The 56,731-nt window shown below is 42.1% G+C and carries 60 protein-coding genes and 5 pseudogenes (2 of these 65 only partly in view); 47 read left to right on the top strand and 18 right to left on the bottom strand.

What is annotated here, in order from left to right:
- Both ACZ9AO_RS20900 and ACZ9AO_RS20905 read right to left on the bottom strand, forming a co-directional pair.
- Positions 1-378, bottom strand: partial view of a FusB/FusC family EF-G-binding protein gene (locus tag ACZ9AO_RS20900; RefSeq protein ID WP_476110180.1) — the 5' portion only. The gene continues 258 nt to the left of window position 1, outside the view; only the first 378 of its 636 coding nucleotides appear in the window; its start codon is at positions 376-378; its stop codon lies beyond the left edge, outside the window.
- Between the two features lie 144 nt (positions 379-522).
- Positions 523-786, bottom strand: coding sequence for a CD3324 family protein (locus tag ACZ9AO_RS20905; protein WP_034310602.1), 264 nt, complete (start codon positions 784-786; stop codon positions 523-525).
- Positions 787-1,144: 358 nt separating this feature from the next.
- On the opposite strand from ACZ9AO_RS20905, the gene ACZ9AO_RS20910 reads away from it, so the two are divergent.
- Positions 1,145-1,789, top strand: coding sequence for an SDR family oxidoreductase (locus tag ACZ9AO_RS20910; protein ID WP_476110183.1), 645 nt, complete (start codon positions 1,145-1,147; stop codon positions 1,787-1,789).
- Positions 1,790-1,825: 36 nt separating this feature from the next.
- On the opposite strand, the gene ACZ9AO_RS20915 is transcribed toward ACZ9AO_RS20910, so the two are convergent.
- Entirely contained in the window at positions 1,826-2,392 is a 567-nt protein-coding gene (locus ACZ9AO_RS20915; protein WP_034310605.1) for a sugar O-acetyltransferase, read from the bottom strand.
- Between the two features lie 360 nt (positions 2,393-2,752).
- Between ACZ9AO_RS20915 and brnQ the strand changes: the two genes are divergently transcribed.
- From brnQ to ACZ9AO_RS20935, 4 genes are all read left to right on the top strand, one after another.
- Positions 2,753-4,084, top strand: coding sequence for a branched-chain amino acid transport system II carrier protein (gene brnQ / locus ACZ9AO_RS20920; RefSeq protein WP_476110185.1), 1,332 nt, complete (start codon positions 2,753-2,755; stop codon positions 4,082-4,084).
- A gap of 286 nt (positions 4,085-4,370) precedes the next feature.
- A complete protein-coding gene (locus ACZ9AO_RS20925; protein WP_476110187.1) occupies positions 4,371-5,237 on the top strand; it encodes an ATP-binding protein in 867 nt (288 codons plus the stop codon).
- Positions 5,238-5,252: 15 nt separating this feature from the next.
- Positions 5,253-7,169: a vWA domain-containing protein gene (locus tag ACZ9AO_RS20930; RefSeq protein ID WP_476110189.1), complete on the top strand. Its 1,917-nt coding sequence runs from the start codon at positions 5,253-5,255 to the stop codon at positions 7,167-7,169.
- A 156-nt stretch (positions 7,170-7,325) separates the two neighbouring features.
- Positions 7,326-8,018: a hypothetical protein gene (locus ACZ9AO_RS20935; RefSeq protein ID WP_251543016.1), complete on the top strand. Its 693-nt coding sequence runs from the start codon at positions 7,326-7,328 to the stop codon at positions 8,016-8,018.
- Between the two features lie 49 nt (positions 8,019-8,067).
- Here the strand turns inward: ACZ9AO_RS20935 and ACZ9AO_RS20940 are convergent, their stop codons facing one another.
- Positions 8,068-8,187 (bottom strand): DUF4023 family protein, encoded by a 120-nt coding sequence (locus tag ACZ9AO_RS20940; RefSeq protein WP_048686276.1) that lies wholly within the window; start codon positions 8,185-8,187, stop codon positions 8,068-8,070.
- Positions 8,188-8,461: 274 nt separating this feature from the next.
- On the opposite strand from ACZ9AO_RS20940, the gene ACZ9AO_RS20945 reads away from it, so the two are divergent.
- The 6 genes and pseudogenes from ACZ9AO_RS20945 to eutC form a co-directional block, all read left to right on the top strand.
- Entirely contained in the window at positions 8,462-9,835 is a 1,374-nt protein-coding gene (locus ACZ9AO_RS20945) for a sensor histidine kinase (RefSeq protein ID WP_476110191.1), read from the top strand.
- Positions 9,836-9,844: 9 nt separating this feature from the next.
- Entirely contained in the window at positions 9,845-10,429 is a 585-nt protein-coding gene (locus ACZ9AO_RS20950; RefSeq protein ID WP_251542985.1) for an ANTAR domain-containing response regulator, read from the top strand.
- A 145-nt stretch (positions 10,430-10,574) separates the two neighbouring features.
- A complete protein-coding gene (gene eutH / locus ACZ9AO_RS20955) occupies positions 10,575-11,846 on the top strand; it encodes an ethanolamine utilization protein EutH (RefSeq protein ID WP_476110194.1) in 1,272 nt (423 codons plus the stop codon).
- Between the two features lie 18 nt (positions 11,847-11,864).
- Positions 11,865-13,271 (top strand): ethanolamine ammonia-lyase reactivating factor EutA, encoded by a 1,407-nt coding sequence (locus tag ACZ9AO_RS20960; RefSeq protein WP_251542987.1) that lies wholly within the window; start codon positions 11,865-11,867, stop codon positions 13,269-13,271.
- Between the two features lie 18 nt (positions 13,272-13,289).
- On the top strand, positions 13,290-14,654 hold the full coding sequence (locus tag ACZ9AO_RS20965; RefSeq protein WP_476110196.1) for an ethanolamine ammonia-lyase subunit EutB: 1,365 nt from the start codon (positions 13,290-13,292) through the stop codon (positions 14,652-14,654).
- 23 nt (positions 14,655-14,677) lie between these two features.
- Positions 14,678-15,412 (top strand): annotated as a pseudogene (gene eutC / locus ACZ9AO_RS20970) (ethanolamine ammonia-lyase subunit EutC); the annotation flags it as partial.
- Between the two features lie 160 nt (positions 15,413-15,572).
- On the opposite strand, the gene ACZ9AO_RS20975 reads toward eutC, so the two are convergent.
- Positions 15,573-16,298, bottom strand: a complete 726-nt coding sequence (locus ACZ9AO_RS20975) for a DUF4261 domain-containing protein (RefSeq protein ID WP_476110198.1) — start codon at positions 16,296-16,298, stop codon at positions 15,573-15,575.
- 260 nt (positions 16,299-16,558) lie between these two features.
- Here ACZ9AO_RS20975 and ACZ9AO_RS20980 point away from each other — a divergent pair, with 260 nt between their 5' ends.
- Positions 16,559-17,278, top strand: coding sequence for a YebC/PmpR family DNA-binding transcriptional regulator (locus ACZ9AO_RS20980; RefSeq protein WP_053536610.1), 720 nt, complete (start codon positions 16,559-16,561; stop codon positions 17,276-17,278).
- A 99-nt stretch (positions 17,279-17,377) separates the two neighbouring features.
- Here ACZ9AO_RS20980 and ACZ9AO_RS20985 read toward each other — a convergent pair whose 3' ends face one another.
- The gene (locus ACZ9AO_RS20985; RefSeq protein ID WP_476110200.1) at positions 17,378-18,784 is read right to left on the bottom strand and encodes a polysaccharide deacetylase family protein; all 1,407 of its coding nucleotides are present in this window, start codon (positions 18,782-18,784) and stop codon (positions 17,378-17,380) included.
- A gap of 185 nt (positions 18,785-18,969) precedes the next feature.
- Here ACZ9AO_RS20985 and ACZ9AO_RS20990 point away from each other — a divergent pair, with 185 nt between their 5' ends.
- Together ACZ9AO_RS20990 and rsiV are read left to right on the top strand one after the other, a co-directional pair.
- Positions 18,970-19,485: a sigma-70 family RNA polymerase sigma factor gene (locus ACZ9AO_RS20990; RefSeq protein ID WP_476110202.1), complete on the top strand. Its 516-nt coding sequence runs from the start codon at positions 18,970-18,972 to the stop codon at positions 19,483-19,485.
- Positions 19,470-20,339 carry an anti-sigma-V factor RsiV gene (gene rsiV, locus ACZ9AO_RS20995; protein WP_476110204.1) on the top strand — a complete coding sequence of 290 codons (870 nt, stop codon included), beginning with the start codon at positions 19,470-19,472 and terminating at the stop codon, positions 20,337-20,339. Before ACZ9AO_RS20990 ends, rsiV begins: the two co-directional genes overlap by 16 nt.
- An 86-nt stretch (positions 20,340-20,425) precedes the next feature.
- Here the strand turns inward: rsiV and ACZ9AO_RS21000 are convergent, their stop codons facing one another.
- A complete protein-coding gene (locus ACZ9AO_RS21000) occupies positions 20,426-20,650 on the bottom strand; it encodes a hypothetical protein (RefSeq protein WP_057279147.1) in 225 nt (74 codons plus the stop codon).
- A gap of 338 nt (positions 20,651-20,988) precedes the next feature.
- Here ACZ9AO_RS21000 and ACZ9AO_RS21005 point away from each other — a divergent pair, with 338 nt between their 5' ends.
- Entirely contained in the window at positions 20,989-22,482 is a 1,494-nt protein-coding gene (locus tag ACZ9AO_RS21005) for a peptide MFS transporter (protein WP_476110206.1), read from the top strand.
- A gap of 130 nt (positions 22,483-22,612) precedes the next feature.
- Here ACZ9AO_RS21005 and arfA read toward each other — a convergent pair whose 3' ends face one another.
- Both arfA and ACZ9AO_RS21015 read right to left on the bottom strand, forming a co-directional pair.
- The gene (gene arfA, locus ACZ9AO_RS21010; RefSeq protein WP_476110208.1) at positions 22,613-22,777 is read right to left on the bottom strand and encodes an alternative ribosome rescue factor ArfA; all 165 of its coding nucleotides are present in this window, start codon (positions 22,775-22,777) and stop codon (positions 22,613-22,615) included.
- Positions 22,778-22,872: 95 nt separating this feature from the next.
- The gene (locus ACZ9AO_RS21015) at positions 22,873-23,145 is read right to left on the bottom strand and encodes a YesK family protein (RefSeq protein ID WP_251542998.1); all 273 of its coding nucleotides are present in this window, start codon (positions 23,143-23,145) and stop codon (positions 22,873-22,875) included.
- Positions 23,146-23,648: 503 nt separating this feature from the next.
- Between ACZ9AO_RS21015 and ACZ9AO_RS21020 the strand changes: the two genes are divergently transcribed.
- Positions 23,649-23,804, top strand: coding sequence for a hypothetical protein (locus ACZ9AO_RS21020; RefSeq protein WP_476110210.1), 156 nt, complete (start codon positions 23,649-23,651; stop codon positions 23,802-23,804).
- A gap of 134 nt (positions 23,805-23,938) precedes the next feature.
- Here ACZ9AO_RS21020 and bioA read toward each other — a convergent pair whose 3' ends face one another.
- From bioA to ACZ9AO_RS21035, 3 genes are read right to left on the bottom strand one after another with little or no spacing between them, the layout of a single operon-like run.
- Positions 23,939-25,321, bottom strand: coding sequence for an adenosylmethionine--8-amino-7-oxononanoate transaminase (bioA, locus tag ACZ9AO_RS21025; RefSeq protein ID WP_476110212.1), 1,383 nt, complete (start codon positions 25,319-25,321; stop codon positions 23,939-23,941).
- Positions 25,318-26,025 (bottom strand): dethiobiotin synthase, encoded by a 708-nt coding sequence (gene bioD / locus ACZ9AO_RS21030; RefSeq protein ID WP_476110214.1) that lies wholly within the window; start codon positions 26,023-26,025, stop codon positions 25,318-25,320. The genes bioA and bioD overlap by 4 nt, the downstream gene beginning before the upstream one ends.
- Entirely contained in the window at positions 26,004-26,588 is a 585-nt protein-coding gene (locus ACZ9AO_RS21035; protein ID WP_063595970.1) for a biotin transporter BioY, read from the bottom strand. The genes bioD and ACZ9AO_RS21035 overlap by 22 nt, the downstream gene beginning before the upstream one ends.
- Before the next feature lie 287 nt (positions 26,589-26,875).
- Between ACZ9AO_RS21035 and ACZ9AO_RS21040 the strand changes: the two genes are divergently transcribed.
- From ACZ9AO_RS21040 to modA, 6 genes are all read left to right on the top strand, one after another.
- Complete coding sequence (locus ACZ9AO_RS21040; protein WP_251543008.1) at positions 26,876-27,037, top strand: hypothetical protein; 162 nt, start codon at positions 26,876-26,878, stop codon at positions 27,035-27,037.
- Between the two features lie 45 nt (positions 27,038-27,082).
- Complete coding sequence (gene bioB / locus ACZ9AO_RS21045; protein WP_048686316.1) at positions 27,083-28,048, top strand: biotin synthase BioB; 966 nt, start codon at positions 27,083-27,085, stop codon at positions 28,046-28,048.
- Between the two features lie 1,163 nt (positions 28,049-29,211).
- On the top strand, positions 29,212-29,910 hold the full coding sequence (locus ACZ9AO_RS21050) for a polysaccharide deacetylase family protein (RefSeq protein ID WP_251543472.1): 699 nt from the start codon (positions 29,212-29,214) through the stop codon (positions 29,908-29,910).
- Between the two features lie 17 nt (positions 29,911-29,927).
- Positions 29,928-30,527 (top strand): DedA family protein, encoded by a 600-nt coding sequence (locus ACZ9AO_RS21055; RefSeq protein WP_476110216.1) that lies wholly within the window; start codon positions 29,928-29,930, stop codon positions 30,525-30,527.
- A 132-nt stretch (positions 30,528-30,659) separates the two neighbouring features.
- Positions 30,660-31,826 (top strand): MGDG synthase family glycosyltransferase, encoded by a 1,167-nt coding sequence (locus tag ACZ9AO_RS21060; RefSeq protein WP_476110218.1) that lies wholly within the window; start codon positions 30,660-30,662, stop codon positions 31,824-31,826.
- A gap of 102 nt (positions 31,827-31,928) precedes the next feature.
- Positions 31,929-32,720, top strand: coding sequence for a molybdate ABC transporter substrate-binding protein (gene modA / locus ACZ9AO_RS21065; protein WP_375541215.1), 792 nt, complete (start codon positions 31,929-31,931; stop codon positions 32,718-32,720).
- A 483-nt stretch (positions 32,721-33,203) separates the two neighbouring features.
- Here the strand turns inward: modA and ACZ9AO_RS21070 are convergent, their stop codons facing one another.
- A complete protein-coding gene (locus ACZ9AO_RS21070; RefSeq protein WP_476110220.1) occupies positions 33,204-33,698 on the bottom strand; it encodes a VanZ family protein in 495 nt (164 codons plus the stop codon).
- A gap of 117 nt (positions 33,699-33,815) precedes the next feature.
- Between ACZ9AO_RS21070 and ACZ9AO_RS21075 the strand changes: the two genes are divergently transcribed.
- The 3 genes and pseudogenes from ACZ9AO_RS21075 (at position 33,816) to ACZ9AO_RS21085 (ending at position 35,233) form a co-directional block, all read left to right on the top strand.
- Complete coding sequence (locus ACZ9AO_RS21075; RefSeq protein WP_318292531.1) at positions 33,816-34,187, top strand: hypothetical protein; 372 nt, start codon at positions 33,816-33,818, stop codon at positions 34,185-34,187.
- On the top strand, positions 34,184-34,684 hold the full coding sequence (locus ACZ9AO_RS21080; protein ID WP_476110222.1) for a hypothetical protein: 501 nt from the start codon (positions 34,184-34,186) through the stop codon (positions 34,682-34,684). Before ACZ9AO_RS21075 ends, ACZ9AO_RS21080 begins: the two co-directional genes overlap by 4 nt.
- Before the next feature lie 39 nt (positions 34,685-34,723).
- Positions 34,724-35,233: pseudogene (locus tag ACZ9AO_RS21085) on the top strand (GrpB family protein).
- A gap of 74 nt (positions 35,234-35,307) precedes the next feature.
- Here the strand turns inward: ACZ9AO_RS21085 and ACZ9AO_RS21090 are convergent.
- On the bottom strand, positions 35,308-36,315 hold the full coding sequence (locus ACZ9AO_RS21090) for a LacI family DNA-binding transcriptional regulator (protein ID WP_476110224.1): 1,008 nt from the start codon (positions 36,313-36,315) through the stop codon (positions 35,308-35,310).
- Positions 36,316-36,499: 184 nt separating this feature from the next.
- A pseudogene (locus ACZ9AO_RS21095) lies at positions 36,500-36,940 on the bottom strand (SDR family oxidoreductase); the annotation flags it as partial.
- 79 nt (positions 36,941-37,019) lie between these two features.
- Between ACZ9AO_RS21095 and ACZ9AO_RS21100 the strand changes: the two are divergent.
- The 8 genes and pseudogenes from ACZ9AO_RS21100 (at position 37,020) to ACZ9AO_RS21135 (ending at position 42,334) form a co-directional block, all read left to right on the top strand.
- A complete protein-coding gene (locus ACZ9AO_RS21100; RefSeq protein WP_476110226.1) occupies positions 37,020-37,559 on the top strand; it encodes a GrpB family protein in 540 nt (179 codons plus the stop codon).
- Positions 37,546-37,826: pseudogene (locus ACZ9AO_RS21105) on the top strand (DUF4937 domain-containing protein). The gene ACZ9AO_RS21100 and the pseudogene ACZ9AO_RS21105 overlap by 14 nt, the downstream one beginning before the upstream one ends.
- 47 nt (positions 37,827-37,873) lie before the next feature.
- On the top strand, positions 37,874-38,155 hold the full coding sequence (locus tag ACZ9AO_RS21110; protein WP_476110228.1) for a hypothetical protein: 282 nt from the start codon (positions 37,874-37,876) through the stop codon (positions 38,153-38,155).
- A 107-nt stretch (positions 38,156-38,262) separates the two neighbouring features.
- A complete protein-coding gene (locus ACZ9AO_RS21115; RefSeq protein ID WP_476110230.1) occupies positions 38,263-39,018 on the top strand; it encodes an AAA family ATPase in 756 nt (251 codons plus the stop codon).
- 192 nt (positions 39,019-39,210) lie between these two features.
- Complete coding sequence (locus tag ACZ9AO_RS21120) at positions 39,211-39,591, top strand: GntR family transcriptional regulator (RefSeq protein WP_476110232.1); 381 nt, start codon at positions 39,211-39,213, stop codon at positions 39,589-39,591.
- Complete coding sequence (locus tag ACZ9AO_RS21125; RefSeq protein WP_251543405.1) at positions 39,588-40,274, top strand: ABC transporter ATP-binding protein; 687 nt, start codon at positions 39,588-39,590, stop codon at positions 40,272-40,274. Before ACZ9AO_RS21120 ends, ACZ9AO_RS21125 begins: the two co-directional genes overlap by 4 nt.
- A complete protein-coding gene (locus ACZ9AO_RS21130; protein WP_251543407.1) occupies positions 40,271-41,098 on the top strand; it encodes a hypothetical protein in 828 nt (275 codons plus the stop codon). The genes ACZ9AO_RS21125 and ACZ9AO_RS21130 overlap by 4 nt, the downstream gene beginning before the upstream one ends.
- A 24-nt stretch (positions 41,099-41,122) precedes the next feature.
- Positions 41,123-42,334 (top strand): hypothetical protein, encoded by a 1,212-nt coding sequence (locus ACZ9AO_RS21135; RefSeq protein WP_476110235.1) that lies wholly within the window; start codon positions 41,123-41,125, stop codon positions 42,332-42,334.
- A gap of 67 nt (positions 42,335-42,401) precedes the next feature.
- Here the strand turns inward: ACZ9AO_RS21135 and ACZ9AO_RS21140 are convergent, their stop codons facing one another.
- Both ACZ9AO_RS21140 and ACZ9AO_RS21145 read right to left on the bottom strand, forming a co-directional pair.
- The gene (locus ACZ9AO_RS21140; protein ID WP_253512716.1) at positions 42,402-43,601 is read right to left on the bottom strand and encodes an MFS transporter; all 1,200 of its coding nucleotides are present in this window, start codon (positions 43,599-43,601) and stop codon (positions 42,402-42,404) included.
- A gap of 12 nt (positions 43,602-43,613) precedes the next feature.
- Entirely contained in the window at positions 43,614-44,033 is a 420-nt protein-coding gene (locus ACZ9AO_RS21145; RefSeq protein ID WP_476110314.1) for a MarR family winged helix-turn-helix transcriptional regulator, read from the bottom strand.
- Between the two features lie 165 nt (positions 44,034-44,198).
- Here ACZ9AO_RS21145 and ACZ9AO_RS21150 point away from each other — a divergent pair, with 165 nt between their 5' ends.
- Both ACZ9AO_RS21150 and ACZ9AO_RS21155 read left to right on the top strand, forming a co-directional pair.
- Positions 44,199-44,375 (top strand): hypothetical protein, encoded by a 177-nt coding sequence (locus ACZ9AO_RS21150; RefSeq protein ID WP_476110237.1) that lies wholly within the window; start codon positions 44,199-44,201, stop codon positions 44,373-44,375.
- Positions 44,376-44,725: 350 nt separating this feature from the next.
- Positions 44,726-44,827 (top strand): annotated as a pseudogene (locus tag ACZ9AO_RS21155) (VOC family protein); the annotation flags it as partial.
- Here the strand turns inward: ACZ9AO_RS21155 and ACZ9AO_RS21160 are convergent.
- Positions 44,824-45,468 carry a DUF6944 family repetitive protein gene (locus tag ACZ9AO_RS21160; protein WP_048686654.1) on the bottom strand — a complete coding sequence of 215 codons (645 nt, stop codon included), beginning with the start codon at positions 45,466-45,468 and terminating at the stop codon, positions 44,824-44,826. The pseudogene ACZ9AO_RS21155 and the gene ACZ9AO_RS21160 overlap by 4 nt on opposite strands.
- Positions 45,469-45,603: 135 nt before the next feature.
- Between ACZ9AO_RS21160 and ACZ9AO_RS21165 the strand changes: the two genes are divergently transcribed.
- From ACZ9AO_RS21165 to ACZ9AO_RS21220, 12 genes are all read left to right on the top strand, one after another.
- Positions 45,604-46,086: a DUF4306 domain-containing protein gene (locus ACZ9AO_RS21165; protein WP_476110239.1), complete on the top strand. Its 483-nt coding sequence runs from the start codon at positions 45,604-45,606 to the stop codon at positions 46,084-46,086.
- Between the two features lie 215 nt (positions 46,087-46,301).
- Positions 46,302-46,949, top strand: coding sequence for a pentapeptide repeat-containing protein (locus ACZ9AO_RS21170; RefSeq protein ID WP_053536578.1), 648 nt, complete (start codon positions 46,302-46,304; stop codon positions 46,947-46,949).
- A gap of 173 nt (positions 46,950-47,122) precedes the next feature.
- Positions 47,123-47,809 carry a VOC family protein gene (locus ACZ9AO_RS21175; protein ID WP_476110242.1) on the top strand — a complete coding sequence of 229 codons (687 nt, stop codon included), beginning with the start codon at positions 47,123-47,125 and terminating at the stop codon, positions 47,807-47,809.
- Positions 47,810-47,946: 137 nt separating this feature from the next.
- Positions 47,947-48,531, top strand: coding sequence for a glycerol-3-phosphate 1-O-acyltransferase PlsY (gene plsY / locus ACZ9AO_RS21180; RefSeq protein ID WP_476110244.1), 585 nt, complete (start codon positions 47,947-47,949; stop codon positions 48,529-48,531).
- 84 nt (positions 48,532-48,615) lie between these two features.
- A complete protein-coding gene (locus ACZ9AO_RS21185; protein WP_476110246.1) occupies positions 48,616-49,896 on the top strand; it encodes a family 8 glycosyl hydrolase in 1,281 nt (426 codons plus the stop codon).
- Positions 49,897-49,941: 45 nt separating this feature from the next.
- Positions 49,942-50,337, top strand: coding sequence for a VOC family protein (locus ACZ9AO_RS21190; RefSeq protein WP_476110248.1), 396 nt, complete (start codon positions 49,942-49,944; stop codon positions 50,335-50,337).
- A gap of 873 nt (positions 50,338-51,210) precedes the next feature.
- Complete coding sequence (locus ACZ9AO_RS21195; protein WP_063595989.1) at positions 51,211-51,411, top strand: DUF3311 domain-containing protein; 201 nt, start codon at positions 51,211-51,213, stop codon at positions 51,409-51,411.
- Positions 51,408-52,883, top strand: a complete 1,476-nt coding sequence (locus ACZ9AO_RS21200) for a sodium:solute symporter family protein (RefSeq protein WP_476110250.1) — start codon at positions 51,408-51,410, stop codon at positions 52,881-52,883. The genes ACZ9AO_RS21195 and ACZ9AO_RS21200 overlap by 4 nt, the downstream gene beginning before the upstream one ends.
- Positions 52,884-52,917: 34 nt before the next feature.
- On the top strand, positions 52,918-53,166 hold the full coding sequence (locus tag ACZ9AO_RS21205; RefSeq protein WP_476110252.1) for a hypothetical protein: 249 nt from the start codon (positions 52,918-52,920) through the stop codon (positions 53,164-53,166).
- Between the two features lie 205 nt (positions 53,167-53,371).
- Entirely contained in the window at positions 53,372-53,734 is a 363-nt protein-coding gene (locus ACZ9AO_RS21210; protein ID WP_373689809.1) for a thioredoxin family protein, read from the top strand.
- Positions 53,735-53,901: 167 nt separating this feature from the next.
- Positions 53,902-54,408, top strand: coding sequence for an RrF2 family transcriptional regulator (locus ACZ9AO_RS21215; RefSeq protein ID WP_034310735.1), 507 nt, complete (start codon positions 53,902-53,904; stop codon positions 54,406-54,408).
- A gap of 2 nt (positions 54,409-54,410) precedes the next feature.
- Positions 54,411-56,731: the 5' portion of a YhgE/Pip family protein gene (locus ACZ9AO_RS21220; RefSeq protein WP_476110316.1), read on the top strand. Its footprint extends 529 nt past the window's final position; 2,321 of the gene's 2,850 nt are visible here — the first part of the coding sequence; the start codon lies at positions 54,411-54,413; its stop codon lies off the right edge, out of view.

The following is a 56,731-nucleotide window of genomic DNA, read 5'->3' on the forward strand; positions in this document are numbered from 1 at the left end:
GGATCCGACATCATCCCATCCCAGGTATGAAATCTCTCTCAAATCGATGTTTTCCAACAAAGGGGTTTTTAATTTCTTTGCTTTAGGAAATAGTTTTTTTATCGTTTTTTCGGTTATTTCTTTAAATGGGATCACAAAGGGCTTCACCTGTAAGAGAAAGGCTTCGGCTTGTGCGGGATCTTTGATGGTATCCACTGGGTCCAGCAGTTGTTTTTGCTCTTCGTTCAAGTCACTGAATAAGCTTAGTACCCTTTCTTTGGCGACTGTTTTCAGGGTGTTGATCACATCCTTATCGTTGGCAGTCGCGTGTCCATTTATGAGAATTTGTGTTTGGGATTTTATGAAGTTATACTGCTCGCTCCTGATAAAAGGTTCCATTTTCTTCACTCCTGTTTCTGCAAGTGTTACCGTTTCTCTTTACTTTACATAAATTGCATTTGCTTTAAAAGGGGGAAAACGATTAAGAAACATACTCGGCATACAAATAGCACTGATATCATTATCAGTGCTACCCGTGTAATCCTATTTAGAATAAACGATTTTCTTGATGGTTTCCGCGGAGAGGAAATGTTCCTCGGCTAATTGATGGATGGAATGCCCGTCTTTGAATGCGTATTTTATAGAGGCATTTCGGTCATCGATCAATTCCCGTGATCCCGAACGGGTTCCCCATTTGTGATGGGCTTTTTCGGGTTTAGGGATATATATGGTTTCACCTTGCACATACTTTTGAATTTCAACGATCAGCTTTTCAGGTAAAACGGCCGTCGCTTTTACATACTTCATTTCTGCCAGCCCCTTATTCTTTATTAAGAATGAAATAAGGTGCAAAGCCGAATATTAGAAATGATAAGGCGGGCGATTAAATTTAGCTTAATTCAACCCCATGCAAAGTATCGCCTCCAATACTAGGCTTTGCATGAGACGCTGCAGAAGGTGGCATTAACATTCGTATTGCCATCTTTACACCTCCCCTTTGTGTTTCTGAAGAACACGTGTTGTTCTTATTATAAAATAGATTAGGGTGGTTGCCAAACTTTTTCCAATGTTAAAGCTGAATCGGCGGGCTGATTGTTTGATAATGTTCTGAGTCCATGAAATAATTTGGAGGGAAACCAAACTAACCATTATGGGAGCTGACTTTATGAAAGTATTCGTAGTTGGGGCAAATGGGCAGATCGGTAAACATCTTGTGTCTTTATTAAAAGACAGCCCGGATCATAGTGTACGGGCGATGGTTCGCAAAGAAGAACAAAGTGAGCGTTTAAAGAAAAATGGAATTGAATCCGCAGTCGTCAGTTTAACTGGATCAGTGGATGAGATTGCGAATGCGGCAAAAGGCTGCGATGCCATCGTGTTCACAGCAGGGTCCGGAGGTAGCACCGGTGCTGATCAAACGCTGTTGATTGATCTGGATGGTGCAGTCAAAACGATTGAAGCGGCAGAAAACCTGGGAATCGACCGATTCATCATGGTGAGTGCTTTTCAGGCCAATAATCGTGAAAACTGGAATGAAGCCATCAAACCGTATTATGTGGCCAAGCACTATGCGGATAGGGCATTGTTACAAAGCGATTTAAATTATACGATCATTCGGCCCGGCGGTCTGGTTAATGAACCGGGAACGGGCAAAGTGACCGCCGCCGAGGAATTGGAAAGAGGCTCGATTGCCCGTGAAGATGTGGCTCGAACGATTCTTGCTTCATTGACCGATGAAAATACCTATAAGCGTTCATTTGATTTAATATCTGGCGATGCTGCAATCGCGGAAGCCTTGAGGAAAATTTAACGTAAAACAGGGGCAGAGCCACTCAGTGGACTCTGCTTATTTAATTCCTTCGATATGCTTGATGACCTTCGCTGGGTTTCCACCGACAACAACGCCTTCAGGAACATCCTTTGTTACGACGGCCCCTGAGGCGACGACGGAATGACTCCCTATTGTAACGCCAGGATTGATGATGGCCCTTCCGCCAATCCATACATGATCACCTATCGTAACCGGTTTTCCGTATTCCACTCCAGAACTGCGTTCAAAGGGATCCAGCGGATGTGTAGCTGTATAGATATGCACTCCGGGAGCCAACATGCAGTCCCTGCCAATTTTCACTTCACAAACATCCAAAATGACACAATCAAAATTAGCATAAAAGTTTTCCCCGACAGAAATATTGTATCCATAGTCACAACGGAAAGTAGGTTCAATATATACATTTAGCCCCGTGGAACCTAAAAGCCGTTTCAGCAGTGCAGTCCGTTCATCTCCTTCGCTTTCCGTTGTCTGATTGTATAACCGGGTCAACCTTCTGGCATTTTCCCTATCTCTGATTAATTCCGGATCAGCGGCGATGTAAGGTTTCCCGCTCACCATCTTTTCTTTTTCAGTATTCATGTGTGCGCCTCCTTTTTCTTTTTTTATATAGTTTGGAAAAAAATCTGAATATTAAAACATTTTTCCTGCAAAATAAATTGCAGTACTTTTTACTCAACTTTTCTGTTGAATCTAAATGCCTCTTTAGTTTTCTTAAAAAGAAGTAAGAAAAGAAAGATTTTTCCGAATAATGAATGAAATAGCTTTGACAAACGTTCCGCCGGATTTTATAGTAAGAAGAGTTATGGATGATTCATAGTTTCATGAAGGTCCATTTTAACAGATAAGTAGAATGGTTCGAAGTTATGTCATTTTATTTTAGGAAATTGTGGACAACTCTTTTCTTCGTTAAGATAATCAAAAAACAATGGAGGGCTCTATATGTCACAGAAAGCACCGCTGTCTTTTGTCATTGTAACAGGATTAATGCTTTTTGCTTTATTTTTTGGTGCAGGAAACTTAATTTTCCCTGCCATGCTCGGTCAATCCGCGGGGACCAATTTATGGTCGGCCAGTTTAGGGTTCATCATTACAGGTGTTGGACTGCCATTCATTACAATATTGGCCTTTGGTTTTTCAGGCAAAAATGATGTTCAATCGCTTGCAAGCAGGGCACACCCGTTATTCGGCATCATTTTCACAGTTGTTCTTTATTTATCTTTGGGACCGCTGTTCGCGCTTCCCAGAACGGGGAGTGTATCCTACGAAATAGGGATTAAACCTTTCCTATCTAATGATGTCGGTTTTTTACCATTGCTGATATTCACGATCATATACTTTGGGATTGCCTGTTTATTATCCATCAATCCATCAAAAATGCTCGATATCGTCGGAAAAATATTAACACCTTTATTATTGATTTTCATCGGGATCCTCATTGTGGTCGCAATTATTAACCCAATGGGTGAAATCCAACCACCAGCGGCAGATTATTCAGATAATTCTTTCTTCAAGGGATTTAAAGAAGGATATTTGACCATGGATACGCTGGCCGGATTTGCATTCGGGATCATCGTCATCAATGCGATCAAAGATAGAGGGATAACATCAAGAAAAGAAGTGTTGGGCTTCTGTCTGAAAGCCGGCTTAATAGCTGCCACCTTGTTGGTGATCGTTTATGCGTCTATAACTTATGTAGGTGCAACAAGTGTGGGAAAACTCGGTCAACTGGGTAATGGCGGGGACGTTTTGGCTCAAGCTTCGAACCACTTTTTCGGACCGGCTGGTGCCGTGTTGTTAGGGTTGATTGTGATCGCTGCTTGCCTGACGACAAGCATCGGTTTGATAACGGCTTGTGCTACGTATTTCAATAAAATACTGCCTGCCGTATCGTATAAATCATTTGTCGTCATCTTCTCCGTTTTCAGTGCGGCTGTTGCCAATGTAGGTTTGACCAAGCTGATTTCCATTACAGTGCCTGTGTTAACGGCGCTTTATCCCGTGGCGATCGTTTTGATTGTTCTTACTTTCTTCCATTCCTTATTCAAAGGGAAATCGGAGGTATATTTAGGAAGCTTATTGTTAACGGCCATCATCAGCATAATGGATGGAATAGTGGCATCAGGTATTAAACTGGATGCCGTTTCGGACCTTTTCACTCAATACCTTCCACTATATAGTGTAGGGGTGGGCTGGGTGATTCCTGCCATCATCGGCGGTGTATTGGGCTATATGGTATACCTATTGAAAGGTGATCCCAAGGAAGCCTATTAAGGGATATCATTCTCTAACATCGAATCTTGAAAGGAGCTGTCTTGATGACAGCTCCTTAGTTTGTCTACAAAAGTGAGTTCGGAATGCTATCACCCGCCCCCTGTTTTGATGAGTCTTGGCATCGGAGTAAGGGAGCGGATTTCAGAATGAAAAAATGCAGGGGAAACTCGCTTTATTCCGAGTTTGTCTACAATCGGGGAGTTGTCTTGATGACAGCTCCTTTTCTTAGTGTTTGTTTTTAATGGGAAAGAGCCTTAAAATGTTCAGAAAGGGGTGTAGGAACATAATGATCAATCGATTACCAACAGAAATAGCAAATATATTACAAACAAGCAAAAAGAAACCTGCTCAATTTGAGGAATTGATCAGGAGCGGCGGATATCTGCCTCCCGAGATGGAGTTGATGGTGGATGCCATCACGGCCTTGAGCATGGGGAAGAATATCCTTTTGAAGGGTCCGACAGGGGCAGGAAAGACAAAGTTTGCCGAGACTTTATCGAACTTATTCAACCAGCCGATGTTCAGCGTCAACTGCTCAGTCGACTTGGATGCCGAAAGCTTATTGGGCTTCAAGACGCTGGCTTACAAAGAGGAAAAACAAGTGATAGAATTCGTACCTGGACCAGTGACCAATTCGATGAATCACGGTCACTTCTTATATATAGATGAAATCAACATGGCAAAACCGGAAACTCTGCCGCTTATCAATGGTGTGCTTGATTACAGAAGGACGATAACGAATCCGTTCACGAATGAAGTGATAACGGCAAAAGAAGGCTTTAATGTGATTGCTGCAATCAACGAAGGGTATGTTGGGACAGTGCCGCTGAATGAAGCGCTAAAAAATAGGTTTGTCGTCATTGAAGTTCCTTATATCGAAGGGGAGCAGTTAAAGCAATTGATAGAAACCAATACAAAGCTGAAGGATCCAAGAAGTATTGATTTGTTCGTTAAACTTTCGAGTGATTTGATAAATGCCGTGAATCAAGGGAAGGTGGCTGAAGATGCGGCGTCGATCAGGGCTTTGCTTGATGCTTGCGATCTGAGTGTGTTGATCCCGCCGAAACGGGCGATTCTTCGTTCCATTGTGGATAAGTTGGACGAGGAACGGGAGCGTGAGTTCGTGAAGAACTTGGCTGACACATTATTCTAACTAGGAGAATGCCTCATGAAGTATATCCGGTTCAATGATTCAATAATAGATACGGCACTTTTTTTACAGCTTCAGGATCTCTCGACTGTTTTATCCGGCATTCCTGAGCTGGAATTCGAATACAATTATGGCTCCTTCATTGATCTGATCGAGAATAAGGTCACTGCCAGCCACTTTTGGGAAAATGGCAATAAGGAAGTGAAGGAAGCAGGGCTGAAAACGGACGTGCTTCTTAGAACGATAGGCACGCTGCATCACACAACAATCCAGAGCATGAAGGAGTACCAGGACAGCATCGGGGAAAGTTCGCTTCCGAAGTTTGCAGCCCAATTATTCGCCTTGCTGGAAGATTTGCGATTGGAAGAATTGGTGAAGAGAGAAAGACCAGGCACGAAGAAATGGTTTTCGGTAAGGGGGGCTTACCTTAAACAATATTTCGAAAGCCAATTGGCGACGAATGTCACCAGAAGTTTTGCACTGGATGAATTATATTGCCTCATATATTTACTGCTTCAATCTGACAGGCCGGATCCGATTTTTCCGAGAGCCAATGAAAAGCAACTGGAAGAACTGGAGAAACTCAAACCGTTCATCCATGCGGTCTTTGATGCCACTAAAACCAGTGATATCACGAGAATTTGCGAGCAAATCGTTTTCCGTGTGAACGATGGCTACGAAGATACGATGAATGAATATTTCATTTTCCCCATTGCAAGTGTGGAAAAGTATGAAGCAAATACCTTATTTGATGAACTGACTAGAAATGATGAACTGTTGAACGATGATACAGATGATGCAGACGAAGAGAAAAGTGAGTTCATTGATGAAAAATTCTCGACTTGGCATCGGGAGAACAAGAACAGCGAAAGTAATTCGACGTTTCTCCAATTTGAGTTGGAGCAGGGAACGAAAACAAGCCTGATGGGCGGAGGTGCCCGGGAAGCGGAAGATGCCGACCAAGCACTGGCTTCGATCCAGGGTTCATCAGGGGAAAGTCAACAAAAGGAATACAATCAGCAAGAAACGCTGGAGAAGAAACAAACCAATATGGGCAAAAGCGGTGAACATCCATTTGGTGAAGAAAATAAAGACGTCGTTCAGGTAATCAAAGAAGCCAAAGTACCAACACTTACGGAAGAGAAACGCTACCGAGAGTTTGTTGCGGATATCGAACCGTTCAAGAGGAAACTCTCCAGTACCATTGAAAAGACGCTGGAAAATAAAAAGAACGCACCAAGAAAAGATTTGGTTTTTGGCCGTTTATCAAAGAAATTACTCCCGCTTGTATTTGAAGAAAATCCAAGGGTATTTTATAAAAAGAACCAGGATTCTAATGAAATGGATGCCGTATTCACATTGCTTATCGATTGCTCGGCTTCCATGCATAACAAAATGGATGAAACGAAACGAGGGGTCGTCCTGTTTCATGAAGTGCTGAAGAAATTAAGGATCCCCCACTCGATCGTGGGTTTCTGGGAAGATGCCAATGAAGTGAGGGAAGGATATCAGCCGAACTACTTCCATGTGATCCAGTCCCATTCCGATTCTCTTTATCTAAACTCAGGAGCTAAAATCATGCAGCTTGAGCCGGAGGAAGACAACCGCGACGGATACAGTATCAGGGTTGCCACAATGGAATTGGAAAAAAGGCGCGAAAAAAACCGTTTCTTGCTCGTATTTTCCGATGGTGAGCCGGCGGCAAGCGATTATGATCAAAATGGAATTGTCGATACACACCTTGCTGTTTCGGAAGCCAGGAAGAAAGGTATCGAAGTCATCGGCCTGTTTTTAGCGGATGGAGGCATCGATGAGAGTGAAGAGGTGACGATGAAAAACATCTATGGCAAAGAACGCCTGATGATTCCGAGTGTAGCTGAATTGCCAGAGCAATTTACACCGCTGTTAAAAAAATTGCTGCTGAAGACCATTTAAGAAACATATAGATAAAAACGCAGTAGGATTCAAGTTTTGGATCTTACTGTTTTTTTTTTTGCTTTGTCAACTATTGGTGGAAACTTAAAATGAACGTCGAATGAGATTTCTTTTGTCGTGATTGGGGTAAACCATAGATGAGGAGTGATCATTTTGATGAATGTACTTTTTATGCTGCTTTATTTTATAATCATTGTTCTTGTAATTGAAATATCGGTCACCTTGATGAAATTGACTGGATTAAAAAGCACAGTGGCAAGATTTCAGGTTATTTCCATGCTGACGGGCACTGGTTTTACAACTGACGAGTCAAAATCCATTATCGATCACCCCATTCGACGGAAAATAAGCATGTTCTTAATTTTATTTGGTGCATTCTCGCTTGCTGTCATCATTTCATCGATCAGTACATTGCTTACAGATGATCTGCGTTTGATGGAGTTAAGCATCATTATTGGAATCCTGCTGGTTTTAACCGTTTTGGTGAAGGTTCCATTCCTGAATAATAGATTATCGAATAAGATGAAAAGTGAAATGTACAATCATTATGAATTATGGGAACACCCGATAGAAGAGGTCTTATTTTTAGAAGATGAAGACGTGGTCATGGAAATCGATATTTATGAGGACTCGGAGTTCATCGATGTCAAAGCCTTTGATGTCATTTCACATGGAGCCGACATCAATATTTTATTTATTAAAAGCGGAGAGGTGAAAATCAGAAAAGAGCTATACGAGTATAAAATCAAATTAGGGGATAATCTCTTTTTATATGGAAATAAAAAAGAGATAGAAGAAACATTCTCAAAAGAAATCGAAGAGATGAAGAAGAAAAGTGCATCAGACTGAAAAGATCCCAGCCTATATTATGGCTGGGATCTTTTGAAGATTGTCTTCATTAGTGTTTTTTATTCGGTAATTTCTGAGCGGGATTCCCATTACCTTGACGGCGCATATTGCCTTCTTCCTTTTTTTGCTGCTCTTGAATGCTTTCAACAAACTCCTTTGAACTTTTCATGGAATGTACCTCCTCCGTTATTTTCTTTTTTACTATAACCAGAAGAGGTGGAATTCATGAGTAAGCAAAAAGGAACGGTGGTCATACATGGACTTAAGTGGTAACTTTGTTCCACAAGTGAGTTGAAAAGAATAAGGGTCAATCGTTTTAAATAACGCTATCTAATGTTAGAATACATTACATTAGAATATTTTGAATATTGACAAAAATAGGGTCGGTATCTATAATAAGCAATAATAATATCCATGAATAAACGTTTATTGGGGTTTTGCCTATGGAACGGACAATGACCGTCCGGGATTTATGTGCGTTGCATACTCAGTTATTGGACAGTGATATTCAAATTCTTGAAAACCTATCAACGAATTTACCGTTGATAGCCGATTTGAATAAAGCGAATGTGTTTATTGATTGTCCGGTGCGTGAAGGGAAGCATGTCATTGTCGTTGCAGAGGCATGCGGACATTCCGTGAAATCGGTTTACGATCATCCGGTTGTCGGGAAATTTGCTTATGAGGCATTCGAACCGGCCGTATTTTATGTATTGCGCACCGGAAAGGACATGTTCGTGAATCGGGCATTGACTCAAGAGGGAGCGATGGTCCAGCAAAGTGTCGTTCCAATCAAGGGGGAATGCAATCGGGTCATCGCCGTTTTGATCATGGAAAAGGTGATTCATGAAGAACCTGTATCTTTCAATCAGTTTGATAGGCAAGATCAACAAAATTCCTTAGTTCCTGAATTTATCGAAGAGTCCATTTTCCTGATTAATAACCAAAACCGACTTGTTTATACGAATCCTGCTGCCATTAATTTAGTATCGGAAATATGTTTGACGGAATGTGTTTTAGGTGAAACGATTTTCGATTACTTTCCTGGCTTTGCGGATGTTCTTGCTTCAAAAGAGGACATTTTGATGAAGGAAATGAACATTGGTAAAAAGATTATCCAACTAAAGAAGTTCCATTTGGGCAACAAGAATTCCAATGAAACATTCATCATCATCCGGGACCTGACTGAACTGCGGGATAAAGAGAGGGAGCTGATCAGCAAGTCAGTAGCCATTCGTGAAATTCATCATAGGGTGAAGAATAATTTGCAGACAGTGGCCAGTTTGCTTCGGCTGCAAATGAGGTTAGGAGCCCCTGAAGAAAGCAAGCCCCATTTATTGGTCAGTTTGAACCGGGTTTTAAGCATATCGTCGGTTTATGAAATCATTTTGGCAAGCAGTCAGGTCGATCATGTGGATCTGCTGGAGCTTATTAGAAAAATAGGCGATATGATCGTTCATACGGAGGGTCAGGCCCGCCAATGCCTAAGCATTGAATATAGTGGTGAGCTTCATTCGATTGATTCCGACATTGGCATTTCGGTCGCGCTGGTGGTGAATGAGCTCATTCATAATTGTGTGAAACATGCTTTCAAGGAAGGGACGGAAGGGAACATAACCGTATGCTTGCAAAAGGATGGTCCTGAATTGGAACTTCAAGTAAGAGATGATGGCATCGGATATTCACCTGCAGTGAAACCTTCTTTGGGGCTGGATATCATCCGCATGACGGTGGAAAATGATTTGGATGGGGAGTTTTCGATTCAGCGGATTAAAGAAGGTACCCTGGCTTCTGTAAGATTTCCATACAAGAGGTAGGTGGGAGAAGTGGTCAAGAGGATTTTGGTCGTGGAGGATGAATCGATTGTTCTGCTTGATATAACGATCATGCTCAAGGATGCAGGATTCGATGTGGTTGGACATGCCCGTAATGGGGAGAAGGCGATTGAATTGGCACATGCACTGCAGCCGGATCTCGTTTTGATGGATATCAAAATGCCGAAAATGAATGGGCTTAAGGCTAGCGATGTGATATCCAATACCTTTCAGATTCCTGTCCTGCTTTTAACTGCATTCAGCCAGCGTAAATATATCGACGAGGCGAAACGGGCGAACATCGTCGGATATCTTGTAAAGCCAATTACGGAGGCGAATCTGATCCCGGCAGTGGAGATAGCTTTGCTGCAAGCAGCCAATACAAAGAAGTATCAGGAACGAAATGCTCAATTGGATGAAACGCTCACAAATCGCAAAGTCATTGAAAAGGCAAAAGGAATCATCATGAAAAGGAAGAATGTTACCGAAGAAATCGCTTACAATAAGCTGAGAAGGCTTAGTATGGATAAGCAGCTTTCCATGGAGACGGTGGCACGTCGAATCATTGCAAATGATCAAAAACAAGTAAATAGATGAAGCAATGGCGCTTTGATGGACCAAATTGGTTATAGGCAGGCATTTCTGCCGAAAAACCTAAGTTTGGGCTATAAGAGGCGTCTTTTTTTTATACCCTTTTTTAAGTCGATAGGCCAAATCAAATTGGAATTCAGGGGGAATATGTATGGAGATGGTAGGTAAATTCGTTATTTATATCATTATGGTGTGTGCCGTTGTCGGTGCTATTACATCGATTAAAGACAGTGAGCAGGGCTTGGGGAAACAGTTCATGGAAGGTTTGCATACCGTTGGCCATATATTTATCCCGGCAGCTGGAATCATGGCCTCGATCCCTTATTTATCTTGGTTCATCAATACAGTATGCGGCCCGGTTTTCGCTGCGATTGGTGCAGATCCAGCCCTCGCCGCAACAACGATTTTGGCGACGGATATGGGGGGGTATCAATTAGCGGCCGAGCTGAAGGAATCCTATGAAGGCTGGATCATGGCGATGATTGTCGGCTTTATGTCCGGGGCAACGATTGTATTCTCGATTCCAATGGGACTTGCGATGCTGGAGAAGCGTGATCATAAATACATGGCACTTGGTGTCATGTCAGGAATCCTGACGATTCCGATTGGCGCTTTTATCTCAAGCGTGCTGGTGGTGGCGACGAATTCGAAAATCCGCGAAGTGATTTCCACGAATGCGGATTCTACATACGAATTCGCGTTGAGCTATTTGAAAATTGCCCTGAACCTTTCCCCGCTTCTTATTTTTGTGGTCTTGCTCGCGTTAGGTCTTTATTTCCTGCCGGATTTGATGATCAAAGGTTTCATGTGGTTTGGAAAAATATTGGATGCTGCGATTAAACTTGTACTCGTGTTTTCGATCGTGGAAATTTTCACAGGATTGTTTTCCAAAGTATTTGGAGCTTGGGGTTTCCATCCGATCATGGCCGATAAGGCAGACCAATTCCGTGCCCTGGAAACGGCGGGGTATATCGGGATAATGCTGGCAGGTGCATTTCCAATGATTTACCTGATTCAAAAATATGCAGGCAAGCCATTGGAAGCGATGGGCGGGAAAATCGGGTTGAGCAAAGCCGGGAGTGCAGGAATATTAGCCACGGTAGCCAATATATTAGCAATGTTCAAGCTTGTTAAAGAAATGCCGCCGAAGGATAAGGTCATAAACATTTCCTTCGCTGTGTGTGCAGCCTTCCTATTGGGTGATCATTTATCATTCACAGCCAACTTTCAGCCTTCCTTAATATTACCGATCATTGTCGGTAAGCTATCTGCCGGAGCGATTGGAATCGGTCTTGCTTACTGGCTGTCCGTTCCGAAAGCTTTGGAATTAGAAGAAAAGGATCGTGCAGCAGGAGTTATCGGCATAAATGAATATAAAACGAAAAACGAGGAAGAAAACAGCAATGAAATCCAAGTGGTGTAAAACTGGGGTGTGATTTTAATGAATGAACAGGTGGAACGAATCATCAGTGCAGGAATTGATATTGGCACCAGTACGACGAAGCTTGTTATAAGCGAGCTTTCGCTTAGGAATGTGGCGGGTGGCGGACAGGTGCCAAAAATCGAAATTACCGATAAGGAAATTCTGTATCGAAGTCCCATTTTCAGGACCCCGCTTGTATCCGAGACGGTAATTGATATACCTGCTGTTCAAAGAATGGTGGAAAGTGAATACCAAAAAGCAGGAATCACGATCGAAAGCATACAAACAGGGGCTGTCATCATCACTGGGGAAACGGCAACCAAACAAAATGCAGAAGAAATGGTGTACCGGTTATCTAAAGCGGCGGGGGAATTCCTTGTAGCGGCAGCCGGTCCGGATTTGGAGGGGATCATTGCCGCCAAGGGGTCCGGCGCCTATCAACATTCCATCAAGACAAGAAAGACTGTAGCGAACATAGACATTGGCGGGGGGACAGCGAATATTGCCGTATACCGTTCAGGCATGCTTTGCGGAACCTGCACACTGCATATAGGAGGCCGTTTGGTGGAGTGGGAAGGAGCGAAGGTGAGGGTTGCTCCTTCAATAGGAAAATGGCTGAAATCAAAAGGGCACTCTCCTTTGAATGGTGAAGGGGCAATCATCGCAAATGAAATGGCGAAGGTGCTTTCGAGGTTTTTGGCTGGCTCCTTCACAAAAGAAGATGAACTCCTATTAGTTGGGAAGGAGCCATCTTGGACAGAACGAATAGACGTGTTGATGTTCTCGGGCGGTGTCAGTGATTGCATCTATCATGAAGAACGGGAGGACGAAAGCTTCCGGGATATCGGCATGATGCTTGCCGCCTCTATCAAGGAAAGTGAAGAATTGGCCGCATGGGAGTGGGAACATCCCGTTGAAACGGTTCGGGCGACTGTACTTGGAGCAGGCGCACATACAACTGAAATCAGCGGAGCAACCATCGAAGTGAATGATTCTCATCTGCCAGTCCGTAATATTCCAGTCTATCGGGTCGATTTTCATGGCGTGCTTGATGATGTAACCGCGAAAATGGCACAAGCTGTTCAGGATGCGATCACAATATACGACGCTTTGCAGGAGGGGCTGAATTTTGCCTTTTATTTAACGAATTTACCTTATCAATCATTTCGGGACATTCACCGGCTCGCAGTCGCTTTTACCGAGGCACTGAAGCAAAAACCGAATCGGCAGCAGCCTCTGATCATTGTCATGGATAGTGATTATGGAAAGGCACTTGGTCAAACCATTCTAGCGAATCAACCGGATTTGCCGGTCATCTGTATTGATCAGACAGAAGTGGAACATGGTGATTATTTAGATATAGGAAGGCTGCTGCGGACAGGGGTCGTTCCGGTGGTAGTAAAAACGCTAACCTTCCACAGTTAGGAAAAGGAGGATCATACGATGAAATTATCCACTCAATATTTTGGGGAAACCCATCAATTCAAATCGTTGAAAGAAGTCCTGGCCAAAGCGAATGAAGAGAAATCAGGAGATAGGCTTGCGGGAATTGCAGCAGATTCCGTTCAAGAACGGATTGCGGCGAAAGCGGTGCTTAGCGAATTGACTTTGGCGGACATCAGGAACTATCCCCTGCTCTCCCCGGAAGAGGATGAGGTGTCGCGGATCATAGACGGTCTAATCAATGGAAACATCTATCAATCTGTGAAGAATTGGAGCGTTGCCGAACTGCGTGAATATATTTTGAGTGACGAAACGACAGGCGAAGACTTAAAGCGATTAAGCAGGGGCTTGAATAGTGAAATGATTGCAGCGGCAGCCAAGTTGATGTCGAACCTCGACCTTATCCATGCAGCCAATAAAATCGAAGTGCTCACCAAGAATAATAGCACGATCGGATACAAAGGAACGCTTGCTTCGCGCCTTCAGCCTAACCACCCGACAGACAATGTCGATGGCATGCTGGCCTCTTTAAAAGAAGGCCTCTCCTATGGAATCGGGGATGCCCTCATTGGAATCAACCCTGTCGATGATTCGGTCGAAAGCGTAAAGCGTCTGCTTCATGCAACACAGGATGTCATCCAGAAATGGAACATCCCGACCCAAAATTGTGTGCTTGCGCATGTGACCACGCAAATGAAGGCCGTTCAGCAGGGGGCGCCTGCTGATATGATCTTTCAAAGCATAGCCGGAACGGAAACGGCCAATCGCTCTTTTGGAATTAACGTACAATTGCTCGAAGAAGCTAATGAGATAGCAAAGGCCTATGGCACCGGCACAGGCCCGCAGCATCTTTATTTTGAAACAGGGCAAGGCTCCGAGTTATCGGCCGAAGCGCATTTCGGTATCGATCAGGTGACGCTTGAAGCCAGGAACTATGGATTTGCCCGTTATTTTGACCCGTACATTGTCAATACGGTCGTCGGATTCATCGGACCTGAATATCTATATAACAGCAAGCAGGTCATCCGGGCCGGGTTAGAAGATCATTTCATGGGGAAAATGCATGGACTGCCGATGGGAGTGGATATTTGCTATACGAATCATATGAAGGCAGATCAAAATGATATCGAGGACTTGGGTGTACTTTTAACGGCGGCTGGTGTGAATTTCATCATCGCAACTCCGATGGGTGATGACTGCATGTTAAACTATCAGTCTTTGAGTTATCACGATATAGCGACTTTGAGACAAACGATGGATAAGCGGCCTGCCCCATTATATGAAGCTTGGCTGGAGAAGATGGGGATTATGGAGAACGGGAAATTAACGAAGCGTGCCGGTGATCCAACTATATTTAACCATTAGGAGTGGATGATATGGGAATGAATAATAAGGAAGATTTGGATGCCATGATAGCGAAAACCCCTGCGAGGATAGGGGTAGGCAGATCAGGGACCCGGCCGAAAACGGATTCTTGGCTGAAATTCCGTTTTGACCATGCGGCGGCCGTCGATGCTGTATATGGTGAAGTCAGTGATATTCTTTTGAAGCGCTTAGATTTATTCAAAGTGAAAACGAAGGCCGATGATAAGGAAGTCTATTTACGGCGTCCGGATTATGGCAGGAAGCTTTCGGATGAAGCAAAGAGGGTGATAGATGCCAAATGCATAAAGGGCCCAACGGTTCAAATCATCATTTCCGATGGCTTAAGTGCCAAGGCGATCGAAGAAAATGTCGAGGACGTCTATTTATCTTTCAAACAATCTGTGGCAGTGGCAGGTCTGGATACGGGTACACCTTTTTATATTGAAAAGGGCCGGGTTGCCGTGATGGATGATATCGGTGAAATCCTTGGACCTGAGGTCATTGTCCTGTTGATCGGTGAACGGCCTGGTCTGGTCAGTGCTGAATCATTGAGCGCTTACATTTGCTATAAACCACGTTTGGGCACCATTGAAGCGGAGAGGATGGTCATTTCCAACATCCATAAAGGAGGGATCCCCCCTGTTGAAGCTGGAGCGCATCTAGGCACGGTCATTCAAAAGATCCTCAAATACCAAGCGAGCGGCATGTCTCTCGTGAAGAAGGAACATGAAGAAGAAAAACGTGAAAAACTCGGTTGAACCCCTAGTGTCTAAAAAAAGGAAGTTCGGATGGTCTCATTCCTGACGATCATTAAGACTAGGTCGTTGATTTCTGAAATCGACTGGAATACTTTTAAAGTAAAAAAACTGCAGGCACTCGCTTTATTTGCCTGCAGTCTGGGGGGAGCGGATCGCTCCCCTATTTACTTGTCCCTAAATTCCATAATCCAAACGGGTTGTAGAAGGGATGGTCTTCTTCATATCTAAAGTCCTGAAGGCCCGTCAATATAAAGTCGGGTGCATCTTGTTGAATGCTAAAGGTTTCGCCATTCTTAAAGAGAGGCCGTTCACCTACATGGTAATAATTGAATGTGTTAAGCAGGGCAGCCGCCTCTTTCGGACTCATTGTGTTAAGTGTCACGGCATCCGGAAGACCAAAGGCTTTCATTCCGAAAGAACAATAATAGTCTTCCTCTCCGATGATCGTGACAAAATGGGCATATACCGAGAGAATATCCGGGCTATGATGAAGATGCTGCCAATTTTCCTTTGAATGGGCAATTCCAGCCGTTTCTATTTTCACTGCCATTCCGCCTGCCTTGAGGATCGCTGCCCCGGCATCGATCAAATCGATAACAGTTCCGGTATCGGATACATCGGCTATTATATAAACGGTAAAGGTATGGCCATTGATTTCCTCTAATGCATTCTCTGAAAAGGCGTCTTTACTGGCGTAAGAAAAGCTCTCTTTTAAAGTGGGTTCATAATCATGGATCTCCGCCTGAAACGTAATGTTCTTATCACTGTTATGAAAAACATTCCCGGCTAACAGATACCCTTCGCTTTGGGAAGCGACCGTTTGAATCAATTCTGTCCGGTCCTTCCATTTACCGGGTATCCCGATGATGATTTGGTTGTCCTTCATGGATCATCTCTCCTTTCCGATCACTTCATACTATACCACTACTGATGTTTTCCATAGCATTTCATGAAAAATGGCGCAAAGTACCGATAAATGCCAGTGAGGGATGTGCAGGACTTTTTCAAAATTATACAATTGATGTATAATATAATCTAGTAAACGTATAGCCTATCTTCAAAGGAATTCCCCTTGTGGGTTTTCTCATAGGGCCGTATCTTAATTATCTATTCGTATATATTAATGATGAAAGAGAGTGGAATATAATGGGTCGTAAGTGGAATAACATTAAAGAAAAAAAAGCGTCAAAAGATGCTAATACTAGTCGGATTTATGCTAAGTTCGGACGGGAAATATATGTAGTGGCAAAACAAGGCGAACCAGATCCAGAATCCAATCAGGCATTAAGGGTCGTACTTGAGCGTGCGAAAACGTACAATGTTCCAAGAGCGATCATTGACCGTGCGATTGAAAAAGCCAAAGGCGGTTCGGAAGAAAACTATGACGAACTTCGTTATGAAGGATTCGGTCCCAATGGTTCGATGGTCATCGTGGATGCATTGACAAACAACGTGAACCGGACGGCATCCGATGTACGTGCCGCATTCGGGAAAAATGGCGGGAATATGGGTGTCAGCGGATCTGTTGCTTATATGTTCGATGCAACGGCTGTCATCGGGATTGAAGGTAAAACGGCTGATGATGTTCTTGAACTGTTAATGGAAGCGGATGTTGATGTACGTGACATCATTGAAGAAGAAGAAAGTGTCATCGTTTATGCCGAGCCTGAACAATTCCATGCTGTACAACAAGCATTCAAGGATGCAGGAATCAGCGATTTTACAGTGGCAGAGCTGACGATGCTTGCACAAAATGACTTAACCCTTCCGGAAGATGCACAAGCACAATTCGAAAAAATGATTGATGCATTGGAAGATCTGGAAGATGTTCAACAAGTTTATCATAATGTAGATCTTGGTGAATGATGAAATGAGCAGGCCTTTGCTATATGATCAAAGGTCTGCTTATTTCATTTGAAAGGAAAGAGCCTGTTCCGAATCACGAAACAGGCTCTTTCCTTTTGATTATTCACTTATGGTGATTCCGGAAAGTTCACGGTCTTTCTTTACCTTTTCCAATTCTGAAATAGTGACAAGTTGATAACCTTGGTCATGCAGTTGTTTAATGATTTTTCCTGCAGCCTGGGCGCTAGTTTGATAGATATCATGCATTAATATGACTCTTCCATCTTTGGCTTTGCTCATCACTTTGTTTACGATTTTCTTTTCATTGCGTTCTTTCCAATCCTCTGGATCGACATCCCAAAGGGAGACTTTCATATCCTCCATGTATTCCCGAACATTATGGTTAATCGCTCCATATGGGGGACGGACGAGATTTGGCTCAGTACCTGTAGCTTTTTTTACAGCGTCTTGGGTCTTTTCGATTTGATCTTCGATTTTGTTCTTGCTTAAGCGCGTCAGCTGCGGATGATCCCATGAATGGTTGCCGATCTCATTTCCTTCCTGCAGCATTTTTTGCAGAACTTCAGGATAATGCTGTACGCGGCTTCCAAGTACGAAAAACGTCGCGTGACCATCAAATTTTTTCAGGTCTTCCAGAATGGACATGGTATGACTTGGATGCGGCCCGTCATCGAACGTCAAGGCAATGACCTTTTTAGAAGGGTCGATCCATTCATTTTGCACGGGCAGTTTGGCGACGATATGTTTCGGCTGCCATTCCTTTACACGATCCTCATTCAAATCTTGACTTTGATATGAATCTAGCAAACTATCTTTAAAAAGATCCTTCTTGATGGCTATTGTATGGGTCTTGGTTGAATCATCAGTCTTAACGTAGAAAACGAGCGTATTTTTAAAGACTGAAAAAGAATTGAAGTTGGCTGCCTTCAGTTTGTTTTCCTTTTTAATGAGACTGTTTGAAATGCCTTCTTCTTCCTTCTGCGTTAACTCTTCAAAAACAATATCGGATAAAACGGATAAATAATCAGTATCCGTGGCAAAGATGTCTTCTATAGAGAGCTTTTGCTGAGATGGAATATCATAAGTGAAGATCTGGGTTCCAGACTGCTTCTTTCCTTCCACTTGCTCATATTTATCGAAGGAAATCGTAATGGTCTGTTTGCTGAAATGGAGGATCTTATAGGTGAGGTTAAGCTCGGAAGCTTTTCCGTTGGATGCTTTCCATTTCTTTTCATAATCCTTAATTTCTTTCTTTATGTAGGCTTCTAGCTGCTTGTCGATATTTTCTAAATGCAGAACAGGCCTGCTTGCTGAATACCCGCCTTTCGTATTATCTTTCACATACGTTTGAATATCGGCTTCTGGGTAATTTTTATCAGTTGTATAGGCCGAAACGGTTCTCTTCTTATCAAAAGCAAGGCTTTTAATGGCTAACCCCAGCGTTCCTACAGCAGCTGTTAGACATAATAGAAAAATAAAGACTTTTTTATAATTTAATTTCCTCATGATGCACTCCACCTCGATAATCATTCTACTATATAGACGCGCCAAAAGTCTTAAAAGTTTGTAAAAAATTTCATTTTTTTATATTTATATTTTTCCTTGCTCATTTTCAAACTTTTATGGCTGCACCAACGTCTATTCTTTGTACCTAGGATACGTAATTTAAATGTAAGGAGCTCTAACATGTAATGAAAAACCCAGATATGATTCAATTAATCGCGGCCCGGATAACCGAAAGGCAAGAGAATTTGTACAGACTTGCTTTTTACTATGTCAAAAACCAAGAGGATGCCCTGGATATCGTGCAGGAATCAATCAGGAAAGCGCTAGCCTCCAGCAGCAAAATCAAAGACGCCGCTTCTATAGATAGTTGGTTATATAAGATCATCGTCCGAACGGCACTGGATGTTTTGCGGAAGAATAAGAAACTGACCGTCGCCGATGATGAAACAATAGAATACTTGCGCCGCGGTGAGGAGGATCACTATCCTGACCTGGATTTGCAAAAGGCCCTGGAAGGACTTTCAGTCAAGTACAAAACGGTAGTCGTCCTCCGTTTCTTTGAGGACCTGAAGCTGGACGAAATAGCGGAAGTTCTGGAAGAGAACGTAAGCACGATTAAAACGAGATTATATAAAGCGCTGCAACTATTGCGGATCAACATGACTGAACGGGAGGAAACGAAAAGATGGAAAAAAAATTAAAAGATCTGCGGGAAGAATATCTTAAAATACCGATACCAAAGGAATTGAATCATTTCGTTCAAGCAGCCTTGAATCAAAAGCCAAGGAAGAAGCCGAGGGTTGGCAGGAATATCCTCGTGTCAGCGGCTGCAGCGCTTCTGATCGTGACAGCTTCCGTAAACATCAGTCCGGCAGCGGCGAAAGCCATGAGTGATATACCGATAGTCGAGAAGGTCATCAAAGTGATTACCTTCGTCGAATGGAAAGAAGAAGCGAATAATTCTTCGGCAGTAATCAAAACGCCTGCTATATCCGGTCTCGAGAATAAACAGCTCGAAGATAGCTTGAATGATAAATACTTATCGGAAAGCAAGCAGCTTTATAAGGAATTCACGGACTCCATGTCAAAACTGAAGGAAGGGGAAAAGGGCAATATCTCGGTGGAAAGCGGATATGTGATATTGACGGATAATGAAACGATATTATCCGTACAGCGTTATACGGATACGATTCAGGCGTCCAGTTCTACAGAAAGTCAATTCGATACAGTCGACAAGAAAAACGAAGTGCTGTTAACGCTAAATAGCTTATTTAAAGATGATCGCTATCTTCAGGTGATCAGCGAGAACATCAAGGAACAGATGAAGCGGCAGATGGCTGAAGATCCGGAAAAGATATATTGGGTGGAAGATGATGATTTTACTGCTTTTAAAGGCATCGATGAAAACCAAAACTTTTATATAAACGAAGATGGCAAGCTAGTCATCGCCTTTAACAGCTATGAAGCTGCGCCGGGGTATATGGGGGCCGTCGAGTTCATCATCCCGACAAAGGTGCTGTCAAACCTTCTTGTTGGCGATCAATATATCCATTAAAACGGCCCTATTGTAATTCTTATGACGGGCGGAAGGTTTTTAAAACGGCACAATATCCATTAAAAAAGACGAACAACGTTACTGACTTACAGTAACCTTGGTTCGTCTCTTTTTTGTTCGAATTTCATCTGGTCCAATTCCAGCCTCATTTTTTCCGTCTCCATAAGGAAGTTTTCATGTTTAAGCTTTTCAAGCTCCAGTTCAACTTGCAGCATCTTATGTTTGTTTTTTGACTGTTTTTCAAAATGGCTTGTCAGTATTCCGAGTATAGGGATGGAAAAAATCATTACCACGGTTATGATCCCGAACATTATGGTGCCTCCTCTTTTTTTATATCTATTATACGGTGAATAGAACGGTTGTGGTGGGGTTATTTCAAAATTCATCATTTCCTTTTCTCGTGAATAAGTACATGGCAACCAAAGTGATATCAAGCGTAATACCATGGATGAAGTTAGGGTAATATATCATTGATGGCCGCTTTCTATTAGATTATATGGACTGTTTTTTAGTGCGAAATCCGGACTTTTGCTTGTATGGTGGAAAGCCACTTCTATTTATTTTGAAATTAATTATTTAAATATACTAAATATTTGTTTACAATAGTGAAATTTAAAGTTATTATACAATAATAAAAGGAGGGCTAGGTATGGCAACGATAAATAAACAGAAAATTGTGGATAGTGTACCTCAAAAAGGTTTTTTTGGAAACCCTAAAGGATTATTCACCCTTTTCTTTACTGAGTTCTGGGAGCGTTTTTCCTATTATGGCATGAAGGCCATTCTTGTTTACTATATGTATTACGAAGTTTCTAAAGGGGGACTAGGCCTTGATGAAACCACGGCCCTTGCCCTTGTATCCATCTATGGATCTTTAGTATATATGTCCGGTATAATTGGCGGCTGGCTCGCCGATAGGATTTTCGGGACTTCAAAAGCCGTATTTTACGGCGGTATCTTGATTATGCTCGGGCATATTGTCCTTGCTGTACCAGGCAGTCTTTCCATGTTCTTTGTTTCCATGGTACTCATTGTTCTGGGTACTGGTTTATTAAAACCGAATGTTTCCAGCATTGTCGGGGAAATTTACGCAGAAAATGATGAACGCCGGGATTCCGGTTTCAGTATATTCTATATGGGTATCAACATGGGTGCATTCCTTTCACCATTTGTTGTCGGTACAGTCGGTATGGACTACAGCTTCCATCTTGGTTTTGGACTTGCAGCAATTGGTATGTTGATAGGTCTCATTGTCTTTGTTACAACAAAGAAAAAGAACCTGGGCTTGGCTGGAACTCTTCCTGCTAACCCATTATCACAGGATGAAAAGAAAAAAGTATTCACTAAATTGGGGATAGCCGCACTTATCATAGTTGCCATCATCGGCATCACTGCTTCTGCAGGCATCTTAACAATTGAAACTTTTATTAATCTTGTGGGTATTCTAGGAATCGTTATTCCGACCCTTTATTTCATTTTCATGTATCGCAGCCCGAAAACGACTTCTGTTGAACGTTCACGCTTGATTGCCTATATTCCTTTGTTTATAGCAGCTGTCATGTTCTGGGCTATTCAAGAGCAAGGTGCAACAATATTGGCAAGCTATGCAGACAAACGGACACAGTTGAACTTTGCAGGATTGGAAATAAACCCGGCATGGTTCCAATCTTTGAACCCTTTGTTCATCATTACCCTTGCACCAGTATTTGCATGGTTATGGATTAAATTAGGAAAGCGTCAGCCGACCATTCCTCAAAAATTCTCAATAGGTCTACTGTTCGCCGGTTTATCATTCCTGGTTATCCTGCTTCCTGTTTATTTCGGTGGATCAGACGCATTAGTCAATCCACTATGGCTTGTACTAAGCTATTTCCTTGTAGTGCTTGGAGAGCTTTGCTTATCGCCAGTTGGACTTTCTGCCACTACTAAATTGGCTCCAGCTGCATTCTCGGCACAAACAATGAGCCTGTGGTTCCTGGCAAGTGCAGCAGCACAAGCACTGAACGCACAAATCGTTAGATTCTACACACCTCAAACCGAAATGGCTTATTTTGGAGTGATCGGTGTTGCTTCAATCGTCCTTGGACTGGCCCTGATGGCCTTATCACCAAAGATTCAAGGTTACATGAAAGGCATTCGCTAACACGTAGCAAGCAATAAAAGAAAGATGACCTCTAAATTAGACGGGGTCATCTTTTTTTTATTAATATTATCATTTTTGCTTCCCCTTGTTTCTTCTGAATGTGGAATCCTATTCCATTTGTCTTACAAAATTAATCGATCAGTGGAATTTCAGAAATGATACGGTTACCATAAAGAAATAAGCTAATATGAAAAAAAGAGCATCCTTTATAGGATTGCTCTTTTTTCCGGTTGTAAGAACCTTTTCCTTTTTTGTTTTTAATAATACGGGTGGAGGGGTCAAACGCCCAACGCATTCAGCTATTTGTCATTTCACCAATGGTTTTTTTGTTTTAATCGTTTTAGTCATTGTATATATTCCTGTTTTCATAGATTATCCGAACTAAATGGGCTAGCTTTGCACACCTTTGTTTTTACTCGCAATTATTGAAGCCACAATTGCAAAGGGAAGTAAAAAGAAAGCCAGTATTCCATATCCAGCTCCTTCAAACCCTCTGATGTTCACAAAACCAATGTAAAACAAAATAATTGACGCTATAACGGTTAATACGCCTGGTAAAAGCCTTACAAATAAAGATAAATGTAATTTCCTAAACCACCACGCCAAAAGTATTACTAACATCCCAGGGACACAAGCAACCAGGAGGGGAAATCCTAACATCATTTTGTAACCTCCTTAAAAAAATTATGTAAATAATACCATAATTAGTAAAATTTATATTTTTTATTTAAGGAGTGAAAAAGACAGCAGGAGGTCACCTTCTTGGATGTGTGAGGGAGGAAAACAAAAAAGTCAAACGTAAAGGTGAGGTAAATTAAATTTTTTAATATTGTTGGATAGGGTTTCTATTAAATTTTAAAACAAAGTTGATTGGAACAGGTGTGCGAGACTCCTGCGGAAAATGCGCGTCTAAGGGAGACCCATAGGCGCAAGCCGAATGCCGGCCGCCCGCGGAAAGCGAGTGCCTGGAGTGGAAATCAACGTTTGAATCGTACAAGCCATTAGAAAAGCTGAGGCAAATGGGGGTCGGAAAACGTACCTTTCATCAAAAGAAGTTCCGAATCATTTGCTCCAAAGCAACACCTTAAACTCCATAGGTAGGTTCGTTCTAAATTTAAGAACAGAGTTGATTGGAGTGAAAGGTACGAGACTCCTGTGGGGAAAGCGTGTCTAGGGGAGACCCCGCAGGCGCAAGCCAAGGAGGCTCCCCGACCGCCCGCGGAAAGCGAGTGCCTGAAGCGAAAATCAACATCCAAATCGTACAAGCGATTAGAAAAGCTGGGGCAAAATGGGGGTCCACCTCTGTCCTTTATTTCACTTAATTTCTTTCTAGGATTCAACATCTGCCTCTTCATGAATAGCCAAAGATGTGTGATATCTTCGGTATAATTCATATGTCAATGAAGCTAAGAAAGGAAAGGACCGGATGAGCGCTGCTCTTCCGGTTCTTTGTGAATCAGTTTGCTGCTGGAATCAATCCTTTATGAATGGAGACTTCCTGGATGGCACGGTAGACGGTTTCGACCATGAAATCGAGTTCTTTTTCTGACATGGAAAGGATTGGCATCATCGTGATGACTGGACCAAGTTCCCGGATGATCAGGCCATTTTCCCGTGCTGTATGGATGATCCCGGAAACGACGTTTTCTTGGAGAGTGAACGTTTCTTTTGTTTCACGGTCTTTAACGATTTCCACTCCAATCATGAAGCCGCGCTGGCGGATATCGCCGACTATCGGAAGTTCGTATAGCGCTTGCAGTCTTTGTGATAGGTATTTTGATTTTTTCTGGATGTCTTTAATGAGATTGCGGCTTTCCATTAGCTCGATATTCTTCAGGGCCAGGGCACAGGCAAGCTGATTTCCTGTATAGGTGTGACCATGATAGAAGGTTTTATGTTCTTCCCGTTCTCCCAAGAAGGATTGAAAGATCTGCTCGTTCATGATGGTGGCGGCGAGTGGCATATATCCCCCAGTGATCCCTTTACCCATACACATGATATCGGGTACGACGTCTTCCTGTTCGCAGGCAAACATCGTACCGGTGCGACCGAACCCTACAGCCACCTCATCACAAATTAAGAGGATATTGTACTTTTTACATAATTTCCCGACCTCTTTCAAAAAGCCAAGGGGATGGGTAATGATACCTGCTGCTCCCTGCACAAGCGGCTCGATGATCAATCCTGCAATTTCCTCGGATTGTTTCTGCAGTAACTTCTCCAGTTCCTTCAAGCAATGGTTTTTCACGGCTTCTGGATCTCCATATTCAGTCATGTGATAGGCATATGGTGAAGGGGCTGAAATCCGTTGAAATAAGAGGGGCTTAAAGATTCTATGGAATAGATCCATTCCGCCCACACTCACGGCACCGACAGTATCGCCGTGGTATGCTTCGTCAAGGGAGACGAATTTGTTTTTATTCCGATGCTTGACGGGATCGATATTCTGCCAATATTGATAAGCGACTTTAAGGGCGATTTCCACAGCGGCTGATCCCGTGTCGGAGTAAAAGACTTTCGATAAAGAACCAGGAGTGATCTCTGCCAGTTTTTTCGCCAGTAAGATCGATGGTACATTTGCAGATCCGAGCAGCGTCGAGTGCGCGACTTTATTCACTTGCTCAATTAGGGCGCCGTTTAATTCCGGCTCGTTATGCCCGTGAACATTCACCCATAATGAAGCATAGCCATCGAGGTAGCGTTTGCCATCCACATCAATCAGGTAGCTGCCTTCGCCGCGTTCGATGATAAGCGGTTTACTTTCCCGATACGTTTTCATTTGTGTGAACGGATGCCATACATATTCCTTATCCCATTGTTCTAAATCCTGACTGTTCATGCTTCGAACACCTCTTTCAGTTGTTGGGTATATTCTTGATCACCAAGCAAATCAAGGATGCAGATCCTCAAGTCTTTTCTAACATCGGTCAGTGTCGGGATGCAGGCTAGGCCATTCAGCCCAGTCAGCTTTTCAATGGTTTCGATATTGTCTTGATGAATCCGATCTTCTGCCCGGTAATGATTATACAAAATGGTTTTCACGTTTATATCATGGACTTGGGCATAAGAATGGGTCGTCACGACATCATGAATCGCCCCTAAACCGCTTGTGGATACGAAGAGGACAGGCATCCCGCAATCCCTTATGAAATCGGCCGTCATATAGAAACCTTCCGTTCGTTCAATAAGCGGCACAGCCAATCCTCCAGCGCCCTCGACTAATACGATGTCATACATTTCCTCAAGTTCATGAACCCTTTCCACGACTTTCTTCTCATCGATGAGACTGCCGGTTAATTTAATCGCCAAATGTGGGGAGGTTTCGGGTTCCAGTGTGTAAAACCCAGCTTCCTTTACACCGAGTTCCTGCTCAAACCAAGATATATCCGGGTATGTATGATTTTCCTCATTGATTCCAGTTTGAAATGGTTTGAATATCGTGACGCTTTTTCCCAATGTTTGAAGTGACAGATAGAGTGCACTCGTGACGACGGTCTTTCCAATATCCGTGCCAGTTCCGGTTATAAAGTAGGCTTGGCCCATGGATGATTCAGCTCCTTTACGTTTATATATCTTGCAATGCGCGGGCGTACTTGCTGAATGATGACAGCACATAGAATGCATAGCATTAAATCACCGGGTACAGGTAACAAGAAGCCGTATAGTATCGTTTGGCTGATGGAAAGCGGCGTTTCCACAATCCACTTCATCGAACCATACAGCCAGATGCAGCCGAAAAGGTAAACGGTCAGCAAAGTGGCGGCATTAGCAAAGAATATGGAACGAATTGTGGAGAGGGAAAACCGGTTGATCAGCCATCCATTTACATAGGCTCCCAGTATATATCCGAGCAAATAGCCGAAAGTGGGTTTGAATATATAGCCGAATCCCCCGCCTTCAGCAAACACGGGCACCCCGATAAGTCCGATCAAGACGTAGCATAACTGACTGAGCATTCCAAGCCGGGGCCCCAACAATGCGCCTGCCAAATAGACTGCCAGAATTTGCAGCGTGAATGGTATGTAAGGGATAGGTATCTTAATAAATGCGCCAATGGCAGTTAACGCGGTAAAAAGGGCCACATAAGAAATCGTCCTTGCTTTCAAGTTTTTAACCCCCTTTTTTGAAAGTGCTGGCAGAATGCCCACTATTAGTTTGCCTGATTCCTATTTTATATGTCAACTAATTTATTATTTAGTTAACATATAAAATGCCAGTTTTCTTAGGATTTAAAGGACAACTAGGAAAATATTGAAAAAAGGCCATTGAATAATATTTTGTTTGTATGTTATTATTCTAACGATATGTTAACTTAATATATTTTAGGTTAACAAATATTATCACTCCTTTGATACTGCTAAATGTTAATTGCCCATTGAGGCTGATGGTGCACATGCAACCGGTTGGTTGGAGGGAAAAGTGGTTCAGGGAAACTCGCGGCTGGAGCAGCAGGCTGCAGGAAGCAGGTCTATTACTGGATATCTTCCGTTTTATGTGCGGAGAACCGGAACAGGATATGTTCCTTTTCAAGGAATGGCGATTCGGCACACAATAAAAGAAAAGAGGGATAGGTTTGGAAACATTGGTAAGGGATTGGAAGATGTTAGCGGAGAACGTTATCAAAGGATATAAAGTGACGGAGGAAGAGGCATTATCCATCGTCCAAGCCCCAGACGAAGAGGTTTTGGAAATTCTGAATGCAGCCTATCTCATACGTAAACATCATTATGGGAAAAAGGTAAAATTGAATATGATCATCAATACGAAATCAGGATTATGTCCCGAGGATTGCGGCTACTGCTCGCAGTCGATCGTGTCGGAAGCCCCAATCGATAAATATGCTTGGCTGACTAAAGAAAAGATTGTCGAGGGAGCGCAAGAATCCATTCGCCGGAAAGCGGGTACTTATTGCATCGTTGCTTCTGGCCGTCGTCCGACCAACAGGGAAATCGATCATGTCATTGATGCGGTAAAAGAAATCCGCGAAACGACGGATCTTAAAATCTGCTGCTGTTTAGGTTTCCTGAATGAGGAACATGCCGGTAAACTAGCGGAAGCAGGCGTTCATCGCTATAACCACAACTTGAATACATCACAGGAAAACTACAGTAAAATTACATCGACACATACATATGAAGACCGGGTAGATACAGTGGAAGCTGTGAAAGAAGCCGGAATGTCCCCATGCTCTGGAGCCATTTTCGGAATGGGCGAATCTGAGGCGGAAGCGGTGGAAATCGCTCTATCCTTACGCAGCCTTGATGCAGATTCCATTCCTTGTAATTTTCTCAATGCAATTGACGGAACACCGCTTGAGGGAACTTCCGAGCTGACCCCCACTAAATGCCTGAAATTGATTTCGATGATGAGATTCGTTAATCCGAGTAAGGAAATCCGACTGGCCGGCGGGCGGGAGGTCAATCTCCGTTCCATGCAGCCCATGGCACTTTATGCAGCCAATTCCATCTTCGTCGGCGACTATTTAACGACAGCTGGTCAAGAACCCACAGCGGATTGGGGAATCATTGAAGACCTGGGATTTGAAATTGAAGAATGTGCCCTTTAAATGATAAAGAAGATTATTGAGAGAAACTAAAAAAACACCCTTAGGGTGTTTTTTTTTCAGTTTGTCGACTAAAGGGGTGGTTTGGTCCCACCTCGAACCATAATCTTAAACATAACTAGTTTATCCTTCAGAGTTTTTTACAGTAATCCTTAAAGGATGGAAGAAATTTGCGGGACTCCTGCCGAATAACTGGCTAGCCGAGCCCCCGCAGGCGCTTGCGCCGAGGAGGCTTGGCAGACAGTCTGCGGAAAGGGAGCGGATTTCCGAAAGTGGGTATGTGTAATGATTTCCACTCCAGGCACTCGCTTTCCGCGGGCGGTCCGGGGAGCCTCCTCGGCGTTCGCCTGCGGGGTCTCCCTTGGCCACGCTTTTCCCGCAGGAGTCTCGTACCTTACGTTCCAATCAGCTGAAACTTCTTTTTTTAGAGATATTGTAGGGAAACTGGCTCTTCTTCTCCAATTCGTCTACAGTCTGGCGGTTCCATCAATTTTCCGGCAAAAGGAGTTTCGAATTGCTCTGGCCCCGAACCATAATCTTAAACAAGACTAGTTTATCCTTCATGTTTTTTTACAGTACCCCTTAATGGACGGAAGAAATGAGCGAGGCTCCTGCCGAATAACTGGGTAGCCGAGCCCCCGCAGGCGCTTGTGCCGAGGAGGCTCGGCAGGCAGTCGGCGGAAAGGGAGCGGATTTCTGGAGTCAACTGGAATGTAATTTCAGGAAAAGACTGAAGGCTCGGACACATCCCGAAGCAAGTTTATGATAGGGGATCCTTCATGTTTTTACAGTAATCCTAAAAGGATGGAAGAAATTTGCGAGACTCCTGCCGAATAACTGGCTAGCCGAGACCCCACAGGCGCTTGCGCCGAGGAGGCTTGGCAGACAGTCGGCGGAAAGGGAGCGGATTTCTGGAATCAACTGCAACATCTTTTAAATAAAAAAATGCAGACATTGCTGTAATAGAACTAATGTCCTTCAACTTTTACAAAAATAAAAAAATAATGATAAGTGAAAATAATGAAAAAAAAATGCTAAATTGTAAGGAGAGGTTTTATAATGAATTACCTGAATACAATAACATTTGCTGCATTGTAGTAAATGATTATGATATAGGGAAAGGATCAGTATTGGTAATATCAATAATGAGAGGATAGTTTTGTGTGATGCATATATGGCTGATTAGTTTTATTATTTTATTATTGCTATTAATATTTTATACTATTATCCCAACGGTGCTAATTCGTGTATGCAGCCTGGGAATAACCAAAAAAATCAATTCGAATAATGGGATTGCGCTAACCTTCGATGATGGCCCAAACCCTGAATATACGATAAAATTACTTGATCTTTTAAAGGAATATGAGATAAAGGCCACATTTTTTGTTGTGGGCAGTAAAGTGAAAAGTAATCCTGGGATTATTAAAAGAATGCATGAAGAGGGACATACGATAGGTATCCATCATTTTCATCATGTTTCAAGTTGGATCCTATCACCAATTCATCTGCGAAAACAGTTGGAAATGACTGAAAAGGCGATAACGGAATGCACGAATGAAAAGGTGATATTTTATAGACCGCCATGGGGCCATTTCAATATGTTTACCCCACTGTTCAGTAGGAAATATAAAGTAATTATGTGGTCCGGCATCTTTGGGGATTGGAAAGTCGAAAATTGTAAAAATACTCTGCTTGATCAGCTTCGAAGCACTTCGACAGAAGGTTCCATCCTATTGCTTCATGACTGTGGCGAAACCTTGGGTGCGGATAAAGAGGCGCCAGGCTATATGATTGAAATGTTAAAAATTTACCTGCAGGAGAGTAAGGAAAAAGGAACACACTTTATTTCTTTAAAAGACTTATAACTAATTCTGGGGGTATTATGGATATAGATACGCTTTTACATTTTATTGATTCATATGGATACATGATCATTTTTCTTTTTTTATTCTTCGGCATTGTGGGCGTGCCTGCTCCAGAAGAATCACTTCTATTTCTTATTGGGGTGCTGGTTGTCCAAGGTAAGCTCTCTATGGGTTTAGCTATGCTGTGTGCAATTCTCGGCGCCTTTATCGGAATGCTTGCAGCTTATGCATGCGGAAAATATGTGGGGTATCCATTTATAAATAAATATGGAAGATTCATTGGGATTACGGCTGAACGCTGGGAGAAAGCAAAGAAAAACTATACGGATAATGCACGAAAAACCTTAGTATTGGGATTTTATATTCCGGGGATGAGGCAAATAAGTCCATATTTTGCAGGAATCTCTTCTATACCCTTTCGGAAATACTTCCTCTTTTCCCTATTAGGCACTATAATATGGACCGTCCCTTTTATAGTGGCCGGTTATTATGTGGGGGATGCTTTTAATGTTAATCCCAAATATGTTCCATATTTAGGTGTTGTATTTTTAGTTATTTTTGTCCTATATGTTACTATCAAATACATTAAAAAGAGAAAACAAAGATCCAAAAGTTGAGTCGGCTCCTTATTATAAAACGTCGGAAATAAAAAATCGATTTAAGGAATGTGTTCAACGATATTGTAAGAGGAAGATATCATGAACTATATATTTTGTATTTTCAGAATGATTTCTTAGGAGATGACACATATGAAGAAGATTTTGTTTTTACCTCTCTTTCGAATGCAGTCGGGACATCATCAAGTTGCAGAGGCATTGATGGATATGTTAAAAAAGCATTCAAATGGGATTACTTATAAAAAAATCGATCTAATCAGTTATACCAATACCTCTCTAGAAAAATTCATTGCAAATAGTTATCTGACATGGATCCGTTATGCTCCGGAAACCTATAATCTTGCCTATAAGAATCTGTTTTATGTTCACTCGCCAAAGGAAAGTGTATGTAAATGGTATCAGCAATTATTCATGAATAAGATGGAACGATTGATAGCGGAAGAAAAGCCTGATTTAATTGTTTGTACACACGGTTTCCCTTCATATCTTTTGAGTCAGTTAAAGATGAAAGGGAAGTGCAGCACACCGGTAATAAACGTGTACACGGACTTTTTTATTAATAATGTGTGGGGAAGCGAAGGGATAGATGCCCATTTTCTTCCTAGTCAAGAAGTGAAAGAAAAGCTGATGAGTAAGCGTCAAATACCAAAACAAACGATGATGGTCACTGGAATTCCCGTGCACGAGGAAATTACAAAAAAATCCCGTGTCCAAAGAAACACAGAACGGCCAAAAATTTTGATATCCGGAGGAAATAGCGGTCTGGGAGGGATTTTGAACTTAGGTGATGAGTTAAAGAATTCAACTGACTTTGATTATTTAGTTCTTTGCGGAAATAACAACAAGCTTTATGAAGAAATCAATACATGGAACTTACCTCATATCAAACCATTGCCCTATATCTCATCAAGGGCAGAAATGAATAAGCTTTATGAAGAAGTGGACGCAATCGTTACGAAACCGGGCGGTGTCACGATCAGTGAATCATTGCGAAAAAGGCTTCCGATTTTTGTTCATTCCAGACTTCCGGGGCAGGAGGAAATCAATCTGCAGTATCTAAAACAGCAAGGCCTTGTATTTAAACTTAATCAGAAAACGCCTTTTGAAAAACAATTGCTGAGTATATTGAAGGATCAGAAAAAAATGAAAAAATGGAACACATCCATAGAGTCCTATCATAAGGAAATAGAGTTGGAGAAACCTGAGGGAATAGTGGAGGTCATGAAATTGATCCTTAATCTCAATCAAAATGGTACGCCTTCCTATCTAGCCCGACAGCCCAAACTTCTTTATAGCTAAATGCTTGGTGTTCCCGCTGGTGAACCTAAAAGGAAGAATGAATACGGAAGGCTGCTGGATTAGTAGCCATCCTATAATGAAAGGCCGGAAGGAAGAGTGACTTTGAAAAAAACAAACCTTATGATTTTTTTGATGATGATGCTTGTGATGGCGGGTGCAGGGTGTTCAAGTGATGAAACGGAAATGAAGGCGCAAGCCGGAGGAGAAGTTGAATTGACGGTTTCCGCAGCTGTAAGTTTGCAAGATGCCTTGAATGATATAAAGAAGTCTTTTGAAAAAGAGAATGCAAATGTGGAAGTTCATTATAACTTTGGAGCCTCTGGAGCTCTTCAGCAACAGATATCCCAAGGTGCACCTGTTGACCTGTTTTTCTCAGCAGCAGAAGATAAATTTGATAAATTAGTAGAGGAAGATCTTATTGAAGAGAAGAATGGAATCGATTTAGTCGGCAATGACCTGGTGCTGGTGGTGCCAAAGGATTCCAAAAAGGAAATCGGATCACTGGAAGACCTCACAAAGGCCGCTAAAATTTCGATTGGCACTCCAGAGTCTGTACCGGCAGGGCAATATGCGAAACAAACTTTGGAAAACATGAACCTTTTCAAAGAGATTGAAAATCGATTGGTATATGCCAAGGATGTCCGGCAAGTGCTTACATATGTGGAAACGGGAAATGTGGACGCAGGCCTCGTTTATAAAACGGATGCGCTCAACTCATCAAAAGTTGAAATCATTGCAGCAGCCCAGGGAGATTTACATGATCCGATCATATATCCCGTGGGAATGATCAATAACCTGGATCATGCCAAGGAAGCCAAGCTATTCTATGACTATCTCCAAACGGAAGCCTCCATGAAAATCTTTGAAAAATACGGATTTAAGAATTTGAAATAACCGCCAATCCGGTGGCCTCAGTTTGTACACAAAAGGGGTTCGGAAAATATATCTTTCATCAAATGAAGTTCCCAAGCTAACAACCTCAACTCATCAGGTATGGTTTCTAACTAAATGTTATAACAAAGTTGATTGGAGAGAAAGGTGCGAGACTCCTGCGGGAAAAGCGTGTCTAGGGAGACCCCGCAGGCGCAAGCCGAGGAGGCTCCCTGACCGCCCGCGGAAAGCGAGTGCCTGTAGCGGAAATCGACGTTCATTGTACAAGCAATAAAAAAATGTAGGCAAACCCGATTTGTTCGAATTTGTCTACAAACTCCAACCACCAATCTGGTGGTCTTTTTTTATTCATCCGCAGTAATATTAGGTATATTTTCCTTTATATTGAAACCTCTTCTGGCTTTATACGTAAGAATAAGGACATGCATGTATTCGTCTTTCAATCGCTGCGTAAAGAGGTTTTTGTGACAAAAGAAGGACAGCAAATTACTGTCCTTTGGTTTGACTGCGAATGGTACCATTCTTTTTGAACACGATGTAAAACAGTTTAATAGGCAGGTATCCTATAACCCCGCCGAGAGTATTCAGGATCAAATCATCGGTATCAAAACTTCCTAATTCAAATAAAAGCTGAAGAATCTCATAGGTGAAACTAAGACAGAATGTTGCAATCAAGATCGATTTGAGTTGGGAAAACCTTTTTGATAGTAAGGGAAGCATCAAGCCGAACGGTACAAAGCCGATGATATTTCCCGCTATATTTTCAATCCGGATCGATGGGTTAACATCCGCTAAGAACAGGTAATGGGCAATGGTTTTAAAAGGGATGAAGTTATGGGACCCCCAATAGCGGCCATGGGAAAAACTAATATGACCATTCATTTCGGTTATCGAGAAGGTTTTAAATAAAATGAGCTTTGTAAGGAGTAATAGATATAGAACCATAAATAACGATAATACTATTTTTACAAAAATTTTCATGATACAACTCCAATATTAAAGTGGGAAATATTTATCATTTTATCATAAATGGTATATGATGAGTTTAATGTAATAATTTACTATATTTTAGTTCGGATTACCAAGGAGGGGTAAACAGTGGAGGAAGCAATAATTGATTTTGTCATTGCGGTCATATTAATTATTGGTTTCGCATACGGTCTCATTAGGCAATTTAGACATTGTGTCAGTATCAGGAAGGGAAATAAGTCGGAGTATGTACATTACAAGAGGGCATTGATTGGAAACTATCTGGTTTGCCTATCCTATTCAGGGTTTCTATTTTCTTATATTTTGAATTCATTATTGGCATCCCGTATTATACAGGCTTCATTTATTACAAGTGATAATACTAGTTTTTGTAGTTTCAGTTTTCTTGCCATTCTATTAATCGCCAAATTTGGGATTATTCCTAAGGAAAATGAACAAGTTGGATTACAAGAATACATAGTTGAGAAAGAGGAAATATGAAGAAAATTTCGCTTATCATATTAATCGCATGTATTTCGATCACCTTTCTATTGAATGTTGCCATGCCTGAATTTGCTGGCAAAATGAAACATAATATAAGTTCGATGAATATCCTTTATTCATACAGTGTCACAAAAACATTCTCGGAACAAACCCATGATACGATCGAAATGGCATCCGTTCCTTCAGGGAAAACAGAGACCGGGGTTGCCGATTTCCGAAGTGATGTTAAGCTTGAAGGCACGCCGCTGAATATTAAAAGTGTAGTGAAAGAGCACTTGAATAAACCTCAAGTGTATAAAACTAAAGAAAAGTTAACCGGGCCCGAAAAAGGGTTTTCATCCCGGACATATCATCTTACCAAAAATTATGATAAAGGAAGATATACAGTCATCCGAACGAATAAAATAACGGGAGAAGAAAAGGTGTATGCCGGAACTTACTATGAGCCGAGCAGCCAAGATCCTTTCGTAAAATGGTCACGTGATGAAAAATGATGGCTGACTATACGATTTCATGTAAAGTTGAGTGAATATATGGAAAAAACAGTGAAGATCGAGGAATATAACCCTGATTGGGTCGGTGAATTTCAACAGGAAAAAGCGAGGATAATGGAGGTTTTAAAGAACGATTCCCTTTGTGTCGAGCATATTGGAAGTACATCCGTCATGGGGTTGGGGGCAAAACCGATTTTGGACATCATGGCTGGCGTCCAACATTTAGCTGAAGTTGACATGTTCATTGAACCGTTGAAATCGATTGGGTATGAATTTGTCCCGCATAAGGAGTTTCCCGAAAGGCGTTTCTTTAGAAAAGGCCAATAGAGAGCGGGGACACACCATTTGCATATCTATAGATTCGGAAGTGAACAGTGGAAGAATCAACTTTCATTCAGGGACTATTTAAGAAGTCATCCTGACGTACGGAAACAATACCAGCAATTAAAAATGTCCTTAGCAGAAAAGCATCCTGCAGATATAGTGGGGTACACAAAAGCGAAAGCGCCATTTATCTTAAATGTCATGGAATCAGCAAAAGGCGGTTGACTTCCAAGGTGAAGTTTTGAATTACTTGAAAAATGGTAACGGCAGTGGTTTAAACTGCCGTTTTTGTATGACAATTAGCATGAACTTCGAACGATGAGTTCTGGGGCAAACCGATAAGTAATGTACGGGGCCTGATCCGAATTGGTTATCCGGTTCAATAGTAACTCAGCTGTTTTAATTCCCATTTGCTGTATGGGCTGTCCAATTGTCGTGATGGATGGTTCATAAAACTCCGTATAAGCGACATCATCAATGCTGACAATCGCCACTTCCCCGGGAATTGAGATTTTTTGCTTTTTCAAATAGCTAAGGATTTCACGTAATACTAAATCATTTCCTGCCACAATGGCTGTCGGTGGTTTTTCTGCATCGAATATCCGGGCCAGTTTTTCTTGAATTTGGTTTCTGGGTAAAGAATGAATATCATCCTCCCTTACTTCCAAATTATGAGATGCCATCGCTTTTTTAAATCCTTCGATCCTCTCCAACCTTGGTGTGATCGGGATATCAATCGGTAAGGTTAAAAATGCAATGTTTTCGTGTCCTTTTTCAGCCAGCATGGAAACGGCTAAAAAGATTGCAGCATGATTATCTAAAAGAACGGAATCGGAAGTTACGCCATCAACTAATCGATCGACGAATACCATTGGAATGGAATGATCGATCAAGTAATTATAGACTTTAAAATCATTTCCTACCGGAAAGATGATGATTCCATCCACTTGAGTAGAAACGAGCAAATCAAGGTATTCTTTTTCTTTCTCTGGGTCATCGGCAGAGTCACATATGAATACTTTCATGCTGTGCTGCTGAAGCTGTTCTTCTACGGTACGAATGATTTCAGTGGATAAAGTATGTAAAATATTAGCTACGAGTATGCCAATGACTTTTGTTTTTTTCACTTTTAAATTCCGGGCATTATCATTGGGACGAAAGTCAAGTTCTTGGATGACTTGCTCGATTCTGTCCTTTGTTTCAGCACTCATATAACGAAAACGCTGGTTAATATATTGAGAAACCGTACTTTTGGAAACACCGGCCTTCTCAGCAACATCTGATATGGTAGTTTTCTTTTTTTTCATGATGTTCTCCTAAAGGATATTATTTCTTGAACTAGAACGGGATACCTTCATCATAACAAAGGAGCATGACGATTCCAACGCCAGTTAGCTGATTTTGTTAAACATTGGATGTAAGAAACACCCTAAGCACTTTGGCTAAGGGTGTTAACCTTAAACTATTGATTTACATATCATAATCAGCGGATTAACGAACGAGCCAGCCTCCATCAACAGCGAGGATATGGCCATTCATATAGTCAGAGGCCTTGCTGGCAAGAAAAACGACAGTTCCCATGACATCAAAGGGTGTTCCCCATTTTTCAGCCGGAATCCTTGAGAGAATATCTTTGTTTCTTGACTCATCTGCACGAAGCGCGGCAGTATTGGCCGTTTCAATATAACCTGGGGCAATCGCGTTTATTTGAATGTTTTTAGACGCCAATTCATTAGCGAAGGCTTTAGTCAGCCCGGCAACGCCATGTTTACTCGCAGTATATGCGGGTACGAACTTGCCTCCTTGGAAGGTGAGCATCGAAGTGATATTTATGATTTTCCCGCTGCCTTGTTCAACATTTTCTTTGGCAACGAGCTGACTGAGAAAATACAAGGAATTAAGGTTAATGTCCATTACTGCATTCCAATCCTCGTCATGCATGCACATTGGTGTTAAAATAAGGAAATAGTAAAACGGAATGTAAACGCCAATTCCTATCAAGGAGGCTTTCATGAGAAAGGTCGAGGTCGTACCATATAAGAGAGAATGGTCCAAGCTATTTCATGATGAATGCCAAAAATTACAGGATATTTTCGGGCCTGAAATGATGAATGTATACCATATTGGCAGTACGGCCATCCCGGCCATCCATGCCAAGCCTGTAATAGATATTTTGGCAGTGGTGAAAGATGTGGAATGTGTGGCTGACTTTAATAAAGAGATGGAAGAGATGGGGTATGATGCCAGGGGCGAGAACGGAATCGTCGGACGACGGTTTTTTCGTAAAGGCGGGGATGAGAGGACGCACCATATTCACATGTTCCAAAAAGGACATGAAGAAATAGCCCGACACCTCGCTTTTCGGGATTATTTGCGGGCACACCCTGATGAAGCACAAGAGTATAGTAGGCTGAAGCAGCGCTTGGCAGAGGAATTCCCAGATGATATTAAAGGATATGTAAACGGGAAAAATGATCTTATCAAAAAGGTCGATGAAAAAGCGAAACATTGGGCGAAGCGTGGGGATCATCATGCTAATGAAGTGGATTAAATGCCAAGTGAATGAGGAAAACAAGCGTTCATTTTCAAAAGCACAATTGGGATGGGGACAGTTGCGCCATTGTGCTGGCTTCATCGGTCAAATTGGAGGGTGAATAGAAATGAACCCTGTGAAGCAGGCATTCTCTCCGTTTGGAAAGATCTCCTTTGTTATCGACGTTTCATGCAGCATCAGCATGATGAAATTTTCGCCAAGAGTGACCAGGGAAGTACGTATACAAATATTTCTGTCGATATATTCGAGAGGTATCCAATATAGGAACAACGGACATTACGGGTTTTGTTGATAAGGGAAAATTACTTCGAGTGGCTGAATGTTCTGTTGAAAATGTTAAACGAGCCCGTTTTGAGCAGGTGCTAAAAGACGCAGGGAACAGGGGGATGATACCGGGTAAGCTGTCAGGCGCATTCGGTAAAAGGCAAAACGGCAGATATCTGGCCGCATCATTATGGGACAATGAAGATTCACATCAACGGTATGCGGATAAGGAATTGCCTGCACTGATAAACGAATCGGGAGTGAAAGATTCAACCCAGCGCATTTCAGTAAGTTTAATTGAATTGCATCCAAAGTGGGCGGTCATTTAGAATTAAACATTATCAATCTATCAATTTGAACAATCAATGGCGTATTGGATTGTTGCAGTCTTAATGGAATGGCTCTAAGAACATATTCTGCAGAAGGGTGATAACAAATGAAACTAGATTATGATTCACAGTATATCAGGGGCATCTACCTCAATAGAGACCGAATATCTTCGTATGACCATTTCCCTCTTGATCTTCCGGTTATCAGGCACCTTCAGGAAGTTGCTTTTCATCCCAGTGTTACCTATGTCATCGGGGAAAATGGAATGGGGAAGTCCACCTTGCTTGAAGGTATTGCGATTGCGTATGGCTTCAATCCAGAAGGAGGAACGTTGAATTTCAATTTTTCCAATTATGATTCACATTCCAATTTGGACGAATACCTCCGTTTGAAAAAAGGCGTATACAAACCGAAGGATCATTTCTTCTTTAGGGCGGAAACCTTTTATAATTTAGCTACGAATATAGAGGAATTGGACAGGGAGTCATCGTTTGGGTCGAAAATCATCGATTCCTTCGGTGGAAAATCGCTGCACCAGCAATCTCATGGGGAATCGTTTTTTTCTGCTTTTGCAGAACGATTTCAAGGCGATGGATTGTATATCCTCGATGAGCCTGAAGCTGCTTTGTCCCCATTGAGACAAATATCGATGCTGGCCAGGATAAATGAGCTTGTTCAACAAGGATCCCAATTCATCATTTCCACCCATTCCCCGATCATCATGGCCTATCCGGATGCTAAAATCCTCCAAATTTCAGATGAGGGAATGAGTGAGGTGACGTTAGAGGAGTCCAATCACTATTTGTTAATGAAACAGTTTTTTGAAGATAAAGATCGGCTGCTTCATCATCTATTTCAATGAGATTTTAGCATCTCCTTGAAAGGCAACTAAGGAAAAACCCCGTCTGCACTGCGCATACGGGGTTTTCATTTTTTTGGAATGCCTTGTTGACAGCTTAGGTGTATTACGGGTATAGTACTTCTATAAGGTGTATGAACCACTTAGTACATACACGCATATCAGGCTTTTTTTAATAAATAGGGGGTGGTTTTAATGAACGTAAATACCCGGGAACCGGTATATCTGCAAGTCGTTAGGCATTTTAAAGAACAAATAGCCATTGGTAATTTCGTGGCGGGGCAGGAAATTCCCTCCCGAAGAGAACTGGCGGCTTCACTCAATATAAATCCAAATACCGCTCAAAAAGCGTATAAAGAAATGGAGGAACAGGGCTTGATTCATACAGAACGAAATTTCCCCAGTCAAATCACGACGAATGAAACGATTTTACAGGCTGTAAGGCAGGAATTGATTTTGGCAGCCGTCGATACGTTTGTCGATGCGATTCGTCCGATTAATGTACCGGTTGATGAACTGCTTCGTGTGGTTAAAGAAAAATACTCGGAAGAAATAAGGGAGGGGGAAGAACAATGATAGAAGTAAAAAAGATCTCCAAGAATTATGGACGGAAAAAGATCTTGGATGAGGTTTCATTTACAGCCAATAAAGGCGAAGTCACTTGTCTGATCGGGATAAATGGTGTCGGTAAAACGACTACACTCAAAGCGATTATGGGCTTGACGCCATATAAAGGTGAAATCCTGATCGATGATCAAAAGATGACAAAGGACAGTTATGAAAAAATCACCTTCATTCCGGACGCACCGACCATGCTTCCGCAAATGACCATTAAACAGGCCATGGTTTTCATGTCGGATTTCTATACGTCCTGGAATCCGGAAAGAGCTAACCAACTAATGGGATTTTTCAAGCTTAAAGAGGAGAATCGCATTTCGGAATTGTCAAAAGGGAATACAGCTAAGCTCAACCTGATGCTTGGATTGTCCCTTGACGTCGATTATGTACTGATGGACGAACCATTTTCGGGAATCGATATGTTTAGCCGCGAGCAAATTGCCGATGTCTTTGCGAGCCACCTGATTGAAGATAGAGGAGTCATCATCACGACCCATGAAATCGGTGATATTGAACATTTGATCGATAAGGTCATTTTATTGGATAACGGTACAGTGCTTAAAGAGTTCAATACAGAAGAAATGCGTGAAGAGGAAGGGAAATCGGTAGTCGATGTAATGAGAGAGGTGTATCAATCATGATGCGATATATAAAACTAGTGAACTTTGAAATCAACCGTTTCAGTAAAATCTATCTTAGCTTATTGTTGATCACCTTGGTTTCGCAATTTGCCGGCGTGATCATCGTAACGAAGAGCCTTCTTAATGATGCCAGGGATATCATGAAAGAAGAAAGACTATCTGAAGCCGCTTATATTACCAATTATGGAGGCATTGATTTTAGCCATATTGCCCATACCCTCTTGTTTGTAGGACCGATAGCGCTGAGTGCGGTTGCCCTTATTTTTTACATTTTCCTTATTTGGTATCGTGATTGGTTTGGAAAGAATACGTTCATTTATCGTCTATTGATGTTACCGACATCCAGATTATCGATCTACCTTTCAAAAGCTACGGCCATCTTCCTGATGGTATTAGGGTTGATTGCTTTCCAAATCATCATTTTACCTATGGAAAATGCCCTATTTAATTCGAATGTGCCGGAAGCGCTCTTGCATGAAATTTCAACTTACGGCATTACGAAACTCATTCCGATTTTGTCATTGATCATCCCAAGCACGTTCACGCAATTCCTGCTTTCCTATGGCATAGGTCTTATGATCATGTCGATATTATTCACGGCGATCATGTTTGAAAGAAGTTTCCGCATAAAAGGAATCATAATGGGCTTGTTATATTGCGGAATCGCTGCTGTGTTGTTTTTAGCCCCAGTTTTAATGGAAATCGGGAATTTCTATTTCTATCCTAATGAATTATTTGGCCTGATGCTCGCAATAGGGATCATTTTGACAGGATTATCGGTTTGGCTTGGTGCTTGGTTATTGAAAAATCGCGTTACCGTATAACAACTTAAAAGGAGAGTGAACAAGGTGAAACGTTATTTATGCAGTATCATTATTGGAATGGTTGTCATCTTAAGCATCGGGACCTATTATGTCAAAGTAGCTTCCTCCGCTTCCAGCCTTCCAAAGTATACGTTCAAGACACTGGAAGGCAGCGATAACGAGCTTGATCCGGTGATCATAAATGCTTCGCTTCAAAATGGCAGTAATTTTTACGAACCATTAACAATTGAATCCAATACAACGACATATGCCAGCGAAAGGTCTTACTTGGAGAACTTAACTGGAAGACAAGATCATCTAATTGAAAGATTGGTAAAAGAACATCGTTCATTTATGCGTGGTAAGGATTCCATTAGTTCTTTATATGAAGACGATGATTTTCTTGCTTACGCTAGGGTGAATAGCGATATTACGAATAACGGGAAGATGGAAGCAAAGTTTGATATCGGTTTACTGGAGAAGAAGGATGAAGAGGAAACTTCTTTCCAAATTGAACTTCCGAATCAAGGGAGAATCATGAATATTGATGTCAGGGATGTGCAATTGGTCCATTCAAAACTACAGGTTTTAACGATGAATGATGTGAATTCCAACAATGAGAAGCAAACGAAAGAAGTTCATCTGTATACGATCGATGTAGCCAATAAAAAAGTCTTGAGCGATAAAACCCTTGTATCTGAAACCTTTACTGACCCAGAACAAGTTGATTTTCAGATGCCAATCGATCTTGCTCCCTCCCAGCCAAACAACATGGTATTCATTTCGTTAATTAAAGGGGTAAATCATGATGATGGCTTTGAGGAAAAACTAAAGGAAAGCAAGCTTTTATCTTATAATTATGAAACGGAAAAAGTAGAAACGGTTAAAAAAGGATCACTTAGCCTGGACATGGCTAGATCAGGATATACAGACGGAAAAAACCTTTATACAGTTGAAATGAAATCAGGTAAATATCGCATTAATACGTTTGACCTCAGCAGTCAAACGTTAACGAATGACACCGAGCTGGATATAGCTGCTAATAAAGAAGAGCAATATACCGCTGCCTTTAAGAACGGGCGTGTGTACTTCCTATTGAACGGAATGAATCAGGATGGCTTATTAACATACAAGCCTGCCAAACTTCTGATTGCAGATATAAAGACTGGAAAGACTATATATAAAGGTGAAACAGTCATAAATAAAAAGAACAGCAAAAGTTTTGAACTTTATATCGATGACCTGGAAATAAAATAAGGACCTACTATAGCTAGAAGCTGTTAAATGAAAAGGGATATCCTCCAATGGGATATCCCTTTTTCATTTAAATGGAAGCCAAGTTCGTTCTGGCTGTACGTTCCTTCTTGCCGTGCAAGAAGTAGTAAAGGACGGAGGTTAAGATGACCAAAACGCCCAAGATGACATAAAGTGTGCTGTAACCTGTTACCGGAATAATGAATCCCAGAATATAAGGGCCGAAGCCAAGTCCTGCATCAAGCATGATAAAGAAGGTGGACGTTGCCATCCCCATTCGGTGAGGCGGTGTCAGTTTAACGGCAATCGCCTGTGAGCTTGATTGCATATTACCGAATCCGAGGCCAATGAGGAAACCAGCTGCCAGTAAAGTGAAACTATTGGTTGTCATACTTAGAAGCAGCAAGCCTACTCCAAAAATAATGAAAGCCGGATACATAATGAAGTTCGATCCTTTCCGGTCCATCAATGGTCCTGAGAAAGGACGTGATAACAATACGGCTACTGCGTACACTACAAAGAAGAAGCTTGCCGTATTGACCAGATTGATTTCAATGGCATAGAAACTGATGAAAGAAAGGACACTGGAATAACAGAAAGCCAATAACAGAGTGATGATGGAAATGGGCAGTGCCTTAGGTTCAATGAAATTGGAAAGCTTGAATCCTTTGCTTTCCGTAACTTTTGCCGTCACTTTCAATGCCGGGACATACAGGAAGAATGCTGTAATAAGGGAGATCACACCTAAAGCCAGGCAGAAACTGAAAATGACTTGGAAGCTTGTATTTTGAGCCATGAACAGACCGATGAAAGGACCGATAGCCGTCGCAAGTGTTGCGCTCATGCTGTAATAGCCGATGCCTTCACCCTTTCGTGTCGGCGGAATGATCTGCGCGACGATCGTACCTGTCGCAGTACTTGCCATCCCCATTGCCATCCCATGGATCAGGCGGTTAACAAGCAGGAAGCCGATTCCAAGGTCCACAAAATAAAGAAGTGTTGTCAAAGTGAAAAAGATCAAACCTATGAATAATGTTTTCTTGCGGCCGATTGAATCAATGAAACGGCCGATGAACAGACGTCCGATCAACGTCCCGATAATAAAAATCCCCGATATGAGTCCGGCTTCGCTTGTAGAAGCATCCAATTCATTAACAGCATAGATGGCAAGTGTCACCATCAGTAAATAAAAGATTAATGTTATGAAAAAATTGATGGACGAAACGATGACAAAGTCCTTCGTCCACAGTCTGGTTCTGGATTGATCCATGTTATTATCTCCTTACTTTATAATGTTATTTCTAATTTCGCCCATGATGCGTATGGCAGCGAGTTGTTCCTCTTCCGTGATCCCTTTCAAGATTTCCTGTTCATATTGATCGATTGTCACGCGGACTTCGCTGTAGACCTTATTGCCAAGCTCCGTAAGCCGCATCCTTTTCTCGCGTTTATCTTTGCTTGGCACATGCTCGACATACCCCAGCTCTTCCAAGCGGGCAATGGTCCTCGTAATCGTGGGTTTCTCCACGCTTTGGTAATTGGCAAGCTCTACAAGCGTCGCCGAACCATAATTGTTCAAGTAATACAAAATGGACCATTGCGCCCTGTGTAAATCATGCTTGTTCAGCTGGATATTAAGATTATTTTCAAACGGCCGGTACAGCAGCAATAATTGCTGAAAGAATTTTTGGAAAGTCTTTATCAGAAACACCTCTTATCAATATATAGTTATCGTGAGTAATTGTTACCCTGAGTAACTATAATACCAAAATAAATCCATTCTGTCCACTCGGATTTGTATTGTTTAGTTAAATCAGGTTTTTAGTTAAAATGAATGGGAATATAGGAATAGGAGATGATGTGAAGCATGAATAAATCTATGATTGCGTTAATTGCCGCAGCAACAATGCTAACTGCTTGCAATAATGACAAAGCGGATGAAAACGGGGGGAAATCTGTCCAAACAACCGATGAAAATCAAACCCAAACTGAAAATGAACAACAAAAAACAACCCTCGAAAACAGAAACTCAAACAAGTCCTAAACATGAGAAGTGGTCTTCTTTGCCCTAATATGACAAAATCATCGAGCAAATCGGCAACGAAGACTATACTTTCAATAAGGAAACGGATAACGATGGTAAGCGAGTATTCCTTATTGAATTGAACGGTGAAAAACAATATAAAACCGTTTTCGTCAAAAATACCAATCGCCTGAAAATTATCAAAATAAATGGCGGCGGAGAGATTTATAACGGAATCATAAAATAAGTGGACCTGCGCTTAAACGTTGGTTTTGATAAAGGGGGCGGGGAAATGGCTGCATTACCTCTCGTAGGGGGAGTGGCCGGTCCGGCAACAGGTTGGCGAGATCGCCAGAAAGTTATAGGGTACCATCCTTTATGCCGACAAGCATCCTTTTGCCGGCGGGAAGGATCATTATGCGGTATATTTCGAAGATCCCGATCGGATGAAGGTCGAACTCGTGGCCCCTTAGCGATAGTTGGCATAGCTATAATGGCGGTTATGTCCATCTTTCCCTTTCTCAGGTTCGGGTTCTGGGTCAAGTGAAAAGGCCTCGATCAATATAAATGCACCGAAAACTTGGGTCCAGCTGCCTAGTAAAAGAATATGTTCTCCCAACCGTACTTTTTCATTTAAAATGAAAATATTTCCCACGGATTCCAAAAATGATCCGGCTGAAATGAGGCCATTCCCCTTGATCTCAAAAGAGCGTGAAATGGTCTCCTCAGTCAGCGATGCCCCGAATGCTTCAATAGCTGCGCCCAGGCCTTGGATTCCACTGCCGATTGCATCGGTTCTAATGCCCTCCTCCACTGAACCACTCAACTGCATACCTATTCCAACTGCATCTGCGATATTGCCAATGGCCTCAAGCCAAGAACCGAATATGAAATAGGTTTCCGTACGTTCATTTTCCGGATTCAGCATTTTCGAACGGCCGATTGCTTGCAGCGAATTTCCAACGGCTTCAATGCCATTCCCTTTGAGGACGAGATCTTTTCCGAGGTCAGTGCTCGTTAAAGTTTGCCGGGTTTGCCCGATTGCACCTACAAGTGTACCGATGCCGAGTAACCATGCTCCTGAAATAAGGAGGTCATCTCCATGAGTGATCATATCTCAAACGCTCCTTAAAAGTGGTTAGATTATATTATTCAGGAAACAGTGTTTGTTTACATATTGCTTTATCACTTTGGGCTCCTATTGAAAATCACCCATTTATTGGTATAATGACAGCTGGAGGAGATGATATTGACTTTTAACCATTTTTTGCAAATGATTATCGCTGCACTTTTCTTTATGGTTTTTACGTTTTGTACCTGGTATGAAGGAAGCGAAATTGTGGATAAACCTTGGGAATGGAAGTATTCCACGCTTTTCACACACGTAAATGATGAACAGGCGATAGATGCAGTTGATATATCGAATTTCGATCATTTCGTGTATGCCGCAAAATTCAAACCGTTATTTCCATTTCTTATGGTCCTAGCCGCATCGTACATCATCATACTTTCGGGATATATCCTGTTCAAAAGAAGGATTAAAAAAATGGCCCTATTCTTGTTGGGATTTGGTGTCCTTTTTCTGTTTTCAAGTGGTTTTGTATCCCATTCCCCGACTGTTGGAGGAAATATCTTTCAAGCATTTTTTCTGATAGGCGGAATGATAGCGATAATGGCTGCAGCTCTATATTATTACCGGATTCCAAGAGGATTCAATACTTTCTTGAAGTAAGCAAGCTGCCGATGAGGCAGCTTATTTTGTGCAAAATGTTGACACAAAATAACGAAAAATAATAGTCATTTTCGCGAAATTCTTAGATTGAACTTCACTGTAATGTAGTTTATAGTTAAGTCGAAATTTAGTAGACCAGTTGCTATATTACCGGCGATGAAACCCTATCGATTGGATAATCCAGTGAATGAAGAATAAAGCGAAAAGGTGATAATATGTCAGGCAAAATCAAAATTGAACAGCCAAAAATTCCCCAAGACCTAACACAAGCGAACTTTCAGGAAATATATTATCAAGATGAGCCTTATCTTGAGTCCCGTATCATAACCAACTGCACGATCGATAGAGAAAAAATGGACAAAATCGTATTATCCCAGATTATTTTTAAAAATGTGACATTCAGTGATGTATCATTCAGGAATATCGAGCTGACGGATGTCATCTTTGATCATTGCGATTTAACGAATGCCGATTTCATGGGCGGCTCGATTCATCGTGTGGAATTCAAAGAGTCCAAACTTTTAGGCATTAACCTGTCTGACGCAAGCTTGGGGAATGTCTTCTTTGAGAATTGCAACCTGAATTTAAGTGCTTTTGGTTATTCCAGTTTAAAGCAAGTGAGGTTCGATCATTGCTCATTGGAAAGTGCTGACTATTATGAGTGTAAATTCATTAAAGTGAAGTTCGAAACATGCAGATTAAATGAAGTGAACTTTTCCCGGACACCGCTCAAGGGAATTGATATTAGCAGTTCTACATTTCAAAGGATTACCGTATCCCCGGAAGATTTAAAAGGCTGCGAAGTTTCCCCGGACCAAGCGATAGTCTTTGCAGCCATGCTTGGACTGAAAATTAAAGAGTGAACCTTTCAATAAGGCTGAAACGAGGGACCACCGAATTTGGCGGTCCTTTTTGAGTTATTTGTAGTGAAAATAGGCACAGGGAATAGAATTATATAGATTTTGAAAAGTACGGAATCTTTGCACAAATGCAGTATTTCTTTACAATATTTGTTAAGTGGAAGGGAGATTGGATGTTGAATATCAATAAGGTCACTTTGTATAGTCATGCCTGGAATGAAATGCGGAATTTTTATGTTGATGTGTTAGGATTTGAGCTACTATCGCAAAAGGTTGATGGTTTTGAAATTAAGGCAGGGGAAAGTGTACTTGAAATCAAAAAATATCATCACAAAGAAAAGCCTTTTTACCATTTTGCCATGAACATTCCGACCAATTTATTTGCTTCGGCAAAAGCATGGGCGAAATCAAAAGTGGAATTGACCAGGGAAGAGGATGATGACGAAGTTTATTTCAGCTTTTTAGACGCACAGTCTTTTTATTTTTTAGACCCTTCAGGCAACATTGTCGAGTTCATATCGAGATATTCCGTATCGCCCGAATCCGGGACTGAGTCTTTTTCGGCTCAAAGCGTCCTGTGCATCAGTGAAATAAACATTACGACAGATGAAGTCAGGGCTTTGGGAAATCGGTTGATCAGCAATGGTGTGCCTGTAAGGAATGGTGAAGCGATAAGAGAAGATGGATTGAATTTCATGGGTGAACATGAAGCAGGTTCGTTTTTACTTTTAGGTCCAAGGAAACGGCGTTGGATTTTCTCGGATAAAGAGTCGGAAACCTTTCCGCTTTCGCTAGTCATAAATCAGCATCTATATATTTCATTGGATGGCGAAGGATGTATGGAATTGAAAAAGGTGGAATGATGTAGATTTATATTTTGGCAATCAAGCAGAAGCAGGGCTGCCTGTCATTGATGCATTTCCTATGATGGTTTTGTCTTCGGGATTGTAAAAGAATGAATAAAGAATAATCTCCAATAATAACAAGAAGAAGGTAATTTATGCTTAACATGATAATTCTCCTATTAAGTTACTTAATAGGTTCCATCCCATTTGCTTTGGTCATCGGGAAATCGTTTTACAATACCGATATCCGAGGATACGGGAGTGGAAATCTTGGCGCAACTAATAGTTTTAGGATATTGGGCAAGACAGCAGGGACGATTGTAGCATTTGCTGATTTATTGAAAGGTATCGTAGCCTGCGTACTCCCGATGACGCTGTATTCGAACGTTTCCCCTGCACTATGCGGCTTACTTGCGATAATTGGCCACGCCTTTCCTGTTTTCGCGGGATTTAAAGGGGGAAAGGCCGTGGCAACATCGGCGGGAGTGTTTTTATTTTTAGCTCCATTAGGTACATTCATTGCTTGCATGGTATTTCTCATTAGTTTGCTATCTTCAAAATATGTATCTCTCAGTTCGATGCTGGGGAGCATTTCCATATTGATATACAGCTTATTTTTTGAAGGCAGGCTCATCATTGCACTCTCATCATTTATTTGTTTATTCGTCCTCATTTTGCATCGGGAAAATATAAAGAGAATATGGAAGGGCTCGGAAGCAAAAGTGGGCAGGACCTTTTGATAGCAGAAATGAATTACATACAAATTTTTATGGTTCGCTCAATATTCTAAGTGAATACTGCATCATAACCCAAGGAGCAAAGCTATGAAAAAAAGAAGTTTATTGATAGCGGTGGTGGGCGTGATCGTTTTTGGGATCATTGCCTCGATAGCATTTGTTTCTCAAACCAAAAAGAAAGAGATTGCCGGTAAAAGGGCATTTCCCCAGCATACAGTCTATCAAGCGGGGACGATAAAACCTGACAATCTGTCACAGGAGGAAATGGATGCTGCCGTGGCGAATTTTTATGAAACCTGGAAAAATGAATACCTTAAGCAGCCTGCCGATAAAAATGATGAATATTATATTTTTTATAATGATAAAGGATATGCTGAGCCCAAGAATGCAGTGACCGTTTCTGAAGCGCATGGTTATGGGATGATGATAACGGCAATCATGGCAGGCAGCCAGGATAAGCAGTACTTCGATGGGCTTTACCGTTTTTATAAAGCGCATGGAAGTGATAATGACCCTACATTAATGGCATGGCAGCAAGTAAAGGATAAATCGGGTAAAATCATCAATATGCCAGGGGATGCCGATTCAGCAACTGATGGCGATATGGATATCGCCTATTCATTATTATTGGCACACCGCCAGTGGGGAAGTGAAGGGGCAATCGACTATCTTTCGAGTGCAAAGGACATCATTGATGCGATCATGTCGAATGAAATAAATCGGTCGCAGTCCCTTGTTAAACTAGGGGACTGGGCGGAAGATGAAGATGACATATACGGACAATCGACTCGTTCCTCTGACCTTCTTCTTAATCATTTTAAGACATTTGAGGCGGCGACTGGTAATGATGAATGGATAGATGTAAGAGATAAGGCGTATAAGGTCATTCAATCTATTTATAAGGAGAAAAGCGGCAATACGGGGCTCATCCCGGACTTCATTGTACAATCCAAGGGAGAATATCACCCGGCAGAAGCGGGCTTTTTAGAAGGGGAGAATGACGGCAATTATAGCTGGAACAGCAGCAGGACCCCTTGGCGCTATACGCTCGATTACTTACTGACTGGTGATGAAAGAGCGCTGCCGCAATTAAAGAAGATGAATGATTGGATTAAAGCGGAAACGGATGGCAACCCTGAAAATATCCAATCCGGTTATACGCTAAGCGGAAAAGCCGTGGAAGAAGGTAATAGTACAAGCTTCGTCGCTCCATTCATGGTGAGTGCCATGGTTGATTCCTCCAACCAGCAATGGATTAATCGCTTATGGAATCGGACGATACAGGAACAAGATGATGATGACTATTTTGCCAATACGATAAAATTACAGACAATGATCGTGGTTTCAGGTAACTGGTGGGCGCCATGATTCAATGGAAGAAACTAAGTAAAGGTGAAAAGGAGTTTGATGAGAATGATGAAGGTCACACCTTTCTTGATGTTCGAAGGGAATGCGGAGGAAGCGATGAATTATTACACATCTTTAATCGGAGGATCGAAAATAACCAGCATTGTTCGGTATGGTGCAAATGAATCTGGTACAGAAGGAAGTGTCATGCAGGCTACCTTTACCTTGAAGGATCAGGAATTTATGTGCATCGATAGCAATGTTAAGCATCAATTTACATTTACACCATCGTTTTCAATATTCCTTACATGTGATAGTGAAGAGGAAATTGACAGGCTTTATTCGAGCTTATCTGATGGCGGACAAGTGATGATGCCATTGGGTGACTATTTCTTTAGTAAGAAGTTCGGCTGGGTATCCGATAAGTTTGGTGTTTCCTGGCAGCTTACTCTACCAATATGAATGAAATGAAAAGGCCACTGGATAGTGGCTTTTTTCTTTTGTTGACCAATGGGGATTCGTAAGTGCCCCCCCGAACCATTAGGCGCGGACGGATCGAAAAAAGTGCGTTAACGAATGAAAAAGCTTAAACAAGACCTGGTTGTAATACATGATTTCCACTCCAGGCACTCGCTTTCCGCGGGCGGTCCGGGAGCCTCCTCGGCGCTCTTTGCGCCTGCGGGGTCTCCCTTGGACACGTTTTTCCCGTAGGAGTCTCGCACCTTCCGTTCCAATCAACTGGAATGTTTTTTTAGAAAAAACTGTAGGCTGGCCTTATCATGAATCTTGATAATGTTTTTTACTGTTTTATGAATCCACCCAATAGATTGAAGAAATTTGCGACACTCCTGCCGAATAACTGGCTAGCCAAGACCCCACAGCCGCTTGCGGTGAGGAGGCTTGGCAGACAGTCGGCGGAAAGGGAGCGGATTTCTGAAATCAACTGAATATTTTTTCAGACTGCAGAGGCCATAGTTCCTTATGAGGGATGAAAAAAATTTTTACTTGTAAAAAAATTTTTACTGATTTATAAGGATTCCCCCCTCAACAGCGCGCCGATTTATCCTCGATAATAAGTTTTGCCCAACCAAATTCCTTGATATCCATCCCATTCACTTTGATTGTTTCTGAAAATTCCAATATTGGCATGCGGATTGCTAGATTAAAAGTAATATCACATTGCTGGGAACGGCAGAAAGGGGGACTATGAAACTGCGGCGGCTCTGCACTTTATCACGAATGCTTCGCAGGTGGTGAATCAACGATATGAAGAAATCAATGTTCGTGTTCCTGCCATTTGATTGGTCAATATCATTAGATTAAGAGGAGAATTTCATGAAACCAATTTATTTTCTTTCTTTAATTCCTGTAATCGCCATACTTGGCGGGCCTTTTTGGGCTAATAGTATCGAACCGTATATTCTTGGCATGCCGCTTTTCTTTTTCTGGAACTTTTCGTGGCTGATCTTTACCGCGTTAGTCGTTTTTATTATTTATATGTTAGATCCCAAGAATAAAGAGAGGGAAGAGAAATGAATAGTGCGATCATCATTATTTTCAGTTTCCTGTTGCTGTCACTTTATTTAGGGATTAGGGCCAGAAAAGGCAAGGATATGGATCTTGAACAGTGGACGGTAGGCGGACGCGGGTTCGGTCCTTTCATCATCATGATTTTGCTGGCGGGAGAGATTTATTCCACCTCCACATTCCTGGGCTCCAGCGGGTGGGCATATGGGATAGGCGGTCCGGCATTGTACGGAACGGCGTTCGCCGCATTGGGCTACCTGTTTTCTTACTGGATTTATCCTGCCATTTGGAGCTACGGAAATGAGCACAAGCTCATTTCACAAGCAGATTTTTATGTTAAAAAGTATAAAAGTCCATTATTGGGGGTATTCGTTTCAATCGTTGGTGTTTTGGCCCTGGTACCATTTTTGGTGCTGCAATTAAAGGGGCTGGGAATCATCGTTTCGACAACTTCCTATGGTTCGATTTCCCCGACGGTTGCCGTTTGGATCGGGGCTGTTTCAGTTACCGTATATGTGATGATTTCAGGTATCCATGGATCGGTTTGGACAGCAGTACTCAAGGACATCATGATCGCATTGGTTGCGCTATTTTTAGGGATTTACATTCCGTTTCATTATTTTGGCGGAATCCAGCCGATGTTCGAAGCCGTCAATGCCGTCAAGCCTGATTTCCTGACACTCCCGGATACGGGGATGAGCGCTTCATGGTTTATATCCACGATCATTTTGACGACATTGGGTTTCTATATGTGGCCGCAAACATTCGGTTCTGCATATACAGCAAAAAGTGCAAAGACATTTCGTAAAAATGCGTTCATCCTTCCGCTTTACGGGGCATTATCGGTCGGTGCAATCTTTGTCGGCTATGCGGCCATCATTAAAGTTCCTGGGTTACAGGGGACGGATATGGACCTTGCGCTATTGAAGCTTTCAATCAGTACATTTGATCCTTGGTTTGTGGGCGTCATCGGGGCAGCGGGTCTATTGACGGCTCTTGTTCCTGGCTCGATGATTTTAATGAGTTCAGCGACGCTGCTGGCCAAAAACGTGTATCAGCATTTTTCTCCTTCCGCCTCGGCCAAACAAATCACGACGATTGCCAAATTGCTCGTCCCTGTTCTTGCCCTTATTGCCGTGTATTTTACTTTGACTGGAGGAAATACGATCGTGGCCCTTTTATTGATGGGATACAGCATGGTGACTCAATTATTCCCATCTTTCATTGCCAGTCTCCTGCAAAAGAACTTCGTGACGAAAGAGGGTGCGTCAGCGGGGATCATTGCCGGTTTAGCTACTGTTGGATATACAACCATAACAAGCGCTACAGTTGGAACGCTTTTCCCGGCACTGCCGCAGTCCATTAAAGGTTTGAACATTGGTCTTGTCGCCCTCCTCATAAATGTGATTGTGATGATTGGAGTCAGCCTTATTGCAAGGAAATTTTCCAAGGACAATAAAGGTGAATTGGAGGCTGCTTGATTATTTGATTTTTAATGAAAAGAGGAGGGGCATGATGTTTGCAAAGGTAAACGGAACAAAAATATATTTCGATGTGGAAGGCGCAGAATTAGTGCCTGAAGGGGATTCATGGAGAAAGAAGCCAGTCTGTTTCGTCATTCATGGCGGACCTGGGGGCGAACACATTGGATTTAAACCGTTCCTGACGCCGCTTTCGGCGTCGATGCAGATTAGTGGCAGGAGGCCGTCACGATTGGATCACTCCTGTAGAGGCATCGATTCTCATCGCCGAAAAGATTCCTGACAGTGAATTGATCATTTTTGAAAAAAGCTGCCACTATCTTTTCATTGATGAAAATTGGAATTCATTTCGAGGATTTCTTCTTTCATAAACGAGAGATTTGGACACAAAGAAAAGCGGAGCATATCCGGGCAAGAGTTAGATACTTTTAGGATAAACCGTTTGTACTGTGAAGGAATTAATTATATATTAATCCTTGAGTACATTAATTCATGGATTAAAGTATGATGATAAGAAAAGCCCGGAGGAGACAATCATGAAAAATATCAATACAGAACAAGAATATCGTGAACAAATCAATCAAGAGGGACTGACGGTCGGGATTTTTACGACTACATGGTGCCCGGACTGCAAACGTTTAGACATGTTCATCGATGAGATCACTCAAGAACATCAAGACAAACAGTGGTTTACAATCGATCGTGACGAGTTCCCTGAGATTTCCGAAGAGCAAACGGTAATGGGAATTCCATCACTTTTAGTATTTAAAAATGGGGAAAAGGTTGCGCACCTGCACAGTGCAAATGCTAAAACTCCAGAGGCGGTCAATGAATTTCTAAATGACCTATAAAAGAAAAGGTGAACCCCATGGTGCTGTAATGAGGGGTTCATCTTTTTTTTAGAAATTTTTTCTAGAAATGACTTGATTTCTAAGGTGAAACGGGTTTTAATTATAGATACCGAATATCCATTATGGATATGTGATATCCATATACATGCTAAAAGAGGTGAAATGATTTGCAATTAACAAAAGGGGTCGAGCAAGCTATATGCATCATCGTTATACTCTCTACCCAGGATAAAAATGTCCCGCTTTCGTCAAATGAGATCAGCAGGCGATTAGAGGTGTCTCCTTCTTATTTGAAAAAAATCATAAGGAAATTGGTCGTAAAGCAGATAATCACTTCCGTTCCTGGTAATAACGGCGGCCTTACTCTTGCCAAAAGTGTAGATAAGATTAAAAACCTTGAAATTATTGAGGCGATGGAAGGTCCCATTTCGATGTTTCCGGATACAGGACTTATAGAAAAAGCGTTTAAAGATGGAGAGTATGCAGAGAAGGGAATGGACGTCCTTCGTCGGATGTTTTCCCGGGCGGATCAACTTTTAATAGAGTTCTTTTCCAGCCAAACAGTGGCGGATTTGCTTAAAGAAAGCTTTGGCACCACGGACATCCCGACTCTTAATTGGAATACCGCGTCATTGAGTGATGTACTGCGTGAAAAGAAAGGTGAAAAGAAGTGAATATGCTTAAACAAGAATGGAAGCTTTTCCTTACAAATCGAAAACTGGTCGGTGTCGCAATCGTTTTACTGTTCGTCCCGATTATTTATGGGGGGTTATTCCTTAGTTCCGCTTGGAATCCATACGGAAATACAGGCAAATTGCCTGTTGCGGTCGTGAATAAGGATGTAAAGGCGGAATATGAGGGGAAAACCTTAACAGTCGGTAATGAGCTAGTCGAGCAATTAAAGGACAATGATGATTTAGAATGGCATTTCGTAACGGAAAAAGCGGCGAAAAAAGGGTTCGATGATGGTACATATTATATGGTCGTCACCATTCCGGAGGACTTTTCAAAAAATGCTTCTACCGTCATGGATGATGAGCCTAAAAAAATGAATCTGACGTATGATGTGAATCCCGGACGCAGTTTCGTTTCTGAAACGGTCGGGAAACAGGCAACGAATAATTTGAAAACGGAAATTGCCGAAAGTGTCACAAAAGAATATGCGGAAGCGATCTTCTCCCAACTGGATGAAATCGGAGAAGGATTCGGCGATGCGGCAGATGGTGCATCAAAGCTGGATGACGGTGCAAAAAAACTGCATGATGGAAACAAAGAAGTGACGGAAAATCTGAATAAGTTAGCTTCGAGCACATTAACTTTTAAAGATGGAGCGAATAAACTCCAAATTGGCGTTGGCGAGTTTATGGAAGGAGCCAACAAGCTTGAAAGTGGCGCGTCGGAATTGAATAAGGGTATTTCACAATATACCTCCGGTGTAGGTCAGTTGCAAAAGGGTGCGAACGAACTCGCATCAGGCACAGGGGAATTAACTAATAACAGTGAAGCACTTATACAAGGTTCTTCCCAGCTTTCCACTGGGCTGGCCAAAGTGGTTCCAGGAGCGCAAACTTTAAATACTGGATTGGCACAAGCGCAAACAGGCAGTGCGAATTTGAATGATGGGTTGAATCAATTATCACAAAATGCAAGCCAGCTGACGGATCAATCGACAGGAATTCCAAAATTGGCAGCAGGTCAGCAGAGTTTAAATGAGGGAATCAATAAACTGGCAGGAGGAAGCCATGCGCTAAATGACGGCCTGAAAAAAATGGATGGCCAATTGCCCGCAGAAGAACAGCTGAATCAGCTTAAGCAAGGACTGACAAGCATTCAAAGCGGTGTAAATCAATTGCAAGAAGCGGTTCCAGCAGGAAGCAGCGCGTCCGGTACCGTATCCGGCATTACCGAAGACCTCAATAACAGTCAAGCGGCGTTAACGGAACTTCAATCAACGATTGCGAATAATGGTCAGAGCACAATCAATGCCGTTCAAAACACGGAAGCCTTCAAAAGCATGACCAGTGAACAGCAATCAGAAGTAATCGGAGCCATTCAAAATGAACTTCAAAGCCAGGCGGAGGCACAAAAACGAATCGCATCGACTCTTGCTGCAAGTGTATCAGACTTATCAACACAATTAACGGATAAGGTAATGCCTGTATTGAATGGATTAGGGCAGCTTCCGGAACAAGTGGCCAATTTAAATAATGCGGTGAATAAAGTCAATCCAAACGCCGTTTCAGCGTTAAACGGATATACGGCAATAAGGAACGCACTGGAAGAACAATTGATTCCTGGTGCGACCCAATTAAATGGCGGCTTGAATGAAGCTGTAGAAGGCAGCAATCAATTAACGGCGGCAACGCAAAGTTTAAATGAACGGACACCAGAATTAGTGAAGGGGATCAACCAGTTAGCACAAGGCGGTTCCTCGTTAAATAATGGCCTTTCAAAACTAACTGAGGGATCTGGTCAGTTGGTTGATGGAGTTTCACAACTGCAAGCAGGTTCATCCTCCTTTGGGAATGGTCTTGAGAAGTACGCATTTGGTGTTAGCCAAGTTGGCGAAGGGGTAAGTAAACTGGCTAGCGGGGCCAATCAACTGGATGCCAACTCAGCGGCCTTGAACGAGGGCTCATCAGCACTTGTTAAAGGCACTGAACAATTGGCAGGCAATCTGCCTACTTTGAGCAATGGGGTCATCCAGCTTGCTGATGGCGCGGGTAAGATCAATGAAGGTTCATCAGCCCTTGCTGAAGGTTCCGGTAAATTGGGTGAGGGAATCTCCTCACTTCAAGATGGGTCGGTCGAGCTTTCGGAAAAACTCAGTGATGGTGCAGAAGAAATTAGTGAAAATAAAACAACCGATGATAATTACAGCATGATTGCTGAACCGACACAGGTCAAAGAACAAAAAAGCAGTGACGTGCCGAATTATGGTCATGCATTGGCTCCTTATGTCTTGTCTCTTGGGTTATTTGTTGGAGCCATTGCCTT

The organism is Peribacillus sp. TE19612, from assembly GCF_056279465.1.

Coding starts and splice junctions, on each gene's coding strand:
- ACZ9AO_RS20940 (WP_048686276.1), bottom strand. CDS start 8,187: ATGAAAAGTTCAAAGGAGTTTGTTGAAAGCATTCAAGAGCAGCAAAAA.
- bioA (WP_476110212.1), bottom strand. CDS start 25,321: ATGAACAGTCAGGATTTAGAACAATGGGATAAGGAATATGTATGGCAT.
- ACZ9AO_RS21195 (WP_063595989.1), top strand. CDS start 51,211: ATGAAACCAATTTATTTTCTTTCTTTAATTCCTGTAATCGCCATACTT.
- ACZ9AO_RS21200 (WP_476110250.1), top strand. CDS start 51,408: ATGAATAGTGCGATCATCATTATTTTCAGTTTCCTGTTGCTGTCACTT.
- ACZ9AO_RS21070 (WP_476110220.1), bottom strand. CDS start 33,698: ATGAAAATTTTTGTAAAAATAGTATTATCGTTATTTATGGTTCTATAT.
- ACZ9AO_RS20975 (WP_476110198.1), bottom strand. CDS start 16,298: ATGAAGGACAACCAAATCATCATCGGGATACCCGGTAAATGGAAGGAC.
- ACZ9AO_RS20910 (WP_476110183.1), top strand. CDS start 1,145: ATGAAAGTATTCGTAGTTGGGGCAAATGGGCAGATCGGTAAACATCTT.
- ACZ9AO_RS21115 (WP_476110230.1), top strand. CDS start 38,263: ATGAAACTAGATTATGATTCACAGTATATCAGGGGCATCTACCTCAAT.
- ACZ9AO_RS20990 (WP_476110202.1), top strand. CDS start 18,970: ATGAAAAACCCAGATATGATTCAATTAATCGCGGCCCGGATAACCGAA.
- ACZ9AO_RS21170 (WP_053536578.1), top strand. CDS start 46,302: ATGTCAGGCAAAATCAAAATTGAACAGCCAAAAATTCCCCAAGACCTA.
- ACZ9AO_RS20965 (WP_476110196.1), top strand. CDS start 13,290: ATGAAATTATCCACTCAATATTTTGGGGAAACCCATCAATTCAAATCG.
- ACZ9AO_RS21120 (WP_476110232.1), top strand. CDS start 39,211: ATGAACGTAAATACCCGGGAACCGGTATATCTGCAAGTCGTTAGGCAT.
- ACZ9AO_RS21185 (WP_476110246.1), top strand. CDS start 48,616: ATGAAAAAAAGAAGTTTATTGATAGCGGTGGTGGGCGTGATCGTTTTT.
- ACZ9AO_RS21125 (WP_251543405.1), top strand. CDS start 39,588: ATGATAGAAGTAAAAAAGATCTCCAAGAATTATGGACGGAAAAAGATC.
- ACZ9AO_RS21140 (WP_253512716.1), bottom strand. CDS start 43,601: ATGGATCAATCCAGAACCAGACTGTGGACGAAGGACTTTGTCATCGTT.
- ACZ9AO_RS20945 (WP_476110191.1), top strand. CDS start 8,462: ATGGAACGGACAATGACCGTCCGGGATTTATGTGCGTTGCATACTCAG.
- arfA (WP_476110208.1), bottom strand. CDS start 22,777: ATGCGTTGGGCGTTTGACCCCTCCACCCGTATTATTAAAAACAAAAAA.
- ACZ9AO_RS21150 (WP_476110237.1), top strand. CDS start 44,199: ATGAATAAATCTATGATTGCGTTAATTGCCGCAGCAACAATGCTAACT.
- ACZ9AO_RS20930 (WP_476110189.1), top strand. CDS start 5,253: ATGAAGTATATCCGGTTCAATGATTCAATAATAGATACGGCACTTTTT.
- ACZ9AO_RS21190 (WP_476110248.1), top strand. CDS start 49,942: ATGATGAAGGTCACACCTTTCTTGATGTTCGAAGGGAATGCGGAGGAA.
- ACZ9AO_RS21060 (WP_476110218.1), top strand. CDS start 30,660: ATGAAGAAGATTTTGTTTTTACCTCTCTTTCGAATGCAGTCGGGACAT.
- ACZ9AO_RS21000 (WP_057279147.1), bottom strand. CDS start 20,650: ATGTTCGGGATCATAACCGTGGTAATGATTTTTTCCATCCCTATACTC.
- rsiV (WP_476110204.1), top strand. CDS start 19,470: ATGGAAAAAAAATTAAAAGATCTGCGGGAAGAATATCTTAAAATACCG.
- ACZ9AO_RS20960 (WP_251542987.1), top strand. CDS start 11,865: ATGAATGAACAGGTGGAACGAATCATCAGTGCAGGAATTGATATTGGC.
- ACZ9AO_RS21205 (WP_476110252.1), top strand. CDS start 52,918: ATGTTTGCAAAGGTAAACGGAACAAAAATATATTTCGATGTGGAAGGC.
- ACZ9AO_RS20925 (WP_476110187.1), top strand. CDS start 4,371: ATGATCAATCGATTACCAACAGAAATAGCAAATATATTACAAACAAGC.
- ACZ9AO_RS21100 (WP_476110226.1), top strand. CDS start 37,020: ATGAGAAAGGTCGAGGTCGTACCATATAAGAGAGAATGGTCCAAGCTA.
- ACZ9AO_RS21130 (WP_251543407.1), top strand. CDS start 40,271: ATGATGCGATATATAAAACTAGTGAACTTTGAAATCAACCGTTTCAGT.
- ACZ9AO_RS20980 (WP_053536610.1), top strand. CDS start 16,559: ATGGGTCGTAAGTGGAATAACATTAAAGAAAAAAAAGCGTCAAAAGAT.
- ACZ9AO_RS20905 (WP_034310602.1), bottom strand. CDS start 786: ATGAAGTATGTAAAAGCGACGGCCGTTTTACCTGAAAAGCTGATCGTT.
- bioB (WP_048686316.1), top strand. CDS start 27,083: ATGTTAGCGGAGAACGTTATCAAAGGATATAAAGTGACGGAGGAAGAG.
- ACZ9AO_RS21040 (WP_251543008.1), top strand. CDS start 26,876: ATGCAACCGGTTGGTTGGAGGGAAAAGTGGTTCAGGGAAACTCGCGGC.
- eutH (WP_476110194.1), top strand. CDS start 10,575: ATGGAGATGGTAGGTAAATTCGTTATTTATATCATTATGGTGTGTGCC.
- ACZ9AO_RS21055 (WP_476110216.1), top strand. CDS start 29,928: ATGGATATAGATACGCTTTTACATTTTATTGATTCATATGGATACATG.
- ACZ9AO_RS20915 (WP_034310605.1), bottom strand. CDS start 2,392: ATGAATACTGAAAAAGAAAAGATGGTGAGCGGGAAACCTTACATCGCC.
- ACZ9AO_RS21080 (WP_476110222.1), top strand. CDS start 34,184: ATGAAGAAAATTTCGCTTATCATATTAATCGCATGTATTTCGATCACC.
- ACZ9AO_RS21005 (WP_476110206.1), top strand. CDS start 20,989: ATGGCAACGATAAATAAACAGAAAATTGTGGATAGTGTACCTCAAAAA.
- ACZ9AO_RS21015 (WP_251542998.1), bottom strand. CDS start 23,145: ATGATGTTAGGATTTCCCCTCCTGGTTGCTTGTGTCCCTGGGATGTTA.
- brnQ (WP_476110185.1), top strand. CDS start 2,753: ATGTCACAGAAAGCACCGCTGTCTTTTGTCATTGTAACAGGATTAATG.
- bioD (WP_476110214.1), bottom strand. CDS start 26,025: ATGGGCCAAGCCTACTTTATAACCGGAACTGGCACGGATATTGGAAAG.
- ACZ9AO_RS21160 (WP_048686654.1), bottom strand. CDS start 45,468: ATGATCACTCATGGAGATGACCTCCTTATTTCAGGAGCATGGTTACTC.
- ACZ9AO_RS20935 (WP_251543016.1), top strand. CDS start 7,326: ATGAATGTACTTTTTATGCTGCTTTATTTTATAATCATTGTTCTTGTA.
- plsY (WP_476110244.1), top strand. CDS start 47,947: ATGCTTAACATGATAATTCTCCTATTAAGTTACTTAATAGGTTCCATC.
- ACZ9AO_RS21050 (WP_251543472.1), top strand. CDS start 29,212: ATGCATATATGGCTGATTAGTTTTATTATTTTATTATTGCTATTAATA.
- ACZ9AO_RS20985 (WP_476110200.1), bottom strand. CDS start 18,784: ATGAGGAAATTAAATTATAAAAAAGTCTTTATTTTTCTATTATGTCTA.
- ACZ9AO_RS21090 (WP_476110224.1), bottom strand. CDS start 36,315: ATGAAAAAAAAGAAAACTACCATATCAGATGTTGCTGAGAAGGCCGGT.